At 34.2% G+C, this 57,671-nt stretch carries 51 protein-coding genes (2 of these 51 cut by a window edge); 29 read left to right on the top strand and 22 right to left on the bottom strand.

The features are described 5' to 3' along the window. The 3 genes in view from K345_RS0104310 to K345_RS0104300 are tightly spaced (at most 7 nt apart) and all read right to left on the bottom strand, a layout consistent with a single transcriptional unit that may run on beyond the window. Positions 1 to 658: the 5' portion of a tetratricopeptide repeat protein gene (locus K345_RS0104310; RefSeq protein ID WP_028973134.1), read on the bottom strand. It extends 581 nt beyond the left edge of the window; only the first 658 of its 1,239 coding nucleotides appear in the window; it begins with the start codon at positions 656 to 658; its stop codon lies off the left edge, out of view. A gap of 7 nt (positions 659 to 665) precedes the next feature. Further along, positions 666 to 1,457 carry a hypothetical protein gene (locus tag K345_RS0104305; RefSeq protein ID WP_028973133.1) on the bottom strand — a complete coding sequence of 264 codons (792 nt, stop codon included), beginning with the start codon at positions 1,455 to 1,457 and terminating at the stop codon, positions 666 to 668. Beyond that, positions 1,454 to 1,765, bottom strand: a complete 312-nt coding sequence (locus K345_RS0104300) for a hypothetical protein (protein WP_028973132.1) — start codon at positions 1,763 to 1,765, stop codon at positions 1,454 to 1,456. The genes K345_RS0104305 and K345_RS0104300 overlap by 4 nt, the downstream gene beginning before the upstream one ends. A gap of 67 nt (positions 1,766 to 1,832) precedes the next feature. On the opposite strand from K345_RS0104300, the gene K345_RS22140 reads away from it, so the two are divergent. Beyond that, a complete protein-coding gene (locus K345_RS22140; protein WP_053228055.1) occupies positions 1,833 to 2,756 on the top strand; it encodes an ankyrin repeat domain-containing protein in 924 nt (307 codons plus the stop codon). Positions 2,757 to 2,767: 11 nt separating this feature from the next. Next, positions 2,768 to 3,484, top strand: coding sequence for a hypothetical protein (locus K345_RS22135; RefSeq protein ID WP_053228054.1), 717 nt, complete (start codon positions 2,768 to 2,770; stop codon positions 3,482 to 3,484). 3 nt (positions 3,485 to 3,487) lie between these two features. On the opposite strand, the gene K345_RS19675 is transcribed toward K345_RS22135, so the two are convergent. Next, positions 3,488 to 4,804, bottom strand: a complete 1,317-nt coding sequence (locus K345_RS19675; protein WP_083963625.1) for a UPF0164 family protein — start codon at positions 4,802 to 4,804, stop codon at positions 3,488 to 3,490. A 144-nt stretch (positions 4,805 to 4,948) separates the two neighbouring features. Between K345_RS19675 and K345_RS0104275 the strand changes: the two genes are divergently transcribed. The 6 genes from K345_RS0104275 to K345_RS0104250 are packed head-to-tail and all read left to right on the top strand — an operon-like array spanning position 4,949 to position 14,566. Beyond that, positions 4,949 to 7,900 carry a hypothetical protein gene (locus tag K345_RS0104275; RefSeq protein ID WP_211227831.1) on the top strand — a complete coding sequence of 984 codons (2,952 nt, stop codon included), beginning with the start codon at positions 4,949 to 4,951 and terminating at the stop codon, positions 7,898 to 7,900. Continuing rightward, complete coding sequence (locus tag K345_RS22130; protein WP_053228052.1) at positions 7,897 to 12,423, top strand: SpoIIE family protein phosphatase; 4,527 nt, start codon at positions 7,897 to 7,899, stop codon at positions 12,421 to 12,423. Before K345_RS0104275 ends, K345_RS22130 begins: the two co-directional genes overlap by 4 nt. A 3-nt stretch (positions 12,424 to 12,426) precedes the next feature. Then, the gene (locus K345_RS0104265; RefSeq protein WP_156888298.1) at positions 12,427 to 13,326 is read left to right on the top strand and encodes a hypothetical protein; all 900 of its coding nucleotides are present in this window, start codon (positions 12,427 to 12,429) and stop codon (positions 13,324 to 13,326) included. Next, positions 13,323 to 13,646 carry a double zinc ribbon domain-containing protein gene (locus K345_RS19665; protein WP_037571252.1) on the top strand — a complete coding sequence of 108 codons (324 nt, stop codon included), beginning with the start codon at positions 13,323 to 13,325 and terminating at the stop codon, positions 13,644 to 13,646. Before K345_RS0104265 ends, K345_RS19665 begins: the two co-directional genes overlap by 4 nt. 1 nt (position 13,647) lies before the next feature. Then, on the top strand, positions 13,648 to 14,181 hold the full coding sequence (locus K345_RS0104255) for a hypothetical protein (RefSeq protein WP_053228051.1): 534 nt from the start codon (positions 13,648 to 13,650) through the stop codon (positions 14,179 to 14,181). Further along, positions 14,141 to 14,566: a DUF192 domain-containing protein gene (locus tag K345_RS0104250; RefSeq protein ID WP_028973128.1), complete on the top strand. Its 426-nt coding sequence runs from the start codon at positions 14,141 to 14,143 to the stop codon at positions 14,564 to 14,566. The genes K345_RS0104255 and K345_RS0104250 overlap by 41 nt, the downstream gene beginning before the upstream one ends. Here the strand turns inward: K345_RS0104250 and K345_RS0104245 are convergent. Genes K345_RS0104245 through xseA form a run of 3 tightly spaced genes read right to left on the bottom strand, consistent with a single transcriptional unit; the run spans position 14,563 to position 17,541 of the window. Beyond that, a complete protein-coding gene (locus tag K345_RS0104245; protein WP_028973127.1) occupies positions 14,563 to 16,095 on the bottom strand; it encodes an HPr family phosphocarrier protein in 1,533 nt (510 codons plus the stop codon). The two genes, K345_RS0104250 and K345_RS0104245, sit on opposite strands and share 4 nt — an antisense overlap. An 8-nt stretch (positions 16,096 to 16,103) precedes the next feature. Next, positions 16,104 to 16,343: an exodeoxyribonuclease VII small subunit gene (xseB, locus tag K345_RS0104240; RefSeq protein WP_028973126.1), complete on the bottom strand. Its 240-nt coding sequence runs from the start codon at positions 16,341 to 16,343 to the stop codon at positions 16,104 to 16,106. After that, on the bottom strand, positions 16,330 to 17,541 hold the full coding sequence (gene xseA, locus K345_RS0104235; protein WP_028973125.1) for an exodeoxyribonuclease VII large subunit: 1,212 nt from the start codon (positions 17,539 to 17,541) through the stop codon (positions 16,330 to 16,332). The genes xseB and xseA overlap by 14 nt, the downstream gene beginning before the upstream one ends. 65 nt (positions 17,542 to 17,606) lie before the next feature. Here xseA and K345_RS0104230 point away from each other — a divergent pair, with 65 nt between their 5' ends. The 3 genes from K345_RS0104230 (at position 17,607) to K345_RS0104220 (ending at position 21,283) form a co-directional block, all read left to right on the top strand. Next, positions 17,607 to 19,676 (top strand): helix-hairpin-helix domain-containing protein, encoded by a 2,070-nt coding sequence (locus K345_RS0104230; RefSeq protein ID WP_028973124.1) that lies wholly within the window; start codon positions 17,607 to 17,609, stop codon positions 19,674 to 19,676. 86 nt (positions 19,677 to 19,762) lie between these two features. After that, entirely contained in the window at positions 19,763 to 20,470 is a 708-nt protein-coding gene (locus tag K345_RS0104225) for a queuosine precursor transporter (protein ID WP_245584600.1), read from the top strand. Positions 20,471 to 20,506: 36 nt separating this feature from the next. Then, complete coding sequence (locus K345_RS0104220) at positions 20,507 to 21,283, top strand: hypothetical protein (protein ID WP_028973122.1); 777 nt, start codon at positions 20,507 to 20,509, stop codon at positions 21,281 to 21,283. Here the strand turns inward: K345_RS0104220 and K345_RS0104215 are convergent. From K345_RS0104215 to K345_RS0104205, 3 genes are read right to left on the bottom strand one after another with little or no spacing between them, the layout of a single operon-like run. Further along, complete coding sequence (locus tag K345_RS0104215; protein WP_028973121.1) at positions 21,252 to 21,824, bottom strand: rhomboid family intramembrane serine protease; 573 nt, start codon at positions 21,822 to 21,824, stop codon at positions 21,252 to 21,254. The two genes, K345_RS0104220 and K345_RS0104215, sit on opposite strands and share 32 nt — an antisense overlap. Next, a complete protein-coding gene (locus tag K345_RS0104210; protein ID WP_028973120.1) occupies positions 21,821 to 23,491 on the bottom strand; it encodes a protein-disulfide reductase DsbD family protein in 1,671 nt (556 codons plus the stop codon). Before K345_RS0104210 ends, K345_RS0104215 begins: the two co-directional genes overlap by 4 nt. Positions 23,492 to 23,531: 40 nt before the next feature. Next, positions 23,532 to 24,011 (bottom strand): hypothetical protein, encoded by a 480-nt coding sequence (locus tag K345_RS0104205; protein ID WP_028973119.1) that lies wholly within the window; start codon positions 24,009 to 24,011, stop codon positions 23,532 to 23,534. Between the two features lie 83 nt (positions 24,012 to 24,094). Here K345_RS0104205 and K345_RS0104200 point away from each other — a divergent pair, with 83 nt between their 5' ends. The 8 genes from K345_RS0104200 to K345_RS0104165 all read left to right on the top strand — a co-directional run bounded on the left by K345_RS0104200 (position 24,095) and on the right by K345_RS0104165 (position 32,920). After that, complete coding sequence (locus K345_RS0104200; protein WP_028973118.1) at positions 24,095 to 25,546, top strand: spiro-SPASM protein; 1,452 nt, start codon at positions 24,095 to 24,097, stop codon at positions 25,544 to 25,546. Then, entirely contained in the window at positions 25,521 to 26,480 is a 960-nt protein-coding gene (locus K345_RS0104195) for a hypothetical protein (RefSeq protein WP_028973117.1), read from the top strand. Before K345_RS0104200 ends, K345_RS0104195 begins: the two co-directional genes overlap by 26 nt. Then, positions 26,473 to 27,141, top strand: coding sequence for a cytidylyltransferase domain-containing protein (locus tag K345_RS0104190; protein ID WP_037571237.1), 669 nt, complete (start codon positions 26,473 to 26,475; stop codon positions 27,139 to 27,141). The genes K345_RS0104195 and K345_RS0104190 overlap by 8 nt, the downstream gene beginning before the upstream one ends. Next, on the top strand, positions 27,123 to 28,808 hold the full coding sequence (locus K345_RS0104185) for a methyltransferase domain-containing protein (RefSeq protein ID WP_028973115.1): 1,686 nt from the start codon (positions 27,123 to 27,125) through the stop codon (positions 28,806 to 28,808). Before K345_RS0104190 ends, K345_RS0104185 begins: the two co-directional genes overlap by 19 nt. Then, positions 28,805 to 30,283: an ATP-grasp domain-containing protein gene (locus K345_RS19660; protein ID WP_037571233.1), complete on the top strand. Its 1,479-nt coding sequence runs from the start codon at positions 28,805 to 28,807 to the stop codon at positions 30,281 to 30,283. The genes K345_RS0104185 and K345_RS19660 overlap by 4 nt, the downstream gene beginning before the upstream one ends. 9 nt (positions 30,284 to 30,292) lie before the next feature. Then, a complete protein-coding gene (locus K345_RS19655) occupies positions 30,293 to 31,339 on the top strand; it encodes an N-acetylmuramoyl-L-alanine amidase family protein (protein ID WP_053228049.1) in 1,047 nt (348 codons plus the stop codon). 111 nt (positions 31,340 to 31,450) lie between these two features. Beyond that, positions 31,451 to 31,816, top strand: coding sequence for a GerMN domain-containing protein (locus K345_RS0104170; protein WP_028973114.1), 366 nt, complete (start codon positions 31,451 to 31,453; stop codon positions 31,814 to 31,816). 111 nt (positions 31,817 to 31,927) lie between these two features. After that, the gene (locus tag K345_RS0104165) at positions 31,928 to 32,920 is read left to right on the top strand and encodes a flagellar filament outer layer protein FlaA (protein WP_028973113.1); all 993 of its coding nucleotides are present in this window, start codon (positions 31,928 to 31,930) and stop codon (positions 32,918 to 32,920) included. A 65-nt stretch (positions 32,921 to 32,985) separates the two neighbouring features. Here K345_RS0104165 and K345_RS0104160 read toward each other — a convergent pair whose 3' ends face one another. Both K345_RS0104160 and K345_RS0104155 read right to left on the bottom strand, forming a co-directional pair. After that, complete coding sequence (locus K345_RS0104160) at positions 32,986 to 33,945, bottom strand: D-2-hydroxyacid dehydrogenase (protein WP_028973112.1); 960 nt, start codon at positions 33,943 to 33,945, stop codon at positions 32,986 to 32,988. Positions 33,946 to 34,045: 100 nt separating this feature from the next. Beyond that, a complete protein-coding gene (locus tag K345_RS0104155) occupies positions 34,046 to 35,071 on the bottom strand; it encodes a sugar kinase (RefSeq protein WP_028973111.1) in 1,026 nt (341 codons plus the stop codon). Positions 35,072 to 35,529: 458 nt separating this feature from the next. Between K345_RS0104155 and K345_RS0104150 the strand changes: the two genes are divergently transcribed. From K345_RS0104150 to K345_RS0104140, 3 genes are read left to right on the top strand one after another with little or no spacing between them, the layout of a single operon-like run. Beyond that, positions 35,530 to 37,128 (top strand): response regulator, encoded by a 1,599-nt coding sequence (locus K345_RS0104150; protein WP_028973110.1) that lies wholly within the window; start codon positions 35,530 to 35,532, stop codon positions 37,126 to 37,128. Beyond that, positions 37,125 to 38,885 carry a cache domain-containing sensor histidine kinase gene (locus tag K345_RS0104145; protein ID WP_028973109.1) on the top strand — a complete coding sequence of 587 codons (1,761 nt, stop codon included), beginning with the start codon at positions 37,125 to 37,127 and terminating at the stop codon, positions 38,883 to 38,885. Before K345_RS0104150 ends, K345_RS0104145 begins: the two co-directional genes overlap by 4 nt. Continuing rightward, a complete protein-coding gene (locus K345_RS0104140) occupies positions 38,882 to 39,850 on the top strand; it encodes a sugar ABC transporter substrate-binding protein (RefSeq protein ID WP_028973108.1) in 969 nt (322 codons plus the stop codon). Before K345_RS0104145 ends, K345_RS0104140 begins: the two co-directional genes overlap by 4 nt. Here K345_RS0104140 and K345_RS0104135 read toward each other — a convergent pair whose 3' ends face one another. The 4 genes from K345_RS0104135 to K345_RS0104120 form a co-directional block, all read right to left on the bottom strand. Next, positions 39,851 to 40,858, bottom strand: a complete 1,008-nt coding sequence (locus K345_RS0104135; RefSeq protein WP_083963622.1) for a galactose ABC transporter substrate-binding protein — start codon at positions 40,856 to 40,858, stop codon at positions 39,851 to 39,853. A 43-nt stretch (positions 40,859 to 40,901) separates the two neighbouring features. Beyond that, positions 40,902 to 42,614, bottom strand: a complete 1,713-nt coding sequence (locus tag K345_RS0104130; protein ID WP_083963621.1) for an ABC transporter permease subunit — start codon at positions 42,612 to 42,614, stop codon at positions 40,902 to 40,904. A gap of 12 nt (positions 42,615 to 42,626) precedes the next feature. Continuing rightward, positions 42,627 to 44,120, bottom strand: a complete 1,494-nt coding sequence (locus tag K345_RS0104125; RefSeq protein WP_028973105.1) for a sugar ABC transporter ATP-binding protein — start codon at positions 44,118 to 44,120, stop codon at positions 42,627 to 42,629. A gap of 87 nt (positions 44,121 to 44,207) precedes the next feature. After that, complete coding sequence (locus tag K345_RS0104120) at positions 44,208 to 45,410, bottom strand: substrate-binding domain-containing protein (RefSeq protein ID WP_028973104.1); 1,203 nt, start codon at positions 45,408 to 45,410, stop codon at positions 44,208 to 44,210. 373 nt (positions 45,411 to 45,783) lie between these two features. Between K345_RS0104120 and K345_RS19650 the strand changes: the two genes are divergently transcribed. The 7 genes from K345_RS19650 (at position 45,784) to K345_RS0104085 (ending at position 51,786) form a co-directional block, all read left to right on the top strand. Then, positions 45,784 to 46,341: a DUF2202 domain-containing protein gene (locus tag K345_RS19650; protein WP_037571230.1), complete on the top strand. Its 558-nt coding sequence runs from the start codon at positions 45,784 to 45,786 to the stop codon at positions 46,339 to 46,341. A 45-nt stretch (positions 46,342 to 46,386) separates the two neighbouring features. Next, positions 46,387 to 47,568 carry a 4Fe-4S binding protein gene (locus tag K345_RS22785; RefSeq protein ID WP_245584599.1) on the top strand — a complete coding sequence of 394 codons (1,182 nt, stop codon included), beginning with the start codon at positions 46,387 to 46,389 and terminating at the stop codon, positions 47,566 to 47,568. Positions 47,569 to 47,629: 61 nt separating this feature from the next. Further along, positions 47,630 to 48,004: a carbonic anhydrase gene (locus K345_RS0104105; protein WP_028973103.1), complete on the top strand. Its 375-nt coding sequence runs from the start codon at positions 47,630 to 47,632 to the stop codon at positions 48,002 to 48,004. A 55-nt stretch (positions 48,005 to 48,059) separates the two neighbouring features. After that, on the top strand, positions 48,060 to 49,016 hold the full coding sequence (locus K345_RS19640; RefSeq protein WP_053228048.1) for an ABC transporter substrate-binding protein: 957 nt from the start codon (positions 48,060 to 48,062) through the stop codon (positions 49,014 to 49,016). Further along, on the top strand, positions 49,009 to 50,010 hold the full coding sequence (locus tag K345_RS0104095; RefSeq protein ID WP_037571228.1) for a FecCD family ABC transporter permease: 1,002 nt from the start codon (positions 49,009 to 49,011) through the stop codon (positions 50,008 to 50,010). Before K345_RS19640 ends, K345_RS0104095 begins: the two co-directional genes overlap by 8 nt. Further along, a complete protein-coding gene (locus K345_RS0104090) occupies positions 50,007 to 51,017 on the top strand; it encodes a FecCD family ABC transporter permease (RefSeq protein WP_028973101.1) in 1,011 nt (336 codons plus the stop codon). The genes K345_RS0104095 and K345_RS0104090 overlap by 4 nt, the downstream gene beginning before the upstream one ends. Continuing rightward, entirely contained in the window at positions 51,004 to 51,786 is a 783-nt protein-coding gene (locus tag K345_RS0104085; protein ID WP_037571227.1) for an ABC transporter ATP-binding protein, read from the top strand. Before K345_RS0104090 ends, K345_RS0104085 begins: the two co-directional genes overlap by 14 nt. Here K345_RS0104085 and K345_RS0104080 read toward each other — a convergent pair. The 6 genes in view from K345_RS0104080 to K345_RS0104055 are tightly spaced (at most 60 nt apart) and all read right to left on the bottom strand, a layout consistent with a single transcriptional unit that may run on beyond the window. Then, positions 51,751 to 53,406 carry an FAD-dependent oxidoreductase gene (locus tag K345_RS0104080; protein ID WP_028973099.1) on the bottom strand — a complete coding sequence of 552 codons (1,656 nt, stop codon included), beginning with the start codon at positions 53,404 to 53,406 and terminating at the stop codon, positions 51,751 to 51,753. The two genes, K345_RS0104085 and K345_RS0104080, sit on opposite strands and share 36 nt — an antisense overlap. A 4-nt stretch (positions 53,407 to 53,410) precedes the next feature. Beyond that, a complete protein-coding gene (gene arsB / locus K345_RS0104075; protein WP_028973098.1) occupies positions 53,411 to 54,457 on the bottom strand; it encodes an ACR3 family arsenite efflux transporter in 1,047 nt (348 codons plus the stop codon). Positions 54,458 to 54,488: 31 nt separating this feature from the next. Then, a complete protein-coding gene (gene chrA, locus K345_RS0104070) occupies positions 54,489 to 55,667 on the bottom strand; it encodes a chromate efflux transporter (RefSeq protein WP_037571225.1) in 1,179 nt (392 codons plus the stop codon). A gap of 59 nt (positions 55,668 to 55,726) precedes the next feature. Further along, positions 55,727 to 56,896, bottom strand: coding sequence for an iron-containing alcohol dehydrogenase (locus K345_RS0104065; protein ID WP_028973096.1), 1,170 nt, complete (start codon positions 56,894 to 56,896; stop codon positions 55,727 to 55,729). Positions 56,897 to 56,956: 60 nt separating this feature from the next. Then, positions 56,957 to 57,616, bottom strand: coding sequence for a DsbA family oxidoreductase (locus K345_RS19635; protein ID WP_053228047.1), 660 nt, complete (start codon positions 57,614 to 57,616; stop codon positions 56,957 to 56,959). A 43-nt stretch (positions 57,617 to 57,659) separates the two neighbouring features. Further along, positions 57,660 to 57,671, bottom strand: partial view of a DMT family transporter gene (locus K345_RS0104055; protein ID WP_028973095.1) — the end only. 852 nt of this gene lie beyond the right edge of the window; the window shows 12 of its 864 coding nt (coding positions 853–864); the start codon falls outside the window, past its right edge; it ends in the stop codon at positions 57,660 to 57,662.

The raw sequence follows: 57,671 nt of genomic DNA, 5'->3' as shown, positions 1-57,671 counted from the left end.
TTACAAAATATCCTAAACCTGAGTATGTCCATTTATTACCGACCCATTCTCTGTAACTTCTTACTTGTTCCCATTCAATAGTATTAGGACTTGTGGATTCATCATAATAAATGGGTATATTTACTTTTAAGTCTTTCGAAAAGACAAAGTTTGATATTTTTTCCTTTTTGTGTTCAGAATTGTACCATATTGCACCACTTATAGAACTTATAAGTAATAGAAAAAGGATAACTAATAGTGTGAATACTTTGGTTCTCCTCATGTCCTTTTTTAATTTTTGGGTGGGATAATGATTTTTTTCGTAATAAAGGGCATGACTATTCAGTTCCTTAATTCTATTAAGTAAGGACTTATCTTTTTTTATTCGGTAGTTATCCCAATATAATTGGGCTAATCGATGATATAAATCTGGATTTGTTATATCTGTTTTTATTGCCTTTTCATATTCTTTTTTGGCTGCCTTCCATTGGCCTTGTTGTTTGTAAGAGTCCCCTTTATCTAAGCAATCTAATATTTGGTTGTTCAAGTAAAATAGGTCTGTTTCTGCTAAATCTTCTTGAAGTAATTTTATTTGCTCTATGGATATATTGTTATTAGTCTCATAAGCCTCACTAAGAATATGTAGATATCTTTTTAGTGCGTCATCTTGTTGAGCCATATTATAATTAGTCCTTACTAAATAAAGGAGTTTTTATTGAACCATAGACTTGGTTTTGATCGAAGATAAAAGCCACGATTGAAATATTGTTTTTGTCCCAATCGGGACTTAGAGTAACATTAAAATTATATTTGACAGTAAGTATTGGAGACCATCCCTCTGGGAAAGTTAATGATACCCCTTCTGGAGGGAGTATAAAATCTCTTAAAACAGAAGGGATATCAGTTGTTAAAATTTTATCTTCACTTATGAAGTAATCCATGGTAGATACATAGGGATAAGGATTTTCCAAAATAATCTCGGATATCGGATCTTCAACAAGTAAAATCATAAGTTTACTATTTTTTATTTCCCGTTCAAATTTTATATATAGTGACCAATCTGGACCTCTACCTGATTCAAAGTAAAAGGAAATAGGGTAGTCATTTTTCTGTGCTACTTTTACCATACTTAACCAATTATCTGTTGATTTAAAGTCTAGTCCTTTTCTATTTACTATAGCTCCTGGAATGACTTTTAGTGTTCCTATTCCATTGATATAGGATCTTGTATCAGAAAGTTCAAAATAGTCTCCCCAGTGGTAAACAATAATATTGATATCAGGGTAATTATTGTTCACCATTGCTAAGTTTCTATAGGCCTTAAAACTATTTCCATTCCAGTTTCCAGTAACCACTTCAATTAACGTTTTACCTTTTTCAAATTTATGTGATTCTGGTTGAATATTCCAAGTATAACTTTGTCCCCAAGAATAAGCTGTCAACATAAAATAAAGAAGGGTATAAATTAATTTTTTCATTTTTTTGGGGTTGCTTGATTCGACTTCTCTATTAACCAATGCCCAAGATTTGCTGCATTCTCAGGGGTCATTACGATACCCATCATCACTTCTCTTATAATACTTGATTTAACGGGATCTCGACTTACTTCCGGGCCTAAGCCGTCTGGTGTCGTCATATAACTGACTTCTTCAGGAAAATCAACGTGTTCAAAAAATAGATCAAATTTTATTTCACCACGAGGAGTTACTCCTCCCCAAGCTCCATTAATAGCTATCATTTTGTAATCAGGGTCTTTGACGAACTCAAATGTTATTTCTTTATCCATAGTATTAATATATTACATATAAAAAACGCTTATGGGAATTAACTTAATATTTCTTTTTGTCGATATAATGTATAAGAAAGATATGCATCTATTAGTAATATATAACAGTTTACAATTAAATAATCTCAATTTGGTCGAAAACAATTGCAAATCACTGGGGATCAAGATAACAAAACTACCTTGGGATCGTGATTGGGATATCTATTCCCGTACCCGTCTAGATGAACTTATTAGAGAAGTTGATCATCTTTTAATTATATCGGATCAATTACAGATTCAAGGTAATATATCACACTTCTTAATTGGTGTCTTTGTCGGCCGTCTTCGTAAGATAATAATGATGATGCCTGCCCAAGCTGATCTACTACCAGAAAATTGGCCTGAGTTTCTTTTTATTAGTAACACAATGGATTTATTTACCGAATTAAAAACACTTCAAAAAGAATGGCAAAAAGAACAGCGTAGGATAGTAGGAGTCAACAGATTACATGATTTGGGCATAGAAGTCTCTTCTTACTCCTTATTTGAAGCTGTTGCCAGTGGCAATTTGGCTGTTGTTGAAGCTTTTCTAGAAGCTGGGTTCTCTGAAAATACAAAAAATACTAAAGGTGTTTTTCTTGTCAATGAAGCTGTAAGAAAAGGTCACTATCAACTTGTAGAGTTTCTACTTAATAGAGGTTGTAAGCTTAATCAACCAAGTGAAGATAGGAGTAACACTCCGGTTATGGATGCTGCCGCAGAAAATCAGATTGACATTTTAGAGCTTCTTTTAAGCTGGGGCGCTGAAGTAGATCATGTGAGTAAAAATGGGCAATCTGCTCTTATGCTGGCTATAGGACAAGGTCATTATGATATAGCTAAAAAATTAATAGATGCTGGTGCTAATTATCTTTTAAAAGATAAGTTAGGGATGGATGCTCTTACTTATTGTAAATTATTTAAACATGATGAGATATTAAAATATCTTGACCCTTTAATTGAAGGGAATTAATGTTATAAGGCATGGCATTATATATATTTCATTTAAAAACCAAAGAAGGCACCCCCTTATTTCTACATAGCATTGGAACTGATAATAATTCATTAAAATCTATGGAATCTGATGAAATTTTCGGTTTTTATGGAGACGAACCTCGAGTTGAAGCCTTTACACTTCTTAAAAATGAATTATATAAGATAATTGATAAAGGAATAAACAATTCTGTAAATGAGCAGAAATTTGTTTTTAATTTTTTAATATCTGCCTTTGTTTTTGTTATCCTATATCTTTTTTTATCTCTCTTTATTAGAGATCCAATTCCTATGTTAGATGAATTACTGGTATCAACTCTGGCTAGTGTAGGTTTAAATGTGTTTTTAAACCAAAGGCAACAAAATACACAAGAGACTCTTAAATGGCGTATGAAATTACGTGAAAAGATAGATAAAATAAGGTTTGTTCCAGATCCATATCTGAAACAATTGGAGCAAATATATCAAAAGTTTGAAGAGTCTCCAGATAAGACATTGAATGATATAACGTTTGATCTTGATTTTCTTCACAAATGGAATCAGGAGAATAAAACGCATTTGACCGATTGTATCGAACATTTACTTGTTCATAACTTAAAAATAAATAAAAATAAATTAAAAAAATACATGGAAGATCATAAAACAAGTAAAGTAATGAAGCCCTCTAATCCTTTGATTCAAACTTATAAGTTGTTGGATAGTAATTAGTTACTATTCTTCGTTTTCTATTTTTTCTAGCTCTTCAATCTGTTTTTGTAATTCTGCTGTTCTACGTGCTGTTTCTAGTATTTCTTTAGCAGGTTCAAAGGATGGATTCAAATCAAGAGATTTCTCCCAAAGATCTATAGCAGAATAAATGTTACCTTGTGCATATTCCTGTAGGCCCTTTAAATATAAATCTTGTGCTTCCTCTTGACGTGCCATACGGCCAAGATCTCCAAGGTTGATCTTGGCTTCAATACTGAATCTATCTAAGGAGGATATTTGTGTTGTTAAATCAAGTGTATAATTGACGATTACTTCCCAAGCCTTGAAATTAAAGGCTGAACCCAGACTCATACGAGGAAGCCCCTTCTTTATTAGTATACCACTCTGAATACTATAGAAATCAGTTAAATTGATACTATTACCAAAAGCAATATGTGGTGCTTCAGGGGTTATACTATCATTTCTGTCAGAAGAGTAACTCAAAGGGGTAAAAAAGGGATAAGCATAATCAAAACTTAAAAGAACAGGTTTTATTGGAGACCAGGAAAGACCTGCTCGTGCTCGAGTTGGAAGAGGATCTCCATCGACATTTGGTCCGACATTTTGAATAGATAGACCAAGTGTAAAGTTTTTACCTAAGTCATAGTAAAATTTAAATAGATTAAATTGGGACATTAGCCCCATATCGGCCATGATTGTTAAAGCATTTTGATCTGTAGAAGCTATTGCAACGGAATTTCTATCACTAGCCTGTGCATAGGTACTCTTGGGAATGTAACGATAGCCACTTGTAATGTTCATTCCAATAGATAGGCCATTATAGTAGTAAGAATGCAGAACATTATAGCTTATATTCGCTGTGCCTAAAAATTCCATATAATTACCCTTACCTATACCATCTACAGTATTTCTTCTTTCTCCAAATTCATCATAAGCTGTAAAAGGAACTCTGAACCATTTTCCTCCAAATCCCAACCCGAGTTGGTTAAAACGAATAGAATAGGATAAAGACTCCATTGAGGAATCAGCAATCCAGTCATTATGAAAGAGAGAAAGCTCTGTATTTTCAAGTAAACTAGAACCAGCTGGATTAGCATTGATAAAACCTGTATCCTTGGGTACTGCAGTATAGGCTGTACCCATGGCTTCATAACGACCACCCATGGGAACCAGAAGAGTGAGAAAAGTCGTTTGACCTGCATTGGGATCAATACCGGTTTCATCTATGACATTATAAAGAAAATTCTGGTAATCTAGGTCGATACCAAAAGTAATTGAGGACATAATAGTCAAAATGATTCCTATAAGTAGTGATCTCATACCCTTTAAATATACAATTTCTCCACCAAATTATCTATATGACTTTAAAGTTATGACGATATTAGTAGAAGGTGGTAGACTATTGAAAGAGAAAGATTGATAAACTTTGGAAAATCGTTCAATTTATTGTTTTTCTCCTTTATTATGGTTCTTGGTAGACCTTTGTATTGTGGTGGTACTCAAGAAACCTCATCAGGAGAGCTATCGCCAAAAGAATCCATTGCTTTAGCAAAAGAGTATATTAATAATCAACAGTTAAATGAAGCTCTACTTGTCCTCTCTGAAATGGTTGAGAATTATCCTGATCGTCGAGATCAGGCCATTCCTTATATTCAAAAAATCGAAAAACTTAGAAGTGAATACGTCGATTTGGCTTATGAAACTTTGGATCATTTAGCTAATGAAGATGCTGAGGCTGCAAGAGAAAGTATTGCAGAAATGAAAAATCGTGATAAGAACCCCAACAAGGAAACCACAGCTTTTATCAATCGAGCCCAAAGAAACGTTGAGTTGGTCGTTTCTAGAAAAAGATTTAGGGAGATAATGGCCAATGCTTTAATCGAACTAGATAAAAATAATTATCAAAGAGCTGTTGCCATATATTCTGAAGGTTATGAGCTACATCGATTTGAATTTGATGAAAATCCTTATGGAGACCTTATCAAAAATATGGTAATCGCTTCTTTGGATGATATGAACAAAGCAATTACCACATTTCTAAATCAGTTAGGTAATTATGAAAAGGTTGCGACTGAAGTTAAGTCATTAGACCCCACTTCAATTAATCGTTATATAGAGCAAATACAGGAAATCCAACAGTTAAGAAGAAGAGTTCAAGAAGCTGCACTAGTATTTAGTGAACAAAATCAGATAATTAAAAGTAATTCAACTGATAACTCTCCAGATTTCTTTTTAAGTTATGCTGAATTATTTACACAAGGAAGAGAACTGGTTGACTACAGAGAAGGGATGTTAGGAGTTATTGAGCGTTATCATGATAAAAGTTTGGAAGAGATAAGCCAGATAATAATTGAAAGGAGTGACAAGCTATATGCGTCAGGGGTTAACGCCTTTGAACTTGGGCAGTATACAGATGGATTAAGAAAATTTGAAGATTTACTTGATAATTATGATATAGATCATAGTATTTTAAATCTTTGGAATAGTAGGGTCTTGTTAAAAGACCAATATAATATATTTGACAAAGATAAAAAACTAGTGATTAAATACTTACCTTTACAATATTTAGTTAAAGCTCATAATGAACTAGGTAAAGAGTACTTATCAGTGATTCAAATTGCAAACCAGCAAGAAGCATTGGCTTTGAATTCCTTAGACACAGAAGAATCGGTTGTTCAAAAGCAAGAACAAGTAAGTAAATTATTGAGTGATCTTGGCTCATTAAAAGAACGGTTGCGATTAGAGAAAAATCAGTGGACCCAATTAAATAAAGGGGCTTTTGTTACCTTAAATGAATATAATACTATATATACAAATTTAGAAAGAGATATCAATATTCAATATTCTTTATGGCAAAACAGGGCTATTGATCTGAGTTTAAAAGAAATTGATTTAGTATATAAAACTCTAGAACCCAAAATCAATCAAAGAGAGAAACAATTATCTCAAGCTGTTAATTACCTAGAAGGAGTACCTCAAAGTATTAATAATGGAAGTCAACAAATAGTATCACATTATCCTGATCGTTCTAGAGACATTCTGATACAGGAAAATGATTCTTTAAATGATGTTATTTCAGAGCTGGTTAAGTTACAAAGCCGAATTGAAGATAAAGATGATTACATACAGACTGATGCTAACATGATCCAATGGATTAATACCCTTAATAAAGATATAGATCAATTGAGGTCATTTCAAATTCAAAGAGCTAATTTAATAACTCAAGCAGAAGAACAGATTTTTACTGCAACTAAATTAAAGAATGAGGGATATTTTAGAATCCAGCAAACAGAGACGTCTTTAAGAAATTTAGATTTTGACAATGCTGAACAACAAATAGAACTTGCACGAGATAAGTTTTTGGACTCACTTGATATTCAGGAAAATATTACTTTTAGAGAAGAGATTGATGAACTTGTGAATTCTTTATCTAAACGAATTATAGATGAACGTTTTAAAATCGCAGTCGTTCAAGTTCGTGAAGATATCAATAAAGGTAAATCTTTCTATCTACAATCCTCGTTTGGTCAAGCTGAAGAAGTTCTTGTTAGAGCTCAAAATCTGTGGTCATCTGTAAGTACAGAAGAGAATAATGAAATAGAACGTTGGTTAAGTTTGAGCAGGACAGCCCTTAGTGTACAGACGGGAAGGGATATCCCTGTTACAGATCCGCTTTATCCTGAAATACGACAATTATTAAACTTGGCTTGGGAAGATTTTGAAGGAGCAAAAAAAATGCTTAATCAGAATCAGCGCGTTGATGCTCTTAGACTGTTAGAGGATGCTGAAGATAAAATTACAAAAGTAAGATTGCCCTTTCCTCTTAATCAAGAGGTGAGTATTTTGTCATTGCGGATATTACAAATCAAAGACGCAGACGCTTTTGGTGAATTATTTAAACAAAAATTTCAGCAGGCCCAAAATGAGATAAGCGCAGATCCTCGACAAGCCTATATTGATTTAACAGATCTCAGAGAAATTAATTCTCAATTTCCAGGATTAAAAGATACTATTTATAGAGTTGAGATATTATTAGGCATTAGAGTTCCCGAACCTGACCCTCAATCTATAAGGCAGGCCAAAGCTTTATATGATCAAGCTTATGCTATAGTTCAGCGTAATATATCTGCACAATTCCCTGTAGCATTATCACAATTAAAAAAAGCCAATGAGCTTGACCCTGATAACCAGAATATTGTCAGATTGTTAGATCGTTTACGTGTAGAAGCAGGAGAGAGAACCTCTTTAACCTTGTCCAGTTTAGCGCAACAACAGTACCGAGAAGCTGTAGAAAAATTTACTCAGGGACGTTTGTTAGAGGCTAAACTTATTGTTGATAGGTTGATGGAGGATGCAAATAATCGCAAATACTCTCCCTTATTAGAATTACAGGAGCGAATTGACTCTCAATTATGATACATAGATCTATAAAAGGAATCATTTTCATTTTTTTACTCATTACAGGATCTTTGATTTATGGACAAGAATATTACTGGGAAAACCCTGAAAGTTTTGCTGGGAATAGAAGTCGCTTTCCTATGGTTGATTCATACAACGGTACATTTGCTTTGCTATGGCAGGATTTTTCCAACGCAAACAGTAATAATGGTGATTTAAATCTTTCGATAGCAATTAAAAAGAAAGGGCAATCATGGAAAAAGTTTAATAACATCATTAATAATATTCCTTACTTTGGAGAAGAAAGTCCTATAGCTAGTCTAACCTTGAATGATAATGGTATTTATATTGCCTACATAAAAAGTGATAGTATTATCGCTATCCTTCATTCTGATTATGATAATATCGAATTTAAAGAAATCAGCCTAATCTCAACAGGTACTGATGCTCTATCTCCTAAAATATTCACTTCCCAAAAGGGAATGTATCTATTATTTAGCCAAGGATTCGAAACGAGTATTAGCATCTTTTATACATATACAAGTAGTGGTAGTAGTTGGACCTCTCCTCAAGCTCTTATAAAGGATGATGAAAATCTAAATTTAAATTTTAGTCCTTATGGAACCCAGCATAATGGAAAGGACTATATTGTGTTTCAATCACAACATTCAGGGGAAAGGGCCAATTATCAACTATACATGAAAACTTCTGAAGATGGTGGTCAAAGTTGGTCTAACAGTCAATGGATTACTAATTTTTCTGATGGGAAAAGTAAAAACGATGATTCATCAAACTACAATAATCAGAGACCCAATATATATAGCTATGGAGGAATTCTCTATATTTCATGGGAAAGAAACTTATTAAGTAATCCAAATCAAATTTATATTGGAATAATCGCCAATCAAACAATAGAAAATTGGGAATCTGTCACTCGTAGTTTATATACTAGTGGTGGACCTCAACTTTTTGAATTCAAACAAAAGTTAAATATCCTTTGGTTTGACAATCAAAAGGGTGATTTCCATATAAAGTTAGGAACAAAAGAAGAGTACACATGGAAAATCAGTGATTTGAGTATTATTAGTGGAACTTCAACTTTTCCAAAAATTGTACATGATGAGAATGATATTTTTGTGTTTTGGGAGAATACTCAAGGGAACATTATCCGTATATATCAACTGGAGCCTGATAGGTCTGTGTCTGCACCTGTCCCAAGAGCGGTTAATTTTAAAAATACTGAAAGAAGTCGTTTGAGTACTTATCAAATACAATGGTCAGTTCCACCTGACTCAAGTGGAATTGAAGGATACAATTTCTTATGGAATCAAAATCCGGATGATAGTGTTCCTCCTGTTTTAACTTATTTAAATAATCAAAATCAAGGAAAATTCATTGCTGATGAAGATGGTGAATGGTACTTCCACATAAGAGCAAAAGACTATGCTGGTAATTGGTCTGAAGAAAAGGTTCTCTCTGTATACAGAGATACTACATCACCACCTATGGTTAAATTTAGTAAGCTTGATTATGATAATGAAGGCTTTCTCATCAATAATTCACCTAAAATTAATTGGACAATCAATGAACCCTATCTACAAGGTTATAGTTACAAGCTTAATTATTTAGGAGAGCCTAGTACAATCATAAATCCTAGTTTTTCAGGTACAGATCCTGGCACTATTATTAATAATAAAAAAGGGTCTATCACTTTTAATAATATGGATAATGGTTTATATGCCTTAAAGGTCAAGGCTTTTGACTCTGTAGGTAATAGTGGACCCATTGCCTCCACTTTATTTCGAGTTAATAAATATCAACCAGTAACTTATATCTCCTGGATTGATTCAAACCAGGATGATTTTGGTAGAATCTCTATTCATATTATTGGAAGGGGATTTCTTGAAGGTGGGGCTGTTTCTTCTATCTACTTAGACCGGGATGGTATTGCTCCTTTCGATTATACTTATAATATATCTGATGGTTCTTACCAAATTAGTTCAGATAAACAAATACGAGATCTAGTTATAAGTGATATCCCTGAGGGAAAATATAGAATTGGGTTAGTTCATCCAAGAAGAGGAACCTATTTTGCTAAATCCTATCTTTATATTCAGCCTTCAGGAACTGTAAAATTTGGAGATTTCTCCTGGGAAGAACCTGGTTTTATCTCTCTTCCCCAACATCGTTTTGTTTTAAATGCGAATTATTTAGTATCTATTGTAATATTGTGTTTATTGGCAATAGTGACTCTTTTTAGTTTTGGTCAAATATTTGTCTATCCTATAAAAGAAAATAGATTAGCCGGTGATATGCTTATCCTCGTACAGAAAGGACATCTTTCTGCCGAAGAAAAAAGAACAAGGATTAATGAATTGAAGCGTAAAGGTTTCGGATTAAGATTCAAGTTTGCTTTCTCTATTCTCATTTTGCTGACAACAGTATTATTGATGATTTCGTTAGCACTAGGTTTTTTCATGATTGGTAATCAACAAGAAAATCTTGCCAGTGCTTTGAAACAACAAGCTGAAGTTCTGATGACAGGATTTTCTAAGTCCGCTTCTAATTATTTGCCTTCAGAAAGCGAGCTGGAATTGAGTCTCATTCCTCAGCAAATGTCAGCTATGTCAGATGCCCAATTTAGTGTAATAACTGGACCTGGTCGTGAAAACCGTTCTGAATATAATCATGTATGGGGTGTAAGTAACTTTGATAGCTCCTATCTCAAAGATAATATTAATACAGATAATTATGTTCAAGGAATAAGTACCTATGAAGATGAAATAACTAATCAGATTAATGACTTAGCTTTAAGGATAAACCAGGAAGGAAAGGCTTCATTACAAGATATATCCTCTGAGATCGATAGATTGACTCAAGAAGCGAGTCTTCATACTGGAACTGATCAAAATTCAACTAGGATTAGAAGTGATTTATTTGATCAGATATATGAATTAGATAGTTTGAGAAATAATATTCTTGATAATTTATCAAAATATACAGGCACCTATCCTAATTTTGATACAGAACACTTAGATCTAAGTATTCCATCGTATTTATTCTACAAACCCATAACTTATGCTAGAAGAGGGGAAGATACTTATTATAGAGGAACAGTACGTGTTGTTGTATCCACTGAACGTATAAGGGAAGAAATCAGGGCAAGCCGAAATGAGCTAATCAAACGAACAGGTATAATAGCTCTTATTGCCATAACATTAGGAATAGTTGGCTCTATTATACTCTCTTCAATAACTGTAAATCCCATTAAAAAACTTGTTAAAGGAATAGAAATAATAAGGGATACAGAAGATAAGAGTGAACTTAAAAACCATAAGATAGATATTACTTCAAAAGACGAACTAGAACTCTTAGCTCAGACTATAAATCAAATGACAAAAGGTTTGGTAAAAGCTGCAGAAGCTAACAAAGAATTAACTGTTGGTAAAGAAGTGCAAAAAATGTTTATTCCCTTAGATTCGGATGATTCTGGGCGTAAAATGACAACTGGTGGGGAATCTACAAAGTATGCTGACTTTTTTGGGTATTATGAAGGGGCTAAGGGGGTCTCGGGTGATTATTTTGATTATCGAAAATTAGATAATGAACATTACGCATTAATTAAATGTGATGTTGCTGGAAAAGGTGTTCCTGCTTCCCTTATTATGGTAGAAGTTGCTACTATATTTCTTAATCATTTTCGTGAGTATAATACAAAACAAAAAGTTAATTTGCCTCCTCTAGTTTATAGGATAAATGATCTCTTAGAAGAAAGAGGATTTAAAGGACGCTTTGCCGCATTCAATTTGGGGATATTAAATATCAGAACTGGTGAAGCCTATTTTTGTCATGCTGGAGATAAAACAATTCATGGATGGGACGCTCAAAAAGGCATTAGTTACCAAAAACATATGACTGAAACACCTGCCGCAGGAGTATTTCCATCAATGCTAGTAGAAATGCAGAGTGGTTTTAAGCAACAAAAGATTATACTTAATCGTGGTGATATGTTATTTTTCTTTACAGATGGACTCGAAGAGGCACAACGCCATTTAAGAAATTCTAAATATGAGATCGAAGTGTGTAGTAATCCTGATCATCAAAGAGAAGGTACATTAATTACACACTTGGCAGGTAAAGATACAGAAGAGTTTAGTTTGGAACGTCTACATCAAGTCATAGATTCTGTAATGAATCGACAAAAATATCAATTATTTAAGTATCACAATCCTTTAGGTGAGGATTCTCCTTTGGACTTTGATTTTTCAAGTTGCAATGGTACTATTCAAGAAGTCGTTTTAGCCATGGTCTCATTGGAGAAGGTTTTCAGGTTATATCCCGATCCAAAAGCCTCTATTAATGATAAAATAAGGATTGATGTGAAAGTAGATGATTTTTTAAGAGAGCATTTTGTTCAATATGAAGAATATTTTGGTTATCCGCTTGATTATACTGATTTACAGGAATACAGATATTATTCATACATTAAAGAAGATGAACAGTATGACGATCTAACCATATTAGGAATACAAAGGAAATAAATGATGAGAAAGTTATTCTTACCCCTCTTTATACTAATGACAGTTAATAGTTTCTCCTTAGACATTAATAATCCTGAAGATAGTGTTTTTTCGTTTTTCTTAACTGATGACATTAATCTTAATAGTTTAGATCATGATTCAAGCTGGCATTGGATTTATGGAGGAGAAACACGACATCTAATCAATGCAAAAAAGTATTTAATCGGATATTTTGGAGAATCTACAACGAAAGAACAAGAAGTCTATATTCTTGATCTTGAACAATATGAAAAAGATAAGATGATTGTCTTGGATCTATGGAGTGAAGAGGTAACCCCCTCTTATATTCTCTGGGATAAATTACCTACAGTTTCTTATCCTCCCATTATTTTAGACGGTGATTCTCGCGATTGGCTGACCATTCCTGCATTATCAATATTTAGTGAAGATTTTATACCTACTGTTTATACTAGAGAGTCTGATAATAATATCGCTACTTTCGATATAAATGATGCTGAAGACTATCGTGAACAGCTACCAAATAGTATAAAAGCTAAAACATTTCAGAATAGTCTCTTTATGTTAGTCAATCGTGATAGTGATGCTGTTAGGGAAGGTCCCTACTATTTGTATCTGTATCATGATAGGTCTGAATCAGCGAAATATGTGATAGAAATTCCTAATCAAGTAAAACAAGGCCCAATCTATCTATGGAATGTGAAGGAGAAAATCCACGATATAATTGGATATTATTATGATGGGATTGAAAATCTTGAAATTGAAATCAATATATCTCAATTGGATAGTATTGTTAATAAAGAAGGTTTATCTCTTGATTTGACTTATTCAAGATCTATGGACAGCTATAGGGAAGAGTTTTTCATTATTACTTTATACTGGGAGGATTTTGAATATTTAAAATGAAAAAAACAAAAGACAGAGAGAAACCGCATTTTTATTGTTCAAAATGTGGTAAAGAAGTGCCCTTTAATGCTGAAATTTGTCCCTCCTGTCGTACCTCTTTTACAAAGGTAATGTGTCCGGAATGTCATTATTCAAATGAAGCTAAGTTTTTTTCAAGAGGATGCCCTGTTTGTGGGCATATGGCACCTGCTTTATCTCTTAAGCAAAAACAACAAAAAGCTAAACTAGCAGTGAATAAAAGGGATATTGTCTTTTTGATAACCTTACCCATTTTAGTTATTCTTTTTGTTCTATTAGCATTATTATACCTAAGGTCGTAATATGGGAAGATTTGTTTTACTTCTTCTAGTGTTTATTGTTTTTACTGGTTCCATTCATGCCCAGGATTCTGATCAATTATCGAAAGGGTTTGATAATATTTTCATGGGAGACAGTTTTGAGCTGGTACAACAAAAACTGACTGAAAATAATCTTTTTAACTATAGAGGATCTCCTGATGTAAGTTTACTTGATGAACCCAATACAACTTTGATAGAATGTCGTGGTTTTTCCTATATCAACTGGGCTTCTTTTCAATTTATAGATAATAAGTTATATATAATTACATTGGAATTAAATCCAGAAGAAACAGACCATTATACAATGTACACCACTTTAGTGAGAAAGTATGGAGAATCTACAGAACTAGATCCTGAAGCCGTTCGCTGGATTGGGGATAATATTATTTTAAGTTTAGAAAGACCACTAACTGTTAAATACGTTGATCGTTTAATTCAACAACAATTGTTACAACAGGGGAGAGCGAATGAAGCTTATGAAGATGTTAATAAGGGTAATTTTCTTAATAAATTTTAGTTTAATACTTAATAGCTGTACCAATGCAGATATTGTAGAGATAAAAATTGGTGATAATATAATACAAGCTGAAATTGCAGATACAGACAGCAAAAGAGAAAAAGGCTTGATGTATAGAAAAAAGATGGAATTTGATCATGGAATGCTTTTTGTCTTTGATACTGAAAAGCAATTACATTTTTGGATGAAAAACACCTATTTACCCTTATCTATTGCTTATATTAACAAAGAGAAAGTTATAAAGGAAATACATACAATGTCTCCTTTAACGGAAAAAACAACTAACTCTGCCTATTCCGTCCAATATGCCCTGGAGATGAATCAAGGTTATTTTGAAAAAAAAGGTATCAAAGTAGGAGATAGGTTAGAGTTTAATCTTCCCTAACGTCTAAGATAGGACAATTCTTTTGGCAATATAATGTTATTACCGAATTCATCTTCTCCGTATCCATTCTCTGCCAGAATTTTGATGTCTTTGAGAACTCTTGAATCTCCTTCAAATTTAACTTTTATATCGGTCCTAATATCTATTTTACCTTCTGCTAACATATAGGCAATTATCCTGTTTATATATTCTCCAAAGGATTCTTCAACTACTTTTTTACATTCAGGAATATGTGGGACTAAGGAATAGCTTATAATAAGCTCTTTTTCCATTAATTCTTGGAATGCTCTATGGATGCGTTGTTCTAATGGCATTAGTTCATCATCATGTAATGAGTCTAATTGCATGATAGTGTTTGATATATTTTTTCTTTTTACTGCATTTATTTTTTCATTCAAGCGAAATAGGTCTAAAGGAACAGCGGCATTACATTTAAAATCATCCATATATACCCATATTTGACTACCATAATGTTGAACAATCTTTGCTATAAGAGTAGAAGGCCGTACATGAAAACCTCTATATACAGGTACAGGTACTTCTATAGTTGTTTTGTGTGCATAGGCCGCAATAACAGATTGGCACAGGCTAATGGATTGATCTAAAAAAAGCCTTGAATACTTTAGACAATAGTCAAAAAGTAAGCTGAGAACATCTTCCTGACTTATGTTCATAGGATTATGTGTTTTTGTTTTTCCAATAAACTCCATCATATGTCTTTCATAATAATGGATTAAATCTGTGGCCCCTTCCAGGAGATGAAAGATTATTGAGGCATGCCCTCTAATTAAGGGGAGATCATCATCATAATCTTCAACACTGGTAAAACCAATATTTGTGTCATAAAAGCTTTGTAAATTATGGAATTCTGTTTCTAATGATCTTAAGTCTTTTTCACTAATTTGTTCTGGGATAAAACTTGCATAATCACATTCTCCACTGGGACATAGTTCTAAAACCTCTGTATTTGTAAATAAATTCAAAAAAGAAGTAGCCATGTTTACGATATATCTATCTGGGGATTTGATATTAAGTTTTTTACGAGTATGATTTAACTTGTTAAGTGGTAATTTTGATTCAATATTCTTGGGTAATGATATTTCTAAAAAAGTTAATTTTATCTCTTGTCCATAGGCATACCATTGGTCTAATGAGTCTAGCAATATTTGGCCAGCCTTATGCAGCGATTGCCCTGTCAAAGGATAAAAGTCCTTTGAATCACTCTTTAGTTTGTATCTTTTGTAATTGGCATGGACATGTAAGAAAATATAGAGAACATTTGAGAAGCGCTTGACAGCACTATTAGCTTCCCTAAAGGGAAACCACTTAGTATTACTTTTTGCTCCAAACAAATCCAAAACTTCTTCAATTCTGGTTGATTCATTTAATATTTTTGATATTAACAAGCTATTTAATATTCTGGTTCTACCTGCTTTTAGATATTTATAATAAGAAAAGAGCTGGCTTAGATTTTCTTCTAGATAGCTATTAATCTCATCAACTGTTAAATCTTCTCTATGATGAAACATCATGACCCCTATTCTACAATATCATCAAATAAACCGATTTCGGCATCATTTGTTTTATCCTCAATCGGATTCATAAGTATTTCTACTTTTTTTTCAATCTTTTTTAGGTCTTTTTCTAAAGAGGTAGCTAATTTCATCCCTTCTTCAAAGGAATCAACTGCTTCATCTAATGGGATTTGACCTGTCTTAATTAGATTACTTATTTCTTCAAGCCGTGTTAATCTATCTTCAAAGCTATTGTTCTTCATTTGTAACTCCTTGCACAACTGTTTCAATATGACCATCTTGTAAGTGAATAGTTAATCGATCTTGTGGATTAACTATTTTTGATGTTGAAACAATATTTCCTTCTTCATCCTTTATAAGAGAATACCCTCTTCTAATGATTTTTTGAGGGTTAAATTCTTCAAGTTGGGCTAGTCTTATATTCAGCCAGTTACACTTATCATCTAAATTTTGTTTTATATGTCTCATGAGTTGTTCTTTGGCTTCATCTAGGCGTTGCTGGAAAGGCTGGAGGTATATTTGAAAAGAACGCTGAATATCTTGTTTACTAAATATTCCAGTCATTTTACGGACTTGATCAATTTGATTTTGTACAAAATACCTCATATCCTGAGATGCCGAATAAAGTCGATCATAAAAATTTAGCCAGTTCTCAGTGACTTTTTCTGCTGCTGCTGATGGTGTTGCAGCCCTATAATCAGCTGCAAAATCTGTTAGTGCCCAGTCTATTTCATGACCTACTGCACTTATAATAGGTATTCTTGAGTCCACTACTGCTTGAACCAGGATTTCTTCACTAAAACAGATTAGATCTTCTAAGGAGCCACCACCTCTTGTTAAAATAATGACATCAGCTAGACCTAGTCTATTAATTTGTCTGACTCTTTTAGCCAGGGCATCTCCCGCTTCATTACCTTGTACTAGCGACGGAACTACAATAAGATGGACGTTATCATATCGGCTTTTAATAACACGTTGAATGTCTCTGATAGCTGCTCCAGTAGGTGATGTAATAATGGCAATTCGTTCGGGATAGGAAGGAATCTGCTTCTTTTTATTTGCATCAAAATAACCTAGTTGAGCGAATCTTTGTTTACGCTGTTCTAATATGGCTAATAATTGGCCTTCTCCAGCCAAATCCATTGTATCACAAACTATTTGATAAGATCCTCGAGGTGGATATACACTTAATCGTCCCGTCACTTTGACAAAATCCCCATCCTTGGGGCGAAATCTTAAAGCAGAGGCTGATGATCTGAACATAACTGCACTGATAACTGAATGATTATCTTTAAGAGTAAAATAAACATGCCCAGAAGATGCTGGGCGATAATTTGATATTTCACCTTCAAGACATATATCGTTTAGATTTTCTTCTAATAATTTTTGAATGATTTGCGTCAGCTCACTTACCTGAAGTGCTTTTGTTGATGAGAACATAAGTTCTATAATAACAAAAAACTTTGCGTTGGCGAAGCTGTCTTTTTTAGGTTAGTATGCTTTTTATGGAAAATTTTATTGTTAAGAGAACAAATTTATCCCTATCAGGTGTTAAGGCATCCTTGAAGCTGTTTGATGAGGATTGTACTATACCCTTTATTGCCCGTTATAGAAAAGAAGTTACAGGGAACTTGGATGAAGTAGAATTAGAAAAGATAATGAAATATAGAGAGTTATTTCATTCTCTAGTTAAACGAAAAGAAGCAATAATTAAAGCAATCAATGAACAAGGTCAACTTACTGATTCCTTAAAAAAACAAATAAATGAAGCAGAATCTCTAAATGCTTTGGAAGATCTTTACGCTCCATATAAAAGACGTAAAAAAACAAAGGCTGATTTAGCTAGGGAAGCTGGGTATGAACAATCTGCTATTGATATATTTCAACAGAAAGACGGGATTGTTTTATCTGAGAAAGAATCAGAAGGTGTCGTTCATATTATTGCCGAATGGATAAGCCATGATCAAATAATTAAGAATGATTTAAGACAATGTTTTCAACAGGAAAGTGTAATTAAGGCTATTGTCAATAAAAAGAAAATCAAAGAACCTGAGGCCCAAAAATATAAAGATTACTTTGATTATGAAGGATCCATTCATAATCAACCAGCTCATAGAATTTTAGCTCTATTTAGAGGAGAATCAGAAGGTTATCTTAAATTAAAATTATCCCCAGAGGACGAGCTTGCCTTTCAAATAATTAAAAAAAATCTTAATAAGAGAGAAAAACATCCTTCTTGGGCATTGATTGAAACCTCTTATCAAGATGGGTATAAAAGACTATTACAACCCAGCTTGGAAAAAGAGTATCTTAATATACTAAAAGAACGAGCTGATTTGGAATCTATTACTATATTTAGGAAGAATTTGGAGAACCTATTATTATCTTCTCCCTTTGGTAATAAAGCAATTATTGGTATTGATCCAGGCTTTAGAACAGGTTGCAAGGTTGTACTATTGAGTGATAATGGTGATTTGCTGGCAAATAGAACCATATATCCTTTAGAACCACATAATAAACAAATTGAAGCACAGAATATATTGGAAGATCTCATGAAACGAGCAAAAATTAGTGCAATAGCATTTGGTAATGGAACGGGAGGTCGTGAACTAGAAAAATTCCTTAAAGATTTAAACTTATCAGTTCCCTGTGTAATGGTAAATGAAAGTGGTGCAAGTATTTATTCAGCTTCTGAAGAAGCCCGTCGTGAGTTTCCCGATTATGACATTACTGTAAGAGGTGCTGTATCTATAGGTAGACGTTTTCAGGATCCTTTAGCCGAATTAGTTAAAATTGAACCAAAAAGTTTAGGAGTGGGACAGTATCAACATGATGTTAATCAAAAGGATCTTTCTCAAGCCTTGGATTTTGTGGTCGATTCCTGTGTCAATAGAGTGGGTATTGATATTAACACTGCAAGTGAGAGTTTATTAAAACATATAGCTGGTCTTAATAATAAAACAGCTAATAATATAGTTCATTATAGAAGGGATAAGGGATCATTTACTTCAAAAGAGGGAATAAAAAAGGTATCAGGCATCGGCCCCAAAGCTTTTGAGCAGGCAGCTGGTTTTCTGAGAATACCTGAAAGTTTGAATATCCTGGATAAAACAGGAGTGCATCCTGAACAGTATGAACAAATTAATAAGGCCCTTAATACCCTCAATATTACATTAGACGATATTCGTCAAAATGAGTTGATACAGGGTAAATTAATGAATATTTTATCAGATACAATTGGTAAATATACGGCTCAAGACATTGTAGAAGAACTGATAAAACCAGGTAGAGATCCTCGGGCTGAGTTTGAAATCATTTCTTTTGCTGATGGTATTAATACCATAGAAGATCTTGAGAAGGGAATGTCTCTCACAGGTATCATCACAAATGTGACTGCTTTTGGTGCCTTTGTCGATATTGGGGTACATCAAGATGGCTTAGTTCATATCAGTCAATTATCGAATTCTTATGTCAATGATCCCACAGAGATTGTCAAGGTGGGAGATAAAGTCGAGGTCAAAATCCTGACTGTAGAAGTTGAGCGTCATAGAATTTCTTTATCCATGAAGGGTTGAGTCCTTGTACCTTTTTTGATTTCATGGCATAAGTATTCCCCGGCGGTCGCAGTTACCCGCCTTAACAAAACGACGGAGGAATACTTATGTCTCTCATTTCAATGCCCAATGAAGTCCTTTGGGTAATAATGCTAGCTGTAAATTTTGGTTTTATTTTATTATTGTACCGTTTATTTGGTCGATTAGGGTTGTTTATGTGGGTACCTATATCCGCTATTGTTGCAAATATTCAGGTTCTTAAAACAGTTGAATTATTTGGTTTGACAACCACTTTGGGCAATATTGTTTATGCTTCAAGTTTTCTTGTCACAGACATATTAAGCGAGAACTATAATGAAAAAGATGCCCGTAGGGCGGTCATATTAGGTTTCATATCGTTGGTAAGCATCACTTTACTTATGAATATCGCTCTTTGGTTTACACCAGAATCTTCGGACTTTTCTCAAGAGAGTTTAGTAACCTTGTTTGGTTTTTTCCCAAGAGTTGTGGGTGCTAGTCTTATTGCCTATGTGTTGTCACAGCTTCATGACATATGGAGCTACAATATGTGGAAAAAGAGGCTACCTCAAACAAAGTATATATGGGTGCGTAATAACGCAAGCACAATGATTAGTCAATTAATCGATACGACTGTATTCACCTTTATAGCTTTTTGGGGGGTATATCCCCTAAGTGTTTTTTGGCAAATATTTATTACAACATATCTGTTTAAGTGGATAGTTGCTGCATTGGACACCCCACTTGTTTACTTATCTTCACATTGGAAACGATCAGGGATTATTAAAGAAGTCTAACTTGCCATCGATAGGGGGACGTGATATATTTCCCCTATGTTTGGATTATTGATAAAGAAGAGTTTTTATGACTTTTGGGATAACTTGTTTTCTGCTGCATTCCTAAATCTAGGTTTTATGCTAATTGGTGCTTATACATTTTTAGTGCCACGGTTAGTGATTAATATACCTCCTTTAGCCGTTGCTATAACTGTATCTGGTATTATTTTTACTTTCTTGTATGCTGGCGGTGTATCTTTTATGATGTTTGATACTACCGGTGGTGGCCGAAGATTCGAATTAGCAAAGCTTTTTCCTTATATCAAGCAAACTATGGGTAAAACTTTTAGGAGTCTATTACTTATTGGTTTATTTGTTGTAGTCACTTTTGTTAGCCTTCCTTTTTATACTTCAATGGAGGGTTTATTGCCCGCAGTAGCAGCTGTAGTGGTTGTTTGGTTAGCTGTATTATTTACATTAGTGTTTCAGTTTTATATTCCTATGTATATACAGGCACAGGATAAAGCTAAACCCGTACTAAAAAGGGCTTTCCTCTTTTTTATGGATAATACTTTCTTTTCGATATCAGTCTTTATTGTAAGCATATTTATTTTTTTAGTTAGTCTCTTTACTGCACTATTAATTCCTGGTATTTCTGCTATCTTCCACTTTCAACAAGAAGCCGTAAAAATGAGAATGAAGAAATATGATTATTTAGAAGAGAATCCAGGGACTAATTCTAAAAAAGTCCCATGGAAAATTATATTAATGGAAGATAAAGAAGAGATTGGACATCGAACTATTAAGAATTTGATTTTTCCTTGGAAGGATTAAAAAAGCCGAACAAGCTTCCTATAATACCACCACCTATGTGAGCGAATTCACTTATGTCATTTGTTTGAAAAGCATTAATCACTTCTTTTAAAAGGAATAGTAAAAAAATCAATATGAAGGTCAGGGGAATTTCTCCTGATCGAATATTGGTAAATGAGCTTAATAAAATCATCATAAAAACGACTCCACTGGCTCCTAATAATCCTGTAGGGAATAGAATTGAATTAAGAGCTCCTGTGATAAAAGCTGTTATCAGAATCATAACCATTAGATCTGTACTTCCATACTTTTCCTCAAGACCAGGTCCTAATAATAAGATAAAAGTAAAATTCCCAAGAAGATGTGACCAATTAGCATGACCTATCACATGAGTAAATAGCCTTAGATAACTTAAGGGATTTGTAATAGCAAACCCCCCTTGACCGGGTACTACAAATAAACCTTCTGTTAGTCCAGGTAAAACGGAGGAGTTCAATAGTAAAACAATAGTTGCTATAAAGGCAAAATTAAGAGTTATTGGTGCATTATATTTTATTTTCATAGCTTCATTCCTTTTCTTAGAATATCTTCAAAATTATCAAAAGTTAGTATCTCAGGCAATAAAATTGGTTCGTCTTGTCCTGGAACATACAAGCCATAAGCAGGAAGTCCTATTTTTCCCCATTGATTTAACCATTTTGCAATAACTGGATCATATTTAGTGAAATCTCCCTTCATCGGTTGTATTCCAAGTACTTTAAATAAATTATCTGCTCTCTCTGTATTGAATACAGCAAGTTCATTAAATTTGCAATTAGTACACCATTGAGCATAAAAATCAACAAATACTGGAGTATCCATCTGTCTTAACCTGTCAAATTCTTTCTCAGAAAAGACTTTCCAGCCTGGTCTGAGACTTAATTCAACATCTGTAGTCTGGTCATTAAGGGTATGAAAATTAAGTAAAGTTCCTGCGGAACCTATTGTTATTATAAGTAAAAAAATAAATGTTATTATTTTCGTTCTTCCTTTATGCTTTGGAGTAAATATGCGTTTGCCTATCCACATTTCCATGTATATTATGAAGATAAAAAATAATGATTTGATAAATTGGTTGGGTTCTATAAGATAAATTAAGGTGTTTAGTAGGTAGAGACTAACACCTAACAACATAAAACCCATAATGTTCTTAAAGATGTCCATCCAGGCACCAGATTTAGGTAGCTTATTTACCAGTTGTGGAAAAAAGCTTAGTAGCAAATAGGGCAACATCATACCTATTCCCATAAAAATAAATATTCCTAAGATGATAAGGGTTGATTGGGTGAAAGCAAAAGCTAATGCTGTACCCATAAATGGTGCTGTACATGGCGTTGCAACAATAACTGCGAATATCCCTGAGAAAAAAGATCCCCATCTTCCTGATGTTTTCTTTTGTAGTGGTTTAGACATTAGGGAAAAATCCCAGTGATACATATCAAATAGAGATAGACTAAAAATAAATATTCCTAATGAAAGGAAAAAGACAAACCATGGATTTTGAAATTGAAATCCCCATCCTACCAATTGTCCTGTGTTTTTTAGTAATATGATTATTAAAGCCAAAAGTATAAAGGTGATGACAATCCCAATCCCGTATAAGCTTGCCTGGAAAACCCGTTCTAAAGGTTTGGCGTCTTTTGTTTTAACAAAGGACAACACTCTTATTGTTAATAGGGGAAAGACACAAGGCATTAAATTAAGAATTAATCCACCAATAAAGGCTAAAAGAAAATAGTACAATAGATTATTTGATCCTGTGTCTATGGTAGGATTTATATCTATCGCTATTTCATAGCCCTTGGGGAAATAGCAAATACCTTTATCTGTACAGAGTTGATAATTGAGATTTACTGAATTTGTTTCTGAGCTAGTATCTGATGGAATATAACGAAGTTCTACTTCTAAACTAATAGTTCCTTCATAATAGGGAATACCATGTTTTACTGTATTTGTTGAAGGATACACAATGTTTTTGATCAACCATGGACTATTTTCTGGACTAGAGATATTGAAGAACTGTCTATCCTCTCCTTGGTATAGCCCTTCAGGTATTGTAACATCGACAGTCATGAGATAATCGTATTCATCCTGATGTAAGATAGAGTAATCTACTAATTCAATAGTTTGAGAAAAAACTGTATAAATAAAACCAAAAAATAAAATGAGCGTAAATGTAAGTCTGTTCATTTATATAGAATAATATGAATATTGAAGGTAATCAACTTCCTTAGTATTGATCTATATCAGATAGCCTTCTTTCCATATCATCAGCAGATAATGCTGTTTCTGTAATCGCTGTATATAGCCAATTCGAGTCGTTGTTCACTGGGATCCTAACTATATAAAGTAAAATATAATAATTATCCACTTGTAGTAGACTCCATGCTCCAAGACGATTTTCGGAATAATTTTGGATTAGCAAATTATTGGAGACTTCTAAGGGCGCTAATCCTTTATAGTCTTTAGCCATAGAAAAAATTTCTCTGTAGACAATACCACTATCTTTTTCTCGAACAGAGGAAACCCAAACATTTTGTTTCCTACCTTCAGGTAAAGCTCTATAGATAAGAAAATCTCCATCATCATCGATCTGATAAGGAAAGCCCAAGGTTTTGAGTTGATATTTAACATGTCGATCATAAGAAGGACCGTCCTGATGACAGGATCCTATAAAAAAAATGCATAAAAAAGCCAATATAAGTGACATTTTACCTCCCTTATGGGAATATATATGAGTCTAGAAATGAACCAATCAATCTGTCAAGGGAAAACACCGATAGGTAAAGTATGATGAAAATATTAGCAGTAATTAATAACATAGGATTCAATCAACAATTAATCCATCAATCGTTTAACAAGGGGGATTCTTCATTTGATAGGGTTCTTTCTTATATCAAAGATCTGGAACAAGTAACAGGTGTAGAGACATTAGAAGAAAATATAAAAACGTTCGACGAATTATTAAGAAAGCTGATGGAAATATCACAAGGTTATGATGCTATCTTGTACTGTTTTAGCGATTCACCTTTCTATGATAGCAATCTAACTAAGGAGATGTTAGATAACCATTTTAAATATTTTGCAGAATATAGTTTTGCTGATGGATATCCCATTGGACTCTCTCCCGAAATAATATCCGTTTCTATACTTCCTCAATTAGAAAAATTAGCGAAGAAAGAGCGAAGTATAGAACGAAATAGTTTTTTTGAAACCTTAATGATTGATATCAACTCCTTTGATATAGAAACAAAGATATCTGGGATAGACTATCGATATTTGCGTTTAAATCTTACATGTAATAATCTACAAAATTTTACTGTTGCTGAGCGATTGGCTGCTGCAACTAATGAAGACCATGAAAAAATTATTAATCATTTAGAAGAATATCAATATCTGTTAAGAGGTTTACCCTCTCATTATGTCTTTCAGATATATCAAGGCAATAATCAAGATCCGGAATATGATATCTATTACAAGAAATTTCCTGATCATTTAAAATCGCAAAAGCATATAGCAATAGATCAATGGCAAACAATTCTTGAAGGTATAGTTGGACTAACTCCGAAGGCTGTTATTACCTTGGGTTTATGGGGGGAACCGGCTTTACATCCCCATATTTATGACATTATTAGGATGACTCTGGGATTTCCAACGATTGAACTAGTTATTGAAACGAATGGAACCTCCTGGGATATAGATTTATTAAATGAATTATATAAAGGAGGATCAATTCCTAGATTAAAGTGGATTCTTTATCTTGATTCTGATGTTCCTTCTTTATATGAAAAAATACGTGGCTGTAAATTAGATGCGGCTATTCAATTTTGTGATTATATGCTTACCCACAATCCTAATGAGTTCTATATTCAGGTAACAAGGCTCCAAGAATATGAAGAGCATCTCGAACCTTTCTTTCGTCGATGGCGAGAGAAAACAGAGAATATTATTATTCAAAAATATAATCACTATAGTCATCGATTAAAAGAGCGAAAAGTGACTGATTTATCTCCTTTAATAAGAAGAGTTTGTTGGCATGTTAAACGGGAATTGTATTTTATGGTTGATGGCTCTGGTCTGCCCTGTAAGGATTCCTTTGAAGGAGATTTTGTTCTCGGTAATATATTCAACGACAACCTAACTAATATTTGGAATAAAGGTGATGAGTATTATCAGCTTCAAGTAAATAAAAAATATCCCTCATTATGTAAGGAATGTGATGAATATTATACATTCAACTTTTAAGAATGAGAACACTGTGTATACAGTAATTGGTGATCTCACATTACAAGATAGTAATAATAATCCTGCCTTAATTGTTCTCAGTAGAGGAGGTGCCCCGTTCAGAAAAGATTACTTTGAAGAACTACATCGACTTTGTTTCAGTGAAATCTTATCTATTGAAATAAATAAAATACATACTGACCTTGAGGAATTATCATCCTCTTATAATCGATTACGTTTTGTAAATATTCCTAAAGTTATTTCTGTTGGAGAAGCTTTAAATATCGCCTTTCTAGAAATAAAAGCACCTTATGCTTTGGTGGTGTGGAATGATCTTCAAATACGTCCTCATCTGATGACAGATAAGATTTTTGATCGTCTAATCAAGCACAAAGAGTTATGTATGGTGCCTCAATTATTTAATTCAAAAGAAGAACTCCTCCCTTCTTTTGTTGCTCCTGCTAACTACAAAAAACAACTTAAAACACTATTTCTCACACCTGGCGGTAATGATTTCTCAACCTTATATCCTTTTGATTATATTGGGCTGTACAACAAAGATGACTATATAGAACTAGGAGGTTTTGATGTTCGATTTGCTAATTCTTACTGGCAAAGGATGGATTTTGGATTTAGAGCTTATATGTGGGGGAAGAGCATTCGCTGGGGACGTGAACTACGATTTAGTTATATGGAGGACAGCTTTCAGGAAGATACAACTTTAGATCAGGAATATAAACTTTTTTACCTAAAAAACCTTGCCGTATCCTATCAAGGAGATCATGGTATTATACATATGAACAATCTGTTGCCTTTCTTGTTTGGTCTTAAAGGACAACTGTATCATGATTGGCAATTATTTATGAATACCAGAAAATGGGTCGAATTATATAAATATAGGTTCATGAGAGACTCGCGCAATGTAGTAGAGTTGTGGGGAGCAAATAATGAGTAATGCTGTTTTCTTACAGGTGCGTTTAGATTCTACAAGATTACCGAATAAAGCCTTAAAACCTATTATGGGTATTCCAGCAGTTGTTCATGCCATGAGAAGTTTATCTTTAATTCCAACAGATTATCATGTAGTGTTGACAACGGAAGATTCCCAATCCGCATTAGCAGATATTGTTAATAATGAGGGCTGGGATCTCTATATTGGGAGTAAGAGTGATGTTTTGGACAGATACTATAAAGCTTCATTAACTTATGAAGTAGAAGAGATAATACGTGCTACGGGCGACAATCCTCTTGTCAGTTATGAATGGGCTATCAAAGCTATTGAACAAAGGCAATTAAAGGACGCCGATTACTGCGGTTATCAAGGTCTTCCTATTGGTACTGGTGTAGAAGTTGTTAAGGCCTCTGCCTTAAAGAGGGCCTGGACGGAAAGCACACAACCTTATCATCGCGAACATGTTATGCCTTATCTCTATGAGAATCCGGATAAGTTTAGAATCCACAAACCACTTGTTGATGTTAGATATCGTTTGTGGAATAGTTCTGTAACTATGGATACTCAGGAAGACTATGACTATATAAAGAAAATATTTAACTCCTTGTATCATAAAGAACCTATAAGTTTCGAGGATTTACAGCATTGGTTGATTCAACAGTAGTACTTGTTCCTTCTATAAGGAAGGATAATGGGACCGGTCATTTAGTACGTTGTCTTCGATGGTCAGCTAAGTATCATTGGTATATTTACATACCTCTATTGACTACGAAAGATAAATATGGACTAGATTATTGGAACGAACGGTTTCCGGAACTTATTGATAAAGCTCATATAATAAGGGACCCTATAGAAGGTGATATTATAATAATGGACCAAAGAGAGTGTCCTTTAGATGATTATCATTTATGGAGAAATCATGGTCCTTTAGTTGCTTTGGATGAAGGTAATACCGAACTTAGATATTGGGCTCAATATGTCGTTGATACGATTCCTCCCTTTATCTATCAGGCTAACAGCATACAAGTATCTTGGAATATTAAAAAAGGAAACGGGCAACACGATAAGGGAGTTTTAGTTTTTCTAGGTGGTGAAGATCATCAGCAATTAACACGGCAGCTTTATTATGAGGCTCTCTCTTGGCCACTAAAGAAAACAAAGGTCACCTGGATAAGTAAAGACCTTTCAGAGAATAAACCTGATATCCTTCCGCATAAATGGGAAATCCTATCTTATATAAAAGACTTAGATAACAAAGTTAGTGATTATAGTAGAGGTATAATGAGTTATGGTTTGACTTTGATTAATAGTTTGGCTAATAACACACCTGTTTTGGCTTTAAATCCTTCTTCTTATCATGAAGAAATTACAAAAATGCAGGGGATTCCTTCATTAGGTCAGTCTATACCAACAGAGAAAAAATTTTATCAATTATGGAATGATCTAGAGGTTCCTGAAGGTATATGGAAAGATTCTTTTAAAAATCATAGATCAATCAAACAGTTAATAGGAGAGTTAAATATAACCATGAATACTTGCCCCCATTGTCATAGTAATAATGCACGAGTTCTACAACGTTTCCCTGTCAAAAACTATTATCGCTGTAGTGATTGCGGTTTTTTATATTTGAATTACTTAGGACAGAAAGAAAAGATTTATTCAAAGGATTATTTCTTTAAAGATTATGAAAAGCAATATGGAAAAACCTATCTCGATGATTTTGAACATATACATAAAATGGGTTTAGATCGTATCCAAATTATAAAAAAATTTTGGACTATAGATGAAAAAAAGAATGTATTAGATATTGGATGTGCTTATGGACCCTTTGTAAAGGCTTTAAAAGATCAGGGTTTTAACCCGGTCGGTATGGATATAGCTCAAGATGCTGTAGATTATGTGACAAAAGGTCTTGGAATAGAAGCTTATCAAGACAATATATTAGATTGGAATCGGAATATAGAGTTACAAGGGGTTACGATGTGGTATGTTATTGAGCATTTCAGGGATTTGCGTGCTCTTCTTAATAAAGTTAGGTCGCTTCTTCCTTTAGGTGGATTCTTTTGTTTTTCGACACCAAATGGAGAAGGAATCAGTCGAAAAATAAATCTGAAAAATTTTTTACAAGCTAGCCCAGACGATCATTTTACTATTTGGGAACCTTCTTTATGTAAAAAGATTTTAATGGATTATGGCTTTAAAGTTAGACATATTAGGATTACAGGACACCATCCTGAAAGATTTCCTAAGTGTATACCTTTTAAGTCTGCCGTGAGTCAAATATTTGGACTAGGCGATACTTTTGAAGTTTATGGAGAAAAAATTAAGTGATTTTACTTGTTCTTGGAGCTGGTTCAATGCAAGCTCCTATTTATGATATTGCTCGAAGTAAAGGCTATAAAACAATAGCTTTTGATGGTAATCAAAATGCAGTATGTAAGGATAAAGCTGATGAATTCTATACAATTGATATTAGTGATCGAGATGCTAGTTTATTAAAAGCCAGAGAATTACATCGTCTGCATGCCTTAGATGGTGTGTTTACAGCAGGAACCGACTTCTCTACTACTGTTGCATGGATAGCAGAAGATTTAGATTTGCCCGGTATTCCTTTTGAAGTGGCTTTAGGTGCCAAAGACAAAGGAATAATGCGTAAGATTCTTAAAAAAAATGGACTGAATGTGCCGGAATATAGGATAGTCTATTCGCCTAACGATAGGGTTGATATTCCTTTTCCTCTTGTTGTAAAACCAGTTGATAATATGGGTGCTAGGGGAGTTATACTCGTTAATTCTGATGAAGAATTATCACAAGGTATTTCTGAAGCCCTTGTTTTCTCTGCTTCTGGTCAAGTCATCGTAGAAGAATATATGGATGGTCCTGAGTTTAGTCTGGATAGCCTTATTTATGAAGGCCATTTCCTTCCTTGTGGTTTGGCTGATCGTGATATTCAGTTTCCTCCTTATTTTATTGAAATGGGTCACAATTTCCCAAGTCATGCTAATGAAGCTGTACAAAAGGAATTATGGACAGCTCTTCATCAAGCGGCACTTGCTTTAGGTATAAGTAGAGGTGCAGCTAAAGGAGATCTAAAATGGTACAAAGGAAAAGCTTATATTGGTGAGATCGCTGCTCGATTGTCTGGAGGATATATGTCTGGGTGGACGTATCCTTATCATTCTGGTGTATCACCTACGGAAGTTGCTATGGACCTGGCTTTAGGTAAAAATCCAGAAGAACCTCAGGCGGACAGCTATCAGAGTATCCAGGAGAGAGCCATTATTAGTCTACCAGGTACGGTCATTGATTACATTGGGTTAGACGAGATTACTAAAGATCATTTGTATATGGATCATTTTATTCAAAAGCCAGTGGGTAGTGATGTTCATTTTCCTGTTAACAATGTTCAAAAGTGTATAAATTTCATTTTTAGATGCGCTGATGTTCGTTCTGCTAAAGAACTAGCTAGTCGCGTCGTACCACGTTTAGATACAGACAATGATTTGACTTATGAATATTTACTTGGTAGTAAAAGACCTTTGCATCCTAATTACCCTCTTTCTCTCTCATTATGTGTTGAAAAAGAGGATGCGTTTCTACAATTTATACCTTATTACATGAAACCTGAAGGACGTCTGGATTGGCAAGGGAGAAGCCTTAGTGAATCCTTGGAACAATTATCTAGGATTACTGGTTTACCTCAAAAAGTAGGAGCTGTATTACCAGTGGGATTTAGCCAATCTGTTTTACGTGGAAGTGTTCAAGGGGGCCTTTGGTTTATAGACAGGTGGAAGAAAAGAAGGTAAATTATCAATATGGGTAAGTTAATTATCCCTTTTTTTCTTTTTCTACTATATGTAGGAAATGTTTTTGGGGCTGATGTAGATTTAGAATATTTTTCACAACAAAATGGACTAGAATTGTTAATTCAGCCCCTATCATATATGTTTACTCTATCTGATAGTCATAAGCAATTGAATGGACAATGGAACAATCCTTTTTTACTGATGGGGCAAACCTTATGGGAAGGAAGTAATGTTAGGATCCAGGATGGGCGGATCATCATTGATGACAGGACTCAAAGTAAGATTCGTGAATATTTTCAATTAGGTGAGATTACTACTAATGACCATTCAAATAACACTTTGTCTCCTGAAATAGCAGTAATTATCATAGATCCGGGGCACGGTGGTAAAGACTCTGGGGCTATGAGAACTTATGAGATAGAGCACAAAAAAGTGGTAATGAAAGAAAAGGACATTGTCCTGCAAGTATCTCTGGATCTATTTAATAGATTGAAAAAGAAGTATCCGGACAAAAAGATTCTGTTAACTAGAAATAAAGATGTCTATCCAACATTGGAAGATAGGGTAGAGTTAGCTAATAAGCAAAATCTAGCTTCTAATCAAGCAATAATATACATATCAGTTCATGTGAATGCTAGTCTGAACCCTAAATCTACTGGATTCGAAGTTTGGCATTTACCTACTGATTATAGACGAGAAGTTTTGGACCCTAGTAGTCTAGAGGAAAAGGTTAAAGATTATTACCCAATATTTAATAGCATGATGGAAGATCAATTCTTCATTGAAGGAATTATCTTGGCACAAAACATATTGGAGAATATGGAATCCCAACTAGGTCAAGCTTCAAATAATAGAGGTTTGAAAGAAGAAAGCTGGTATGTTGTCCGTAAAGCCAATATGCCGTCAGTACTTGTAGAAATAGGTTTTATTAGTAACAAAGAAGAAGCCTTAAAACTACATCAAGATTCGTACTTGAATAAAATCTGTACCGGCCTCTATAATGGCATCGTTAATTTTACGGAATACTTTGAGCGATCAAAAGCCTTCACGGAGTAATGAGTGATTAAAGATAAAAAGCTTTTTTGGACAATTTTGTCATTTCTTTCTGTTTTTCTTATAATTAGTGTGATTTTTATGAACATATCCGACGATAAAAGGGTTAGGAGGATGTTATTTTTTCCTAGAGGGATTTCTCGTGAACTGATTGGAGAAGTTCGGTATGTTCCACAAAGGAAAGACCGGGAAGAAGCAATCCGTTTGGTAGTTAAAGAGCTGTTCTTGGGACCTGCTGAGTATCAAAATACATTGCTAGTTCCCCGGGGATCAAAACTGAAGGCTGTCATATTACGGGATAAGAAACTCTATCTGGATTTATCAAAGTCCGTCATTCTCGGTCACGAGGATCAGAGTTCTTATGTAGATAAAGTCTACAATGGGATTGAAAAAACAGTACGTTTTAACTTCCCTTCTGTGAAGGAAATAGTTATAACAATTGAAGGTCAAACGCCCTTCGAAAGACCTTATGGTAGCTGATTTTTTTACGTTGAAAATACAGAGGGAAAAATATTTTTATTCGTTGACAAACGATTGTCCTTCCGTAATACTTTAAACAAAATGAACGATTTTACGTTAAAGGAGCACTGGATGAAACGGTTCTACCTTATTTTAGTGAGTGTGTTTCTCCTACTGAGTGGAATGGCCTTTGCTGAGGAAAGCGTTCTCATCGACTTTGCCGAGCTTGTAGCCGACGATACTGGTGAGCATCAGCCAACAGTCACTGACTACAGTACTGTAGCAGGGTCAAGTTACACTGATGAAGAAAAAGCTGAGATGAAGATATCTTTGGCCATTGAAAACTGGGAAGTAGATTTAGCCTCCTCTTCAGCTTTCATCGACAATCAAGCTAACTCCCTAATTAAAGAAGCGCCTGTAAGCGAAACATCAAAGATGTACGCTGGAAGCACAGTTATGGGAGTGAGGATAAAGTTTCCAGAAGAAGCTTTTAACTCTTGGGCAATGATTGTACCTCCCTTCACAATTCCTGCTTATGCAACAGATGAAAATACTGAAGGAGCCGAACGAGGTGAGAAATTCACTGGGTTTGGTGTTGTAAAGAATGTGGGAGTTCTGAAAAACTTAACTATTAGTGTATTGGGTCGTAATTTCCCTCACAAATTATCCGTAGTTCTTGAGAATGAGGATGGTGAAGATGAAATACTTCCTATTGCTAGTTTGGAGTTTGATGGATGGAGAACACTATCTTGGAGTAATCCAAATTATGTTAATCAGGTACGAAACAGAGAGCTTTATACTAGACCATTATATCCTAAAACATCTCCCTTAGTTAAACTTAAGGGAATCTTGATTCAACGAGATGCCGCAGATGATGGTGGTGATTTCGTAACTTATGTAAAGGATATTAAAGTAACTTATGATAAGGCTGTTCTTGACCTTGAAACTGATGTTGATGATGAGTCCGTATGGGGAATCTTGGATCAGAAAGAGAGTGAAAGAAGAAAGGCTGAAATGCAAAGACTTGGTAATCTTCAAGTTCTTAGATATTTAGAACAGAAGAAGATGGATCAGTCTGCTGATGAAGATCCTAATGCAGCTGAAACACCAACACAAACACCATAATTAGTCTAGTAACTAAATATGAACTGATGAGAGGACTCCTACACGGAGTCCTTTTTATTTTACATTTAATTAACAATATTCCTTTTTTCATTACTCAAGAAAGCTTGAATATTTAAAGTCACTTCTTCTATAACTCTTTGTCGTGTTTCTATGGGTGCCCAGGCTACGTGGGGGGTAATATATAATTTATCTTTATTAATTATATTTCGATATGGACTGGAAATAGCCATTGGCTCTGTTGTCAATACATCAATACAAGCTGCGGCGATAAGGTTTAGATTCAAAGCTTCTACTAAATCTTCTTCATTAATGATTCCTCCTCGACCCACATTAATAATATAGCTAGTAGATTTCATTTGCTGTAACTCTCTTAAGGTGAACAAATCTTTTGTTCTATCATTCAACGGGGAATGAATTGATATGACATCTGAGTTATGTAATAGGGTTTTCAGGTCAACTTTGGTATATTCTTGATTACTATTTTTTCCGCTAGTTGAATAGTAAATAATATTACAACCAAAAGCTTTTGCAATTTGAGCCACTTTTTTCCCAATAGCTCCTAAACCAACTATACCCCAGGTTTTACCGCTTAATTCATAAAATTTTCTTGATAAATGTGTAAATATTTCACTATTGCAATAATCACCACTACGTGTATAATCATCGAAATACCTGCTTCTTTCCCATAAGTAGAAAAGCATAGCAAAAGTATGTTGTGCTACAGCATTGGTCGAATAACCTGATACATTTGCAATCGAGACATGATGTTTGCGAGCACTTTCTATATCAATATTGTTATAACCTGTAGCAGTTAAACAGATTAATTCAAGTTGGGGCAAACTTCTAAAATGATATTCCCTAATAAAGACTTTGTTCGTGATAATTATTTGTGCATCAATACAACGATCAATAATCTGTTCTTCTTCAGTCATTCTATGGATAGTTACCTGTCCCAATTTCTCTAGTGAAGTGAAATCAATATCATCACCCATGGTTATACCATCTAAAACTACAATATTCTTCATAGATAAATAGTAAAACTTATAACTTAATAGGGTCAATATGAAATAGCTCCCCCGGTAGAAGGTGGTTCTACCAGGGGGAGCCTAAGGAAAGGTAATACAATTAACGCAGTATCCGACCAGAAATGTCGCCTGATATCAAAGCTAAAACATCATCACGAGTAGTGAGATTAAAATCACCCATACAAGATAATTTTAGACAGCTAAAAGCAGTTGCAAAGTCCAATGCTTCTTTCGGTGAATTAAGGTAATTTAATCCATAAATTAAACCAGCGGTGAAACTATCACCACCACCTACACGATCTACTATATTATTAATCCTATACTCAGTACTAGTATAAAATCCTTCATCACAATTATAGAATGCTGTCCAGTTGTTTATATTGGCAGATACATTATCTCTTTTAGTTATAGCTATTCCTGAAAGATCATAAGTAGCCATAACTTTTGAGGTTAATTGCTTTAGTTCTTCCATATTTAGGTCTCCTTTGATCCTCCCTGAATCTAAGGGCACCCCCAAGGTTTGCTGACAATCCAAAGTACCGGCTATAATCACATTTACTTTTTTTACCAAAGGTCTCATTACCTCTTCTATGTTTTTACCATAATTCCATAAATTCTTACGATGATTAAAGTCTAGACAAACATGTATACCTCTGGATTTGGCCTCGTCAACTGCTTTTACTGTTAATTCAGCAGCTGATTCTGAAAGAGCTGGAGTGATACCTGATATAATAAACCAGGAAGCATTTTGAAATACTGCATCCCAATTAAAAACATCATGGGTGACATGACTAATACTGGAATCTTGACGATCATAGATAACTTTAGTGGCCCTCTGATTCGCACCAGCTTCTAAGTAGTAGATTCCCACTCGTTTACCAGTTCTGACAATGCTTGTGGTATCAATCTGGTATTTATGAAGTTCATTGATACAGCTATCACCAATTATATTGTCTGGTAAGGCTGTAACAAATCTGGTTGATGCTCCCAATAAACTTAATGAGACTGCCATATTGACTTCACCACCTCCAAAGGTAGATTCCAATTTATTTGTCTGAAAAAGTCTGAGATTGTCCTGACTTTTTAGTCTCAATAGCATTTCTCCTAAGGTAACAATCGATCCCATTTTGTCACTCCTTACCGGTATTGATCCATGTATAAATCAGAATATCACTGTTGTATATTGTCAATTTTTGCGTTCATTGCTATTTATTGAACTATAACTATTCAATGAGCAAGAAGTGTTCATGATGTCAGTTTTTTGAAGGCTGAAAAAAGTTTATTTTTTACGTTTTGTTAAAGACCTGTAGGCAAATGATCAATAGTCGTAAGTGTATCGATGTTTTTAAGTATTAAAATAAACCACTTGTTTATTCGAAGCTAAAATCTATCCATATCTAATTATGTAATAATCTATTCTTTGTGTTAATGCTAAAAAGTATTTCTATTGGTATAAGGTTTTGGGCTATCAAATGTTTAACAGAGTTAACTAATTTAATTCTTGTTTATTATTTAAACTCGTATATCATTGATCAATCTTCATAATATTCTTTGGAATATGAAGATTTTGGTATATAATAAGATATGTACTCAATTTTGTTGGTTGATGACGAAGTTCCAGTTCGTCGTATGATTCAGACTTCTATTGATTGGGAGGCCTATGGTTTTCAGATTATTGATGAGGCAGAAAATGGTCTGGAAGCATTAGAAATAATTCAAGAGAAAAATCCAGATATTGTTATAACAGATATTAAAATGCCATATATGGATGGTATTGATTTAATACGACGGATAAGAGATTCCCATCCCAATACGACGGTTATAATCTTTTCAGGATATGATGAATTTACTTATGCCCAAACAGCTATTCAGTTAGATGTAGCTTACTATGCATTAAAGCCTTTATCAAAAGACGACTTCATTGATCTATTGGTTCGCCTAAAAAAGCATCTGGATGAAAAGATAGAAAGTTTAACGAACCACAAAAAGTTAGAACAAGCTTATAACAATGCAATAAATGATTTAAAACAGCAATTCTTAGTAGAATTATTTGAGCATACTGTAACTGGGTTAATGTCTAAAGCAGTATCCTATGAATTGCCTTATGATCAAGACATGTTTATTACAGCAGTCATTGAAACCTATGATAGGGGAGACAAGCTCGATCTAGGCTCTGTGAATGAAATCATTAATTCTACTAGGAAAGTAGGGGACAATTCTTTCAATGCTATTCTAAAAGAACATAATCTTATCACCTACTATAGTTCTGTAGAAGACAACAAAGAAGACTCTGAAAGCCAATTTATGAAGAAAACTCTAAATCAAATTGATAATTTAAGGAAAAATATTGAATTCTATACTAAAAAAGAATGCTCTATAGGTGTGAGTCGGATTGTTAATAATCTAGCAGATTTACCTGAATCCAGACGTCAAGCTATCTGTGCTTTGAACTATAAACAATACTATCCTCACTATAACTTATATTATATTGGGGATTTAGAATCGGAAGATTTAACATTACTATCCTCTCAAGCTATGGAAGAGGGAATGGAACAATTAGTAACAGAAGTCAAGTTAGGGAATGAAACAAGTATTGATCAAGCTGTAACGGAACTTTTCAACCGTAAAATTGGAATGGAAACGGAGCAATTGCGGGCTTTTACCTTTAGGTTATTAGCCACTTTGTCTAATCTTGTACTGGAATACAACATTGATATTACTAGCAATGATGATACTTGGAGTTCTTTAAGTGATATCGTTTTTGATATCAACACCATTTACACTGTATCAAACAGAGTTCATAAATTATGTATTTTGTTGAATAAAGAAATCACACAAAAGCGACATAAGAGTAATAAGAAATTTGTTGAGGAAGCAAAAAAACTAATTGAACTTAACTATGGAGATGTTAATTTTACCTTAAATAGTATCAGTGATAAATTAGGTGTTAGTGAATCTTACTTTAGTTCTGCATTTAAAAAGGAATGTGGTATTACATTTGTCTCTGCTTTGACCAATACGAGAATAGACCATGCAAAGTCTCTCCTTAAGAAGGACCATTTAAAAATTTATGAGATAGCCCAGTCTGTCGGTTTTGCGGATGCTAACTATTTTTCTTTTTGTTTCAAAAAGACTACTGGTACTTCTCCACAAACATATAGAAGAAAAGCATATAGTGCATGACCTCTAGAGACATAAGCATTCAACATATCTTTGCAACAGCTATATTATCTGTAGTTGGCCTTATAACTTTATTCATGACCATAGTAGTAACTATCTATTTCTTAACTCAAGTTCAGTCTAATTTAGAAGATTCTACTAGGCAAACTGTTTATCAGTTAAGAAAAAATGTTAACTCCTATATTACGGGTATTATAAAAATAGGATCTGCTGTTCCGAATATTATTGATAATACTTCTAACAAAGAACAGATCCATCAAAGTTTGAAAGTCATAGAGGATTCGCGATCCGATATTGTCGCCATTGATATTTTTGATTTGGAAGGAAATATTCTGTATGGAACTAGTTCTTTTAATTTACGTTCTCCTAAAGAAATTATAGATCAAAATTGGTTCAAGTACTCACAGACCCATACAAACAGTTATTATTTTTCCAGTCCTCATGTTCAACAGTTAGTTCCACTTAAATACCCTTGGGTGATTAGCTTCTCAGAAGTCATTAAGCTAAGTGATTCGAATGGCAACAGACAATCGGCTATTTTGTTGATTGATATCAATCAAGACTCTATCGATTCTATTATTGAATCTGTTCCTATTGGAAAGAATGGGTATTGTTTTATCGTAGATAAAAACTATAACATCGTTTTTCATCCTAAACAAACTTTAATCAACTTAGGTCAATTCGTAGAGGACATTGAATCTCTTAAGGTCCATATATTAGGTAAGTACTATTTTAATTATCAGGGGGTAAAAAGGTTTAATTTTATTGATACCATTGATTTCACTGGTTGGAAAATTATTGGAATATCCTATCCTAATGAAGAACGACTTCCTTTGGTTTTATCTTTTTTGAGTCTAGTGTCATTATTAATCCTTGTTATAATTGTTGCTGGTTTCTTACTTTCGCGTATTGTATCTAATTATGTTACTTCTCCTATCAGACAACTGGAAAGGGAGATGGAAAACTTTTCTATTACCTCTTTTCGATCCTTAGATTTGAAACAACCCAGTATGGAAGTTCGATCCTTAGCTAATTCCTTCACTAAGATGGCATTACGTATGCAAACATTGATGGACGATATAGTGGAAGAACAAAAACTAATCCGTAAAAGTGAGTTGGAGGCTTTACAGGCTAAGATTAACCCTCACTTTCTATATAATACTTTAGATACCATTGTTTGGTTCGCTGAGTCCCATGATTATAAGAATGTTATTGAAATGGTTAAAGCACTGGCTCAGCTTTTTCGGATATCTATTTCCAAGGATCATGAAGTCATTACATTAGAAGAGGAAATGACTCATGTGGAATGCTATTTGACTATTCAGGAAAAACGATTTGTCGACAAGCTTACTTTTAAAATCCTTTTACCTGAGGAATTAAAACATAAACCGGTAATTAAATTGCTTATTCAACCGATAGTAGAAAATGCCATTTATCATGGTATCCGCTACCTTATGGATCCCGGCCATATAAGAATTGAAGTTCTTGAAGATAAAGAAGACATCATTATAAGAGTTATTGATAATGGGGTAGGGATTGATAAAGAAACGCAGGCTACTTTATTAACTACAGATAAAAAAGAACATGAAAGACATGGTAATGGTATAGGAGTGTTTAATGTGAATAAAAGGATAAAGTTAGCCTATGGAGATTTCTATGGAATTACCATTCAATCCGAAATTGACGAGGGCTCTACTTTCGAATTAAGGATTCCCAAACAGAAGGATATTAAAGCTGTAAACAAGTTGGTTAAGATATGAAGAAGATATTGTTTTTTTTCATATTCATTTTAGTTCTCATAATCGGTGCTGGATTGTGTTATTCCCTATGGTCTGAATCCCACCCAACAAATCATCATATATCTTTTATTCGAATGAAAGAGGGTGGTTTATTTTGGAGTGATATGCGTAATGGAGCAAGAGAGGCCAGATCTGATACAGGAAGTATTGTTGATTTCTACTCTACCGCAGATGCGTCAGATGTCACCGGGCAAATTAATTATATATATGAAGCTATAAACAAAGGAACAGAATGTATTGTCATAACACCAGGCACTTACTATCTTCTCAAAAAACCCTTAGAAGAAGCGGAAAGAGCGGGAATAAAAGTGATATCAATATATAATGAATTTGATAAAGGCAAAGGCAGTTCTACCTCGTTTTATATGACTGATTTGGAACCCGCTGGTGCCGCTATGGCTCAAGAAGTATTAAGACAGTATCACTTCTCTTATATAAACGCTATAATTTTAGGTAGTTTTGATACTGTAACCTCTGAGCAATACATGGCTAGAGGATTTACGAAGATTATTAAAAAAGTACCAGGTGTTGAATTCCGTGTCGTATGGGCTGGTCGAAATATTGATTCTATATATAATCAAATCAAGGGAAATTTCCGCTTAAATAAGAGTATAAATTTATTTTTTGCTCTTAATGATGAAACTTCTGAAGCTCTCGTGAGATTTATGAAAGACAATCAACCTGATCATAAGATATTAACGATAGGATCTGGCAACTCTCTTATGAATATAGAAGCCATAGAAACTGAAATAATGGACTATTCCCTAGTCATTAATTCTTTTGCTATTGGTTATCAATCAATAAACATGGCTGTTAAACTTTTGAATAAACAAAAGATTAGTCCCTTGGGGATTGATTATACTATTGTGAATAAGAAAAATATGTTTGATCCAGAAGTACAAAAAAGACTTTTTGTCATGCCCTAATTACATATATTCTTTATAATTACTTTGAGTGACTTTTTTATAGGGAATCCATACATAGTGCCCATCCAGGGGATAGCCAATACTTTCCTCATTGATAGGAGCTCCAGTTGATAATTGGATAGCTAGATTTACAGCCGCATTAGCCTGGTTATGAGCATCATTGAGAACAGTACCAAGTAATGTTCCTTCCTGAAGCGCATGTAAGGCTGGTTCTGTTGCATCAACTCCAATAACGGGCATATATTTACTATTGGTAAAATAACCATAAGCTTTTAAGGCCTCAATAGCCCCTAATGCCATATCATCATTATTAGAGATGACTGCTTCTATTTGATCTCCATAGGAAGCTAGAAAGGACGCCATTTTCTCCTGGCCCTTTACCTGGTCCCACATACCAGTATCTTCTGCTAACTTCATTACCTTGATACCCTTATCTTCTAAGTATTTGATTGAGTATTCACTACGTAGTTCCGCATCTTGATGACCAGGTTCTCCTTTGAGTAGTACGTACTGAAGAATTCCATCATTATTCTTATCTGCTTCTGGATGATTTATCCAATAATCTTCTAATATCTGAGCACTTAGTATACCCGATTGCTCGGCTTTTGTTCCCACATAATATACCTGATCCCACTTGGCCATATCTTCTTTAAAGGGCATACGATTGACAAATACTATTGGTGTACCTTGCGTTTTTGCTTTATCTATTTCTACTCCTGCAGCTACCCGGTCAACTGGGTTTAAGATAAGACAGTCCATTTCCAAGTTGAGAAAGAGCTCCACTTTTGCATTTTGAATAGCCTGGCTATTCTCGGAATCAACTATTGTGACCTTGGCTCGATTCTGACTCGCAGTCACAATAGAATCCCGAACCCATGACATAAATGTGTCATCAAACTTGTAGATAGCACAGCCGATATTAGGTAAGTCTGAATCCTTTATCCCATTGGCCAATAAGGAAGTACTTACAAAACAAATGCATAATATCAGCTGTACAATTCTAACCACAATAAAGTCCTTCACACTACAAGTATAACATGGGTAATAGTAATTATCGCTTCTTTACATATTTAACACTGTCTAACGTTACGGCTGCTAATAAGATAAAACCTTTAAAAACAAATTGCAGGTTTGTATCAATACCTAGGAAAGTTAAACAGTATGTTAAGCCTGTGAAAATGATAACTCCTATAACAGCTCCTTTGACTTTACCAATACCACCAAAGAAGGATATACCTCCAACAACACATGCTGCAATCGCGTCTAACTCATAACCTTGTCCAGTTCCAGCACTTGCATTAGCTTTAAATGCTTCAAGAAACGCACCAGCTCCATAGTAAATTCCCGCTAAGGCAAAGACTCCCATTGTGACTTTAAAAACGCTTATCCCACTAACACTGGCAGCTTCGGGATTCCCACCTACAGCATACATATATTTACCAAAAGTCGTTTTATTCCAAATAAACCAAGATACAAAAATAGCAATTATAGCTGGTATAATCAATTTTGGAAAAGTTACTAACTCCCCATTAACTATACCTAATATCCATCGACCGCCAATAAGATTTTTGATATCACCGTCAATAGATCCTACTGGAGTTCCACTGGTTCCGAAAAATAATAAACCATAGATAATCAATTGAGTAGCAAGGGTAGAAATGAAAGGGTGAATCTTAAACTTTGCAGTAAAGAATCCAGCTAACATACTGAAAGCTGTACATAAAATAATAGATAATAAAAGAGCTAATCCTAAACGACCCATCATAGGAATAGCTGTAAAATCCCATGGGCCCATTCCCATAAAAGTAACGATATTCATACCTGGGTGTAGAATTAATCCAGTAGTTATGGCTCCAACCGCGACCATTCTCCCAACACTTAAGTCGGTTCCGGCTTGTAAAATTAGAACAGCGACACCTAAGGCATAAAACATTCTTGTAGAAGCTTGTTCAAGGAGGGTGAAGATGTTTGGCAAGGTAAGTAAATTACCGTTACCTGTTAAGGGTGCCACAATAAAGCAAACAATGAAGAAGACTCCTATTGCAAGGTACAAACCATTTTCAAGGAAGAACTTAGATACTTTAAACTCATAAACATAATTCTTGAAATTAAGAGCCATGTTTTCACTTAATTTTGCTTTACCATTTCGTAGACTTCTATTGGTTTGAATATGATCGACATAGGCTTGTTTTTTTACTGCTTTGCTGTCATCAATCCGAGCTTCCATTTCATTTTTAATATCAAACATAGCAGATTTTTGTTCATACTTTGCAATGTTGATGTCTGATTTCGTATTGAGTGACGCAATTCTTTTGGCAAAAGATTCTTTTACTTCTTTCTTCTTTACTTCATATTCTTTTTTTGCTTGAGTAATTTTTTTATCTTCAACCAAAGTAACATGCTTGATATATAAGTCGGATACTTTATTAGCATAGTCCACAGCTTCTTTTGCTAATTCCTTTTCTTCTGCTTTATTTGTAGCTGCTACTTCTTTAGCCTTTTTAATCTCTTCCTTCATTAGTTCGATCTGTTTGGCTTTTGCTTCTGACTCTAGCATTCTATTTTTCTTAACAGATACGATATGCTGTGATAGAGAACGTACTTTGTTGACTCCCTCTTCTCTTAAATCATGTAAGGCTTGCTGATAAAGTGGGAGTAGCTCATCTTCTTCCAAGGATTTTACTTCAGTATCAGGCGAAGTATTTTCCAATTCCTTGAGTTTTATAGGTTTTAGTTCAGCAATTTTCTCTCTGTAGTTTTCCATTGGTCAACTCCGTTATAAATATTTAGCTGATAACTTCAGCAACTCTTCCTGGTCAGTTTCTTTTGTATTAACTATCCCAGCTAAACGATGATTCGATATAACAGCAATTCGGTTGGTAATACCTAGAATTTCTGGCATTTCACTTGATACAACTATTACTGTCTTACCTTCTTTGGCCATTTTGATGATGAGCTGGTATATTTCATATTTGGCTCCTACATCAATCCCTCTTGTAGGTTCATCTAAAAGGAACACGTCTGGTTCTCTTTCAATCCATTTTCCGATGATAACCTTTTGCTGATTTCCACCACTAAGGGCACTAATATTCTGATCAACTGAGACACATTTTGTATTCATCAGTTCTACTTCTCGTTCAGCGGCTTCACGTAATTTTTGCTGTGATAAAATACCATGAGTTTTATAGCCGTTTAAGTTGGTTATGGTTGTATTAAATAGAATGGTATCTTTACCAAACATTCCATCTCTTTTTCTTTCTTCCGTAACTAAGGCAAAGTTATAAGACATAGCATCTTTACTATTGTTGAAGCGTAGAGTCTTCCCTTCGAGTATAATTTCTCCTGAAGCTATCGTTCTAATACCAAATAAAGCTTCTAGTAACTCACTTCTTCCAGCTCCAACTAGACCATATAATCCCAGGATCTCTCCTTTTTTGACAGTAAAAGAGATATCTTTTAGATAGGGTTCATATTTGGTACTTAGATTACGTATCTCTAAATAATCTTCTCCTGGTATATTGTCTACCTCTGGAAAACGTTTATCTAAAGATCGACCAACCATGGCCGCGATTAGTTCTGTCATATTTGTTTCATCAGAATGTTTGGTTAGTACCATATTTCCGTCTCTTAATACGGAAATTTCATCACAGATTTTGAATATTTCATCCATCTTGTGAGATATATATACAAAGGAAATTCCTTTCTTTTTCAATGTTTTGATCATTGCGAATAATTTATCAACTTCTGGTTCTGTCAATGATGAACTTGGTTCGTCTAACACTATGATTTTTGCATCATAGGATATGGCTTTGGCTATTTCGACCATTTGCCTTTGTGAAACAGACATGCTTCGCATGACAGTGCCTGGATTTACATTCATCTTCAAGGAGGAAAAGAGTTCGATACTTTCTTCGAGCATTCTAGCTTCATCAATGATACCGAATTTTTTAGGATATCTACCGAGGAATAAGTTATCAGATACAGTTCGATCTAAGCACTGGTTCAGTTCCTGATGAACCATGGCCACGCCGCTCTCTAATGCTTCTTTGGGATCCTTGAAGTTAACCGGTTTATTCTCTAAAAATATCTGCCCCTCATCTTTAGCATAGATACCGAATAAACATTTCATCATTGTCGATTTTCCGGCTCCATTTTCTCCCATAAGTCCCATAACTGAACCTTCTTTTATTTCAAGGTTGATTCCATTAAGAACTCTATTTTTTGCAAAAGATTTAGAGAGATTTTTTATTTCTAGTACGACATCAGTCATAATTCCCCTCTGTTATGATATCAGATTGAACGAAAGCCCATAAAGACATGACGTCTTTAAAGGCTTTCAACCGTTTGAGTTTAGATATTAATAAGCAAGCTTATCTGTATAGTCTCTAGCTGAGTTTGTTTTAACCATATTGATAGCAAAAGCATCAAAGTTATTAAAGTTTGTAAACTTGTCCAGAGTACTAGCTTCGTTTTGACCATCACCTTGTACAATTGTCAAATTGATGTTTAACAATGGTGCATAATATTGAAGTGCTGGTAAGTAAGAAGACGATAAGAAGTTATCTGCAGAGTTATAGATTGTTAATAAAACCCTCTTTTTAGCCGCAGTAGATTGCTTAATTCCAGAATCTCTATTTCCTGCTTGGTATGCAGTCCAGTTATCTGCAGTTACTGCTGTATTAGCAGCCAAAAGAGCTTTGGTATCGGCAATATAGTCCATAGAAGCAGAGATTTGGTTACCATAAGCATCTGGAGTACTAATCCCCTTTGTATAAACATCAGAACCTGTTAAACCATCAAGAAGGTTTCTCAATACTTGAAGAGTTCCTGCTGCTTGTGCATCAACGTTTTGTGACACTGTACCAGTCATTTTACCAGCACCAATGGCCTCAATAGCATCAGCATTGGCATCATAACCAAAGATAGGAACACCAGTAGGGTAGTTAGAAGCTTGAAGACAACCCATTGCCATTCCGTCATTATTAGAAATAACCAAGTCAATTTGCTTGTCAAATTTAGTTGCCCATCCACCCATGGCTTCTGTAGCTGCATTTGCATTCCATGTTGAACCATCTGTTCCTGTCATAGCTTTACCTTCAAGTTCAACGACTTTATAAGTTTTACCACCAATAACAACAGAACCTTGCTTGTGAGAAGCAGGATCAGAAGAACCAGTCCATGTTCCTAAAGCTTTTCTAGCCCCTTCAGTTCTCGCTTTTGAATCATTGTGTCCAACATCACCAATACAAAGAACATAGCCGATAACACCATCACCATTTCTGTCTATAGATGCAGGGGCAGTGGCTAAATAATCAGTGATCATTTTTCCTTGAACATCTCCACCTCCAGCAGCATCAAAACCTACATAGTAAGTTCTTTCATTCCAATTCATGGCCTCCATATCTATGGATCCAGTAGTTGGATCAGATGGCTGTCTGTTAAAAAAGATCAATGGCTTGTCTTTGTTTAGAATAACATTCCCTGCTTCCTGGGTACCATTTGCGAATGATAAACCAGTAAGAACAGCGAAAACCAAAAGGGAAGAAACTATTCTTTTCATCTAATAACTCCTATAAAATGAAATATTAATGTGTTGATAATTCTCCCATGGAAATTTGAAACCGAGTATAGGAAATATTTTAGATCTTCCTTGAATATTTTTGTTTTACTAGTGATTTTTTGCGTTTATTTAATAAAAAAATATTTAGTACATACAATAATGAGCTGTGATGAAGCTAATAGATTGTCTGATTTGTGTTTTTAAAAGTTCTATTTTATTGAGCTCATAATAATCTTAGAGTTCACGAAATAAGATCGTTATAGTCAGAAAAGGATAATCTTGTAGGCCAACTAATATTGGTTTAGCCTAATGCAAATAATCACTGGAATAATTCAAGATAATAAATATGCTTTAGGGGAAGAGGTAATTCTTAATGAAAACATACCTGATTATTTTTTTCCTATTTTTTGCTTTTGATGTTTATTCCCAAAGCCTAAACTCTAGTGAGAAAGAAGGACTTCTACTCATGAGAGAAGAAGAAAAATTGGCTAGAGATGTTTATTCCAAATTATTCGATATCTGGAATGTAAAGATATTTGAGAATATATCCCGTTCAGAACAAAACCATATGAATAGAGTAAAAGAATTACTGATAAAATATACTATTCCTGATCCTATTGATATTGATAGCCCAGGAATTTTTAAGAACTCAAAACTTCAAGCTACTTATGATAGTTTTGTATTAAAAGGACAGGAAAGCTTGTATTCTGCTTTTACCATAGGGGCAATGGTTGAAGACTTGGATATTTATGATTTAGAAAAACTGATGCAAGAGACTAGGAATAAAGACCTTTTGCAAACTTATACTAATTTAAGAGATGGATCTATTAATCATATTAAATCATTCAATAAACAGATCCTTAGTCAGGGAGAGGCTTATACCGCTCATTATATTAGTCAAAATTATTTAATAATGATCTTGGGACATTAAAATGAAGGTGAGAAGAGCAGTTCAAATCATTTTTTTTTATCGATATTGCTGATATCTATCTCTCATACATTAGAAGAACAAGGGATCGAGTTTTTACCCTCTGCCTCAATACATGCGTTATGTCCCTTTGGTGGTGTTGTCTCAATATATGAATATTTCGTCTCGGGACGATATGTAAAAAAAGTCCATGAATCTTCCTTTATTCTAATGTTTATTGTTCTAGGTTTAGCTTTGTTGGTTGGACCTGTGTTTTGTGGATGGATATGTCCCTTTGGTTCATTTCAAGAAGCTTTTAGTATAGTAGGGAAGAAAATATTTAAGAAGAAGTATAATACTTTTATTCCCTATAAATATGATAGTATTCTTAGATTCTCAAGGTATGGGTTCCTTATTGTGGTATTAATAAAAACTGCACAGTCTGCTCAGTTAGTTTTTCAAAACATTGATCCCTATTATGCATTCTTTAATATTTGGACAGATGAAGTGGCTTTATCTGCCTACTTGGTATTAGCTGTCATTCTTTTAGGGGCTTTGTTTATTGAAAGACCATTTTGCAAATATATGTGTCCCTATGGTGCTTTGTTAGGTTTATCTAATTTGATTAAGCCCTTTAAAGTAAGAAGGAGTGCAGAATCCTGTATACATTGTAAGAAATGTAATAAAGCTTGTCCAATGAATATTCCTCTATCAACATCTAATGGTATAAGTAATCATCAATGTATTGTCTGTTACCAATGTACTTCAGAAGCAGTCTGTCCTGTTGAAGATACGATGATTATTGCTAATAGACAGAGATTTTCATTAACTATTATAAAGAATGCGTTTCTTACCATGTTTCTTTTTATTATTGGTATTGGTGGATCAATGGCTTTTAATTTATGGAATACGGAATCAAAAAAAATACCTGCAAAAATATTAGTAGAAGGGGATAAAGAGGTTCCTAATCCTGCTGATATTAGAGGTTCTTATACATTAAAAGATATAGAGGATAGTTTTAAAATCCCCGTTTCTATACTGGCTACTGCTTTTAGTTTGGATAATAATCCAGATTTTAAAGTTAAAGATTTAGAAAAAATGAATTGGAATGTGGAGTATGGAGAAATTGGTACTGACTCCGTACGATTATTTGTTTCCGAATATTTAGATATCCCCTATACCCCAAAAGAAGACACATTATTACCTAATAAAGCAAGGGACCTCTTATATAAATATAAACTTGACCAATAATGACTTAATGTTACGTTTATAGACCATTTTCTTCATTTATCATTCACAATACTATAGAATTATGAAATTCGGCACAGCAATCAATTGTATGGATGGTCGTGTACAAACCCCTATCATTGATTATATCAAGACTCATTTTCAAAAAGATGTGGTAGATATGATTACAGAACCTGGACCAATTAAAGTAATAAGCGAAAATAAGGATAAGAAGCTTATTGCATCTATCAAGAAACGTTTAGAGATATCTGTTTACAATCATGGTTCAGACCTCATCGCTGTTGTTGGGCATTTCGATTGTGCAGGAAATCCCAGTGATGAGTTTCAGCAAAAACAACAGATAAAGCAGTCTATTACAGTTATTAGGAGCTGGGGATACAAAGCTTCTCTTATTGGTTTATGGGTAAATCGAGAGTGGGAAGTGAAATCTGTTAATTGACATTAATTATCGACTCTGATAGGTTTGCATTAACCTTATTATGAGAGTATGAGTAATGTATATTTTTTTTAAAAAGGGAGTGTTATCCCTTTTGTTCCTGATATTTGCTCTAAGTGTGTTTGGCAATGGTACTTCTGAAAAACAAAGCGATGAAGGAACAAGAACTAGAACTATATCCACTGATCTAGGTAATGTTGATGTTCCCATACATCCTGAAAGAGTTGTTGTTCTTGATGCTATGGATAATGTATTAGCTTTAGGTATAAAACCTGTTGGAGCTTCCAATTGGATGGGATCTGCTTCAGGTGAAAAGGCAGGTTTTCCTACTTATCTAGCAAATGAAGATTTGAGTGATGTTACTTGGTTAGGTGATAATAAACAACCAAATCTTGAAATGATTATGTCATTACATCCGGATATTATACTTGGTCGAATGAATAGACATGAAGGAATATATGATACTTTAAGTGCTATAGCTCCTACTGTATTAGTTGACCAGAAGGCTTTAGGTGGTTGGAAAGGGCAATTTTTAGCTTATGGTGAGGCTCTTAATAAAAGTGCTGAAGCAAAAGAACTTTTAATACAATACGACAAGCGAACCACTAATATTGCTCAAAAAATAAAAGGTCTAAATAGGATTCCCACTGTATCTGTAGTTCGTTTTGATCCTAATAGAATAGTGATCTATGAGAAGAAAATATTTGCTGGAAGTGTACTTAATGATGCAGGAATTCTTCGACCTGAATACCAAGATAAAGATAGGAAGAGTGAAGCTATATCTGCTGAACAAATCGATCTTGTTGATGGTGACATCTTAATTACTATTCAAGCGAACCAAAACACGTCTATTTTATCCAAACTGAAAGATAATCCTTTATGGAGCAATCTAGAAGCAGTAAAAAAGGATAAGGTATATAATGTATCTTTTGATATTTGGATTGGAGGATGGACGATTACAGGAGCCAATCTAATTCTGGATGATATTGAATCCTTGTTATCTATAAATGATTAAGAATAGAAAAAATACTTTATTCTTTTTTGTGATTCTGTTATTTCTTCTTTCCCTATGTTGTTTGGTTATTGGTTCAGTATCTTTATCCTGGAAGGATGTGTATGAGAGTCTGGTTTCTTATGACTCTCAATCTAATCATCAAGTTATACTAAGAACAATTAGAGCCCCAAGAGTTCTTAGTGCTTTACTAGTGGGAGCAGCTTTAGGAATAGCTGGATCCATCATTCAAGCTCTTACTAGAAACCCTTTGGCCGATCCTGGTTTATTAGGCGTAAATATGGGTTCTTCATTGGGAATTGTGATAGGGATTTATTATTTCAGTATCACTAATCTTAACTATTACATTTATATAGCTTTTCTTGGTGCTTTATTTGCTGGTTGTTCTATTCTTTTGCTGGGAAGTTTAGGGCAAGAGTATTCAGGAAGGAATCGTATACTTAATACGACAATCGCTGGTGCTATAGTAAAGTCCTTACTTTCCTCTCTAACGACTGCTTTTCTCATTTTGAATCAAAGAACATATGAAGAAGTTAGATTTTGGTTGGCAGGTTCTTTAGGAGGACGGGATATGAGTATGATAGGACAATTGCTCCCTTTTATCCTTATTGGATTATTTCTTGCCCTGTTGATAACACCCCAACTAACAACATTATCATTGGGAGATTCCGTTGCTAAATCGGTAGGACAAAATACATTACTTATTCAAATCTATGCTTTTGTTGCTGTCATTATTTTGTCCAGTGTTTCCGTTGCCTTAGCTGGTCCCATTGGTTTTGTCGGTTTAGTAATACCTCATGTTGTGAGATTCTTTGTAGGTCATGATTACAAATGGGTTGTTCCTTATTCAGCTATAGTCGGAGCAGGATTCCTCCTTTTTTGCGATTTATTAAGCCGTACCATTCTTAGACCCATTGAATTGCCTGTTGGTGTTGTCACAGCTCTTATTGGAGGGCCTATTTTTATTTTTCTTATCCAAAAGAAGGTGAGTGAATGAGAATAAGAAAAAGCTCTTTCTGGTTGATAAGCTGTGGTTTGCTGTTACTTGTAGTTTCCCTATTTTATATCAGCATTGGGGAGTACTCCATATCTATCAATCAAGTTATTAAGAGTATTATGACTCCCGGAAGTTCTACTCCAGACATAAATATGGTAATTAGAATACTTAGGTTGCCCCGATTATTATCTTCTTTGTTTGTTGGCTGCGCACTGGGTGTTTCTGGGGCTATCCTTCAAAGCATATCTCTTAATCCTTTGGCTTCTCCTGGTATCCTGGGTATTAATTCTGGTGCTGGTTTAGCAGCTGTTGGAATTACTATTTTAGGGGCCTCCCATTCATTTCTTGTAATGCTACCTTTATTTTCCTTTTTAGGAGCCTTGATCAGTGTATCTGTCATTTATTTATTAACTAATCACTTCCATGATAGTTCTTTTAAAATGATTCTCATTGGGATTGCTATCTCTTCTATCACTAGTGCGGGTATTACATTATGTCTTACTTTTGGCGAAATACAAAATGCTCAACAGGCATTAACTTGGTTGAGTGGTAGTGTCTATGGTCGAAAGTGGTTACATGTATATATATTGGCTATACCCATCATAATACTGTTTATAATGACCTTGTTATTAGCTCACGAAGCAGATGTCCTATCATTAGGAAATGATATTGCTATGTCGGTTGGCAGTTCAACTAAGCTTTTCCGCAGTATACTTTTAATAATCGCCATTGGATTAGCATCTGTTGCAGTTTCTATTTGTGGGCCAATCGGGTTTATTGGATTAGCATCACCTCACATAAGTCGTAAAATGGTTGGAATAAAACATTTTTCATTATTAATGATGTCAGGATTAACAGGTGCTTTGTTAGTCGTTATTTCAGATCTCTTGGGAAAAATAATCTTTTCCCCAATTGAAATGCCTGTTGGTGTCATAACTGCGTTCATTGGGGCTCCTTATTTTATTATCTTACTAACTAAAAAGAGGCAATATAATGTTAACAGCTGAATCATTAACTTTAGGATATGAAAATAATACTATTATTGAATCCTTAAATCTTAATATTACTAAGGGATCTTTTACTGTCTTAGTTGGTTCTAATGGCTGTGGTAAATCAACACTATTAAAGGGTTTATCTCATTTAATCAGAGCAAGTAAAGGAAGCGTACTTCTTTTTAACGAAGAGATGGAAGGTTTATCACGAAAGACTATTGCCAGACAATTAGGGATTCTTCCTCAAAATCCTCAGACACCTGAGGGGCTTACAGTCGAGGAGTTAGTTCGACAAGGCAGATATGCACACCATGGCTTTTTCCCAAAATGGAACGAAGGTGATAGGAAGACTGTGAGGGAGGCCCTATCAATTTGTGATCTCAATGATATTAAACATTGTAATATTAATAATCTGTCAGGTGGACAAAAACAGCGTGCATGGATAGCCATGGCACTCGCACAAGAGAGTGAAATTCTTATGATGGATGAACCTACAAGTGCATTGGATTTAAAATACCAAATAGAAATATTAGATCTATTAAAGAAGCTTAATAGAGATGGTCGTACAATAATATTGGTTTTGCATGATATAAATATGGCTTGTCGATATGCTAACCATATCATAGCAATGAAGGAAGGACGAATCATAAAGGTAGGCCATCCTAAAGACGTTGTTGATCACCTCTTTATACAGGAAGTCTTTAGTCTTAAGGCTCATATTATAGATGATCCAATAACCAATACTCCTTTAATCATTCCTGTTGGATCTGTATTTAGAATATAAACTATAGTTTTTATAGCCACCAGACAGATTATATACTTTATCAAATCCATTATTGATTAGTATGTTTTGAGCAGCGTTTCCTGTCACACCTTTATTACAATGGGTTATAATTTCTTTTTTTGGATTCAAGCTTGTAAGTTGTGACCGTAATTTAGCTAATGGAATATTGATAGCTTGGGAAATATGTCCTTTTTCATAGTCCTTAGGAGATCTCACATCTATTATTAGATATTCCTCTTCATGTCCTATAAGTGTACTTGGTGTTATTATTTTTCGATAATCATAAATGGCATTAGCTAATATCATACCAGTATAGTGGACAGGATCTTTGGTTGTAGAATAGGGTGGTGCATAAGATAGATCCAAATGAAATAGGTCCTCTACTTTTGCTTTGAAAGATATGGCAGTAGCAAATACATCTAGTCTTTTATCGACTCCTCTTTCTCCTATTAGTTGTGCTCCTAAGAGACGCCCTGTCTTTCGATCAGCTACTCCTTTTATTATCATTTCCCGTGATTCTGGCAGGTACTTACTTTGGTTTTCCTTGATATTATGGATAATTTCCACATCATATCCAAAATCTCGTGCTAGCTTTTCTGAATATCCTGTAAATCCAATAGTTAGTTCTTTGAATTGCATGATTCCCGTTCCTAAAACTCCTCTGAAATTTAGGGGATACTGTGCATATAATAAACCTGTACTTATTCTTCCCATTTTATTAGCTGTAGAACCCATAGGTCGGTATAATGCCTGATGATCAATGGATGACCAAATTTCTGTACAATCTCCTATTGCCTTTATGCTTTTATGGGAGGTATTCATATTATCATCAACTAGTATGGCACCTGTTTTACCGAGTTTTATTCCAATAGCATTAGCTAAAGATACTTCCGGAGTGATTCCCACTGCTATAACCACTAAATCAGCTGGAAGGATTCGATTATTGGATAAAGTTACTTTGTTTTTATCTATTCGAGTAACTTTTGAGTCAAGGTGATAAGAAATCCCTTTCTTTGTAAGATAATCTTCCAACCAAATACTCATGTCATCATCAAGGGGGGGCATTAATTGCTTACCTGCTTCAATGACAGAAGTCCGTATGCCCTTTTGTAAAAGATTATCTAAGATTTCAATACCTATAAAACCTGCTCCCATGATCAAAGCGTTTTCAATATTATGATTAGATAAATATTTTTGGAGTTTGATCGTATCGTCCATATTTTTAATGGTAAAAACGTGAGATAAAGCTAGTCCTTCTATTGGTGGTAGAGAAGCTTTGCTCCCAGTAGCTAATATCAATGTGTCATAGTAATCTGTAAATATTTGACTTGTTTGTAAATCTTTAACTTGGATTGATTTATTGTCTGGAGTAATTTCCAAAACTTCATGATTAATTTTTATATTAATATTGTAACGTTCTAAAAACCATTGAGGATCTCGTGGGGTTAGGTTTTGTAAATTTACATCTTCCCTACCTATTAGGTAAGGCATTCCACAAGTAGAGTAGGATATATATTGACCTGATTCATAGATAACAATGTCTTCAGTTTCACTAGTTCTTCTTAATTTTGCAGCTGCCGATGTACCTGCAGCTACACCTCCAATTATAATGGTTTTCACTTAATTATAGCTCCTTAGTTTGCCAGGATAATTTTGATTTATTCATAATAGCGACAAGACTAAGCATTATTGGAACTTCTACTAAAACACCTACCACTGTAGCTAAGGCAGCACCAGAAGCTATCCCAAAGAGACTAATACTAACCGCTACAGCCAATTCAAAAAAATTTGAAGCACCTATCATACAAGACGGTGCGGCAATATTGTATGGTAAACGAGCAAAACGTGAGACAATGAATCCTAAGAAAAAAATAAAATACGTTTGAAAAATGAGAGGTACAGCTATGAGAATAATGGCTAAAGGATAGGAAAGTATTTTATCGCCTTGAAAAGAAAAAATAATTATTAAAGTAAGCAACAGACCCAATTCTGTAATGCCATCAAATTTTTTGGTAAAAACATTGTTGAACCAATCTAAGCCTTTTGTTTTTATTAATATAGATCTAGAAAGCATACCCGCCACTAAGGGGATTAGTACAAATAGCACTACTGATAAGGAAAGGGTCATCAAAGGTACTTGCACATTTGATACTCCTAAAAGCAATGCTACGATGGGTGCAAAAGCAAACAGTATAATCAAATCATTGATAGCTACCTGTACAACTGTATAACTAGGATTCCCTTCAGATAGATAACTCCAAACAAATACCATGGCTGTACAGGGGGCAGCCCCTAATAAAACAGCACCAGCAATATATTCTGTACTTAAATTATCTGGAATCCAAGCTTTAAATATTATCTTCAAAAATAACCAGGCAATAGCATACATTGTGAAAGGTTTGATAAGCCAGTTTATGATAAGTGTTATAACCAATCCTTTTGGCTTTTTACCAGCAGATAGAATACTTTTAAAGTCTACTTTTAACATCATTGGATATATCATTAGCCATATAAGTATGGCCACTGGTAAAGATACATTAGCTATCTCAAAATATTGTAATGACTTGGGAACTATAGGTAAAAAATGACCAATTGCAACACCAAGTATAATACACATTAATACCCATATGGATAAATATTTTGCAAAGAAACCAATTTTCCCTTTGCTCATAAGGACTCCTTGTCGTTGAATATGGTAAAAATCATATAATTATACCTACTATTAATACAAGTAGGACAATTAAAGGGGCAGGAAATTTTATTACTGTAAGCAATAAGACTGTTACAGCTGTTATTAACAAATTGGGAATGGTAAAATCATTATCATATAGTAGTCTGATTGCTGATGAGGCTAATAATCCTCCTGCTGAGGATCTAATTCCATATAGAGATGACTTAATATACTTGTTATCTCGTATTTCTTCCCATATTGGATAAATAAAATAGATCAACAATGTTCCAGGTAAAAATATACTGATTCCTGCTAGTACTCCACTAAGTATTTGATTCAAACTATTATAAGAGGTGGAAATAAATACTCCGACAAAAGCTGCAAAACTGAACATTGGGCCAGGTAAACCTTGTACGAGACCATACCCTGTTAAAAATTGATCTATAGTTATCCAGCTTTTTATATCTACCATCTCTGTTAACATCACTGGTATAACAACCTGTCCTCCTCCAAAGACTAAGTAACCATAGCGATAGAATGTTTCAAATATCGTTAGGAAAATAGGATATTGTCCATGACTGATAAAGAAAGCTGATAGAGCTAATAGAATAAAAATAATTATATAAGGCCAATGAAAGACATAATTTTTCTTTATCGGTTTTTGAATTGTTTTATTTTGGTAAAATATAACTGTTATTAACCCTCCGATTACTAATAATAAAGGAATCAACCAAGGACTCTTTATAAGCAGGTAAGCACAACCAGATAGTAAGAATATTAGAAAGGTTAATTTATTTATTATGACTTTTTTACCTAATTTAATACTGGCTAATATTATAAATCCAATAGCCATTGCCCCAAGAAGTTTAGTACTTTCAGTTATCGATGTTATTGATATGTAATAATGGATATAAAGAAAAGCTAATAATGTCATTATAGTAATTGCTGGAATAGTCCAAATCAATAATGTAAGGAGTCCCAAAAGAGGACCCCCTAATTTATATCCTATAGCTGTAATTGTTTGAGTACTTGTTGGACCAGGAAGTATGCTACATAAAGCTAATAGATCAAGAACTTCTTCTTCTTTAAGATATCCTTTTTTTATGGATAAATTATTAATAAAGACACTTATGTGGACTTCTGGTCCGCCAAATGCGGACAAAGAACATAGCAAAACATCAACTAAAAAACTTAAGTACCTAACCTTCATATGAAAGAAAGTGTAACCTATATTGCTTAACTAATTAGTTAGAAATAGGTTAAAACTCTTTATTGAGCCAAACATAGGATTTCATAAATGGCGTGTGAATCTAAACTGACAAAATTCCCTATTTTTTTTGTATTATTGCTAGTGCATTTATCCGCCATTTCTTGAAGTCTATCATCTTTTATATTTAGATCTATGAGTCTTGTTCCAAGTCCTATAGAATGGTAAAATTCCTCCAATCGTCTTATACCTTCACAGGCAGTACCTTCAAGATCAAACATGTCAAGATTAACATCCCAAACACGGGAAGCCCATTGAACAAAACGATTAATATCATGTTTCATCGTGTACTTCATCCATGCTGGAAATACAACAGCTAAACCAGCCCCATGGGTCACATCATATATTCCACTAATTTCATGCTCTATATCATGGGAAGCCCAATCTCCAACACGACCTGTATTTAACAAATTATTATGTGCAATAGTTCCTGCCCACATGAACTGTGACCATGCGTCATAATCATTGGAGTTCTTCAATAATTTAGGTACAGTATTTTTAATGGTAATCATTGTACTTTCAAGTAAACGATCTATAAAGGAAACATGTGTTGTATTTGTAAAGTACCGTTCCATAAGATGTGCCATAATGTCAGTGGCGCCACAGGCTACTTGGTACTTGGGTAAACTATAGGCTAGCTCAGGATTAAGTATAGAAAATTGGGGATAAAGAAGTTCAGAATTAACCGCTCTTTTTAAATCACCTTCTTCTTTAGTGATTACTGTGCCAGTACTTGATTCACTTCCCGCAGCAGGTATCGTTAGTATAGTTCCTATGGGTAAAGCCTTTTTAGGTTGACTAGTTCCCATATAAAAATCCCAAACATCACCAGAGTATAATACTCCCATTGCGATAGCCTTTGCAGAATCAATGACACTTCCCCCGCCTAATGCGAGGATAAAATCAATCTTTCTTTCTTTACATATGCTAATGCCTTCATGTACCAGTGACAATCGAGGATTTGGTTTAACTCCTCCCAATTCAGTATAATTAACATTAGCCTTATCTAGTGAACTCTTTATTTTATCTAGTAAACCAGATTGTTTAACAAAAGAACTTCCATAATGTAAAAGAATATTCTTACTATATTTAGCAGTATATGAGCCTGCCTGATTATGTGTATCTTTACCAAAAATAATCCTTGTTGGATTATAGTATTCAAAATTATTCATTCCCTTTCTCCTTATATCAGAGTAAAGGGAAGAATGGATATACGCAACAAAATTGTTATGTCAAAATAACTTTAATTTAGGTAGCTTACTAGAGCTTCCGGCTTTTTTTAACGTTTCAGTAAATACTTCTAACGGTTGAGCACCTGATATAGTATAACTGTCATCAATTATAAAATATGGGACTCCTCCAATGTGATGAGTTTGGGCCAGATATTCGTCTTCTCTAACTTCTTTAGCATATCTGTCTGTTTCTAATACAAGTCTTACCTGATCTTCCTCTAATCCTACTTTTTTTGCTAGAGTGATTAGAATGTCATGATCGGATATTAAACTACCCTTAGTAAAATAATGATTCATTAGAAGTTCTATTAGTTCTTTGTCTTTCCCTTGAGATTTCGCTAAATGGCACAGCCGATGAGCATCAAATGTATTCGTATATTTCATATTATCAAAATCGTAATTTAGTCCTTCTTCTCGGGCCATATTACCTACCTGTTCATTTGAAGACTTTGCTTGTTCCTCTGACATTCCATATTTTCTAGCTAATGCTTGATGTATATTCTCTGTTGATATTTTTGGAGATTGGGGGCTCAATTCAAAAGAATGGTATTCAATCTCAACATCCTCATCTAATTTAGTATTTTCAAGTGCTTTTTCCAGTCTTCTCTTGCCTATGTAGCAAAAGGGACATACATGATCTGACCATATATCAATTTTCATTAGTAATCCTCATAAGTAATTATACTAGTTGAAGATAATAAGCCTAAGTAAGGGA

This window comes from Spirochaeta cellobiosiphila DSM 17781, assembly GCF_000426705.1.
Lineage (GTDB): Bacteria > Spirochaetota > Spirochaetia > DSM-17781 > DSM-17781 > Spirochaeta_E > Spirochaeta_E cellobiosiphila.
Note: the sequence above shows the minus strand (reverse complement) of the source record. Positions and strands in the feature narration are given on the sequence as shown.

Bases quoted from the DNA above. Each gene is read 5' to 3' on its own strand.
- K345_RS0104305 (WP_028973133.1), bottom strand. From the start codon at position 1,457: ATGAAAAAATTAATTTATACCCTTCTTTATTTTATGTTGACAGCTTAT.
- K345_RS0104300 (WP_028973132.1), bottom strand. From the start codon at position 1,765: ATGGATAAAGAAATAACATTTGAGTTCGTCAAAGACCCTGATTACAAA.
- K345_RS22140 (WP_053228055.1), top strand. From the start codon at position 1,833: ATGTATAAGAAAGATATGCATCTATTAGTAATATATAACAGTTTACAA.
- K345_RS22135 (WP_053228054.1), top strand. From the start codon at position 2,768: ATGGCATTATATATATTTCATTTAAAAACCAAAGAAGGCACCCCCTTA.
- K345_RS19675 (WP_083963625.1), bottom strand. From the start codon at position 4,804: ATGAGATCACTACTTATAGGAATCATTTTGACTATTATGTCCTCAATT.
- K345_RS0104275 (WP_211227831.1), top strand. From the start codon at position 4,949: ATGGTTCTTGGTAGACCTTTGTATTGTGGTGGTACTCAAGAAACCTCA.
- K345_RS22130 (WP_053228052.1), top strand. From the start codon at position 7,897: ATGATACATAGATCTATAAAAGGAATCATTTTCATTTTTTTACTCATT.
- K345_RS0104265 (WP_156888298.1), top strand. From the start codon at position 12,427: ATGAGAAAGTTATTCTTACCCCTCTTTATACTAATGACAGTTAATAGT.
- K345_RS19665 (WP_037571252.1), top strand. From the start codon at position 13,323: ATGAAAAAAACAAAAGACAGAGAGAAACCGCATTTTTATTGTTCAAAA.
- K345_RS0104255 (WP_053228051.1), top strand. From the start codon at position 13,648: ATGGGAAGATTTGTTTTACTTCTTCTAGTGTTTATTGTTTTTACTGGT.
- K345_RS0104250 (WP_028973128.1), top strand. From the start codon at position 14,141: ATGAAGATGTTAATAAGGGTAATTTTCTTAATAAATTTTAGTTTAATA.
- K345_RS0104245 (WP_028973127.1), bottom strand. From the start codon at position 16,095: ATGTTTCATCATAGAGAAGATTTAACAGTTGATGAGATTAATAGCTAT.
- xseB (WP_028973126.1), bottom strand. From the start codon at position 16,343: ATGAAGAACAATAGCTTTGAAGATAGATTAACACGGCTTGAAGAAATA.
- xseA (WP_028973125.1), bottom strand. From the start codon at position 17,541: ATGTTCTCATCAACAAAAGCACTTCAGGTAAGTGAGCTGACGCAAATC.
- K345_RS0104230 (WP_028973124.1), top strand. From the start codon at position 17,607: ATGGAAAATTTTATTGTTAAGAGAACAAATTTATCCCTATCAGGTGTT.
- K345_RS0104225 (WP_245584600.1), top strand. From the start codon at position 19,763: ATGTCTCTCATTTCAATGCCCAATGAAGTCCTTTGGGTAATAATGCTA.
- K345_RS0104220 (WP_028973122.1), top strand. From the start codon at position 20,507: ATGTTTGGATTATTGATAAAGAAGAGTTTTTATGACTTTTGGGATAAC.
- K345_RS0104215 (WP_028973121.1), bottom strand. From the start codon at position 21,824: ATGAAAATAAAATATAATGCACCAATAACTCTTAATTTTGCCTTTATA.
- K345_RS0104210 (WP_028973120.1), bottom strand. From the start codon at position 23,491: ATGAACAGACTTACATTTACGCTCATTTTATTTTTTGGTTTTATTTAT.
- K345_RS0104205 (WP_028973119.1), bottom strand. From the start codon at position 24,011: ATGTCACTTATATTGGCTTTTTTATGCATTTTTTTTATAGGATCCTGT.
- K345_RS0104200 (WP_028973118.1), top strand. From the start codon at position 24,095: ATGAAAATATTAGCAGTAATTAATAACATAGGATTCAATCAACAATTA.
- K345_RS0104195 (WP_028973117.1), top strand. From the start codon at position 25,521: ATGAATATTATACATTCAACTTTTAAGAATGAGAACACTGTGTATACA.
- K345_RS0104190 (WP_037571237.1), top strand. From the start codon at position 26,473: ATGAGTAATGCTGTTTTCTTACAGGTGCGTTTAGATTCTACAAGATTA.
- K345_RS19655 (WP_053228049.1), top strand. From the start codon at position 30,293: ATGGGTAAGTTAATTATCCCTTTTTTTCTTTTTCTACTATATGTAGGA.
- K345_RS0104170 (WP_028973114.1), top strand. From the start codon at position 31,451: ATGTTATTTTTTCCTAGAGGGATTTCTCGTGAACTGATTGGAGAAGTT.
- K345_RS0104165 (WP_028973113.1), top strand. From the start codon at position 31,928: ATGAAACGGTTCTACCTTATTTTAGTGAGTGTGTTTCTCCTACTGAGT.
- K345_RS0104160 (WP_028973112.1), bottom strand. From the start codon at position 33,945: ATGAAGAATATTGTAGTTTTAGATGGTATAACCATGGGTGATGATATT.
- K345_RS0104155 (WP_028973111.1), bottom strand. From the start codon at position 35,071: ATGGGATCGATTGTTACCTTAGGAGAAATGCTATTGAGACTAAAAAGT.
- K345_RS0104150 (WP_028973110.1), top strand. From the start codon at position 35,530: ATGTACTCAATTTTGTTGGTTGATGACGAAGTTCCAGTTCGTCGTATG.
- K345_RS0104145 (WP_028973109.1), top strand. From the start codon at position 37,125: ATGACCTCTAGAGACATAAGCATTCAACATATCTTTGCAACAGCTATA.
- K345_RS0104140 (WP_028973108.1), top strand. From the start codon at position 38,882: ATGAAGAAGATATTGTTTTTTTTCATATTCATTTTAGTTCTCATAATC.
- K345_RS0104130 (WP_083963621.1), bottom strand. From the start codon at position 42,614: ATGGAAAACTACAGAGAGAAAATTGCTGAACTAAAACCTATAAAACTC.
- K345_RS0104125 (WP_028973105.1), bottom strand. From the start codon at position 44,120: ATGACTGATGTCGTACTAGAAATAAAAAATCTCTCTAAATCTTTTGCA.
- K345_RS0104120 (WP_028973104.1), bottom strand. From the start codon at position 45,410: ATGAAAAGAATAGTTTCTTCCCTTTTGGTTTTCGCTGTTCTTACTGGT.
- K345_RS19650 (WP_037571230.1), top strand. From the start codon at position 45,784: ATGAAAACATACCTGATTATTTTTTTCCTATTTTTTGCTTTTGATGTT.
- K345_RS0104105 (WP_028973103.1), top strand. From the start codon at position 47,630: ATGAAATTCGGCACAGCAATCAATTGTATGGATGGTCGTGTACAAACC.
- K345_RS19640 (WP_053228048.1), top strand. From the start codon at position 48,060: ATGTATATTTTTTTTAAAAAGGGAGTGTTATCCCTTTTGTTCCTGATA.
- K345_RS0104095 (WP_037571228.1), top strand. From the start codon at position 49,009: ATGATTAAGAATAGAAAAAATACTTTATTCTTTTTTGTGATTCTGTTA.
- K345_RS0104090 (WP_028973101.1), top strand. From the start codon at position 50,007: ATGAGAATAAGAAAAAGCTCTTTCTGGTTGATAAGCTGTGGTTTGCTG.
- K345_RS0104085 (WP_037571227.1), top strand. From the start codon at position 51,004: ATGTTAACAGCTGAATCATTAACTTTAGGATATGAAAATAATACTATT.
- arsB (WP_028973098.1), bottom strand. From the start codon at position 54,457: ATGAGCAAAGGGAAAATTGGTTTCTTTGCAAAATATTTATCCATATGG.
- chrA (WP_037571225.1), bottom strand. From the start codon at position 55,667: ATGAAGGTTAGGTACTTAAGTTTTTTAGTTGATGTTTTGCTATGTTCT.
- K345_RS0104065 (WP_028973096.1), bottom strand. From the start codon at position 56,896: ATGAATAATTTTGAATACTATAATCCAACAAGGATTATTTTTGGTAAA.
- K345_RS19635 (WP_053228047.1), bottom strand. From the start codon at position 57,616: ATGAAAATTGATATATGGTCAGATCATGTATGTCCCTTTTGCTACATA.